The sequence below is a fragment of the Paraburkholderia rhynchosiae genome (assembly GCF_002879865.1).
Lineage (GTDB): Bacteria > Pseudomonadota > Gammaproteobacteria > Burkholderiales > Burkholderiaceae > Paraburkholderia > Paraburkholderia rhynchosiae.
This window is the reverse complement of record NZ_PNXY01000002.1, coordinates 401766-458599: the sequence shown is the minus strand read 5'-3', so window position 1 is coordinate 458599 and position 56834 is coordinate 401766. Positions and strand designations below refer to the sequence as shown.

The following is a 56834-nucleotide window of genomic DNA, read 5'->3' as shown; positions in this document are numbered from 1 at the left end:
CCACAGCCTCCAGGTCGGAATGGACGTTCAGCGTGATCCAGGCTGCCCGGAAAAGAACAGGTAACCCTTCGCGCAGCGCCGTCGGTTCATCGATGATGATGGTCAGCCCCTCGCGCTCACGAAACGTCGCCAGGGGAGCGAGCTGCGACACGTCCCTGTCTGCCAGCACGGACGAAAAAACATAGGCGCCTTCATTCAGCTCTGGCTGCATCGACGCCAGCAGCTGTGCGAGATCCGAGACGGGTTGGCTCACTGCGCTCCCTGTACAAGAAGAGGGTCAATCGGGTAGGTTCACCGACCGCGGCATCGCGAGCCGTACCCACGTCGAATAACAAAACTATTGCAGCCGACATGCAAAATTGTCACTCATAGTGCGTGTCATGATAGAGCGTGGCCTCAAACAGGTCAAATACGTACGCTTCGATATCTTTCCGATCGAGATGTCGATGAAGTACGACCCCCTTGCCCTGTTTGGGAAACGCCTGGTCGAGCTTCGCAAGGCGCGCGGCTGGTCACAGGAGCGCCTTGCGCTCGAAAGTGGCCTAGCCCGGTCGTATGTTGGCGGGATCGAACGGGGCCAGCGCAATATCGCCCTCTATAACATCTGCGTGCTGGCCGCCACACTCGGCGTTTCTCCCGCTTCCATGCTGGATTTTGATGAGCTCACGTGACTTGCGTGATTGGTCTGCTGTGCAATCCCACCCACTTTCCGCAATCAGAGCGCCGGCACATCCGTCGACCTGCCAGGTCTTCGCCTGTGAGACATCGTGACGCATCGGGAGATCAAGTTCAATCCCGTCAAATTCATTTGAATAGCGAACAGAAATGATTGGGAAAACCGCCTTGATTTTTCGGTATCGCCGACTATGATTCGCGATTGAAGTTGCCCGCTGGAGCCCATCCAGCATCTTTTGCAGTACCGTCGCTCGTGCGACACCTTTAGCGGTTCGCTTCGTCCCACTGTCTGGACCACCGCAGGTCTTTTGACCGGAAGCTTTCTTTTCTTGCCCGTCTGGGGAATTGTCATTCCCCGACACGGGCCTTGGCGATTCCCTTTTTTCGTTCTGGAGAATCGTCATGAATCAGTCTGTCGAACCCCGCAAGTATTTCGATCTTCATCTGCGCGGCCTTGGGTATCTGTCCCGCGTCCGCGATGTTACGGCCAAAGGCAATGGCCGCAGCAAGGCCAGGCCCTTCCTCGCTTGTGCCATCTCCGCGTTTCACGGCGATCCAAACGTCGAGAATGGCGTCGTGTATCTTCCGCTGGACCTGATCGTCTCGGGCGAGAAGGCGAAGGAAGCTGTGCGCGCCGTGATGAACGATGCCAACGATCCGGACGTGAAAGTCCTTGTCTCCTTCCGCGCGGGTGACCATTACATCCGTACGTTCGAGCGTACCGGCAACCGCGCGGGCGAGACCGGTGCTGTCCTCAAGGGGCGCTTGCTCAAGCTCTTCTGGATCAAGGTCGACGGCCAGGAGGTCTACCGTGACGAAGGCGACCGCGAAGACGACGACGATGAAGCAGGCGCCGACACCTCTTCGGAGACCGTCAATGGGCATGAACCGTCGACGGGCAATAGCGATCACCGCGATACGCCTTCTGCGGACGAACCGGCCAACAGCCGCGACATCGGAGCGTCAAGCAACGATGCAGCAGCGGCTGAACGCACGGCCGAACGCACCAAGGCGCGCAGCAACCGCTATCCGCCGCTGCGCCGTCATGCGAACGGGAGCGCCCGTCGCCCGTCCGCCAGCGCCGAATGACCGGCGCCCCTCGGTCCCCGCCTCGTGCGGGGGCTTCCTCTCTCGCATGACCGGACTGCCGGTTTTCCAGAGCGACACTCCCCGAGCCCGCTCCGGAAAGCCGGTACCGTCCCGCAGATCGTCGACCGGGTCCACGGTGGCCCCACTACGCCGTGCCGTTTGCGCCGGACCGATCGTTCCGGCCCAGACACGCGCCTGGCAGGGGTTAACTGCCAGGCGTTATGCGTCATTCGCCCTCACTGCCAGTCGGCGCCAATGAGGGCCAATGAGGCATAACGTGTTCACTGCCGACCTGCCAGTTGCAGGTCCGTCTGTCGCCGCGTCAGGCGACACCTTCACAGCCCTCTTCCGGTGCCATTGTCTGCACGGCTGTACCCGCGTCGCCATGATGCCGGGTCCGGAATAGCTCGCTTCCCCGCTCTCAGGTAGTTCCTTTGTTCAACCCTCGCGGGGAATGCGCTCCCCGCCCGGGCAGCCATCCTCGCTCCTTTTCCGGAGGATGTCATGAACCAGACAACTGAAACGCACGGCATCGTGGCCACTATCGTGCCCGAGGACCGTCGTATGGAAATCCTGCCGCGATACTTCGGCAAGCATATGATCCGCGCCGAATTCGCTGTTTACACCGCGATGTCGTCGTTGTGCCCGACCTACCACGGCGGATTCTGGGACTACGTCGAGCTGTCCAACGGCGCGTTCTACATGACGCCCCGTCTGGATGGCCCGCTGCCCATCACATGCGATGGCAACGGATACGATGGCGAAATGAGCAGTGACGCCGCCGGTATTGTTGCCAGCCTCTTCGCAATGAACGCCATGGCGTGGTCGACAGAAGACCCGCATTTCACGGAGCTCTATCACAGGCTGCTCGCCTTCGTTCCATCTCACCCTGAGGCGCGCGAGATCTTCGCGGCAGTCGATTGATGGGCGGATGGACTGACGCCCAGCTTACTCTTCACGCCTTGCGGAACGCAGCCCGCAGGGCGCGTCTCCGCAACATTCCCGGAGACAACGATGTCAATCTGCACTTCCATCACCCCTTCCCGCCCCGCCATCAGCGGCTTCTATACGAGTACGCGCCACGGGTCACTGGCACACGCGTACAGCTTCCGGCACAGACTAGCATCACAGCTTCACGCTGCCATCAGCCCGATAACGACGACGATCCGTCGCAGCAGGCCTTCCAGTGCCGCGACGGGCGCAGTTTGCCGCGCCATACGGTGCAGAGCGTCGATCTTCCCGACGGCCTCTACCTCGGGCTCTTCAATGGACGCGACGACCCGCTTGGGTCCCCGCTCGTTACAGGGTTTGATGGACCGCTGATCGGCCGGCTGCGTTATTGCCACACCGTCGAGGCCCGCGACCTCAAGCTCGAATCCCTCGATCCGTTCGAGGGTTATCGGTTCTTCCCCGACATGGAGCACGTGGCCGGACGCGACGGGCAGACGCCTACCGGCAGGATCACGATGCCGATCCAGCTCATGCTGAACGCGGGAGCGATCGTTTTCGACGGGCGGTATTTCGCCGACTGGACAGTCTTCATTATCAGCTCGGTGCGTACCGTCATCGGTCGCGACCTTCGCTCACAACGGCGCTTGTGACCAGAGCCCTGGTGCCGCATCACGTCACTCTTTCGCCTGCGCCGAATCAACGGTGGATTCCCCGCGGGGCATCGCACCCGCTTCGGGATAGCTGCACCGCGCCACCTGCAGAACCGTACGTCGCCACGTGAGGCGATAGCTGCAGTTTTCCGGCGCCTTCCTGTCTGCGCGGCTGCCTGCCCGGCATACGGCCAGACGGAATCAATTCGCATACGACTTTCCAAACCGGCGGGACTACATGCCCGCGAGGGATGGTTCCGCCTCACCACGTGGAGGCATCATGATCTCTCTTGCCGGCACGCTCGACGTGCGCACCATCAAGGGCAGCAACGGCCCGTTCCAGGTCGGCGAACTGACCACGTCTGTCGGGGAATTCAAGGTCAAGGACAAGGTGCTCGAGCAGTTCGAGCCCGGCGCCTATACCGGTACCTTCCTGATCGACAAGATCTATCCGCACAGCTACGTGTGGTACGGCAAGGTCACCGTCGAGATCCGCGCGAGGCTCGCCGATGTGCAGCTCGACAACGATGAGCCGTTCAGCGAGGCCGGTCAGGCACCGTCCTCGACCGAGCCGGATCCTGCCGACGAGGAGCGCATACCCAGTGCCGTAGCCCCCGCCCATGCTGACCAGGGGCCATCCCCCGTACAAACCGAAGGCGATTCTGGCGAGCTGTATCTGCCCGACCTGTTCGGAACCGAGCTGGCCGATGCGATTGTCGCCGGCCAGCCAGTGAAGCTCGATCCAACCGTCGAGCGCGGCGCGTTCCGTCAGCAACGCGACCAGCTTCGCGCATTCGGTTACGCCTTCCAGGCCTCCAGCCAGACCTGGCTGAAAGCCTGATTCCTTCCACTTGCGGCTCGCCGGGCCTTCCGCGAGCGGCACGCCACGATTCGTTGGAGATCGACATGGCTTTGATCTTTCCCCGCCTCGCCCGAAATTTCGTGAAAAACGGCTACTTCCCGACCGATGCCGTCACGCTCGGACGGATCATCCCGGCGCTCGCGCTGGTCGATCCAGACCGCCCCGTACGGCTGCTCGACCCATGTTGCGGCGAAGGCGCCGCGCTGCACGAGCTAAAGGACGCACTTGGAAGGCAGTCCGCAACACCTGATGCGATCCGCACATTTGGCGTCGAGTATGACCGCGAGCGTGCATGGCACGCGAAGGATGTCCTGGAGACCGTGGCACACACCGACATCCAGGACATGTTCATCACCGCCCGCAGCATGGGACTCCTGTTCCTGAACCCGCCGTATGGCGACGTCGTATCGGACAAGGCCCAGACTGGCGAGCGTCAGCCGGACCGTCTGGAGAAGCTCTTCTATCTGAAGGCGGTTCCCTGGCTCGCGTTCGGTGGCGTGCTCGTGCTGATCGTGCCGTACTACGTGATGGACCGCGAGTTCGCCACGATGATCGCCCGTAATTTCACACGCGTCGAAGTGTTTCTCGCCCCCGACCAGACGTTCAAACAGCTCGTTCTCTTCGGCGTCAAGCGTCGGGCGGATGGTGTCGACACTGCACTCGCCGCACGTCTCACCCGCATCAGCGACGGCGAACTGCCACCTGAACAGCCTGAGACCTGGACGGCACATCCGTACTGCATTCCATCGGCCGCCGGTGAACAGGTCTTCATGTCCACACGGATCGATGCGCCGCAGCTCGAGCACGAACTGCAACGCCTGCAGCACGCCACGCTCTGGCCGCAGTTCGCTGCGATGTTCGCAGCAAAGGCGGTCACGCCTCGCCGTCCCCTGCGCGACCTGTCCGACTGGCACCTCGCCCTCGCGCTTGCGGCCGGCCAGATTACCGGTGTGGTTACCGGCGTTGATGGCACACGTCTGCTCATCCGCGGCGACACCATCAAGCAGAAAGAGCAGGAAGTCCAGATCGAGGAAACGGACAAGGGCGATATCCGGACCACGATCCTGATGCGCGACCGGTTCGTTCCCACGATCGCGGGCATTGACTTCACGCCCGGCCCGAATCTCGGCCGCGTTGTCACGATCCGCTAGCGCGGGTCACGTCTTCAACCCTGCGGGGCCTTGCCCCGCAGGGGGCAGGCTCCGCCCTACAAGGACACCGAATCATGACTGATACAAGCCCCACGAACCAGCCACTGCCTCCCTACCTGGTCGGCTATAGCCTCGACCACACGCACCGGGTCGTCGTCGGCATCCGGGCCGCCAGCGCCGAGGCGGCGTGCGTCATCGCGCGTGCGGCATTCGACGCCGGTACGTTGTGGGATGACGCGCCGAACATGCCGCTGCTCTACGACGACTATGAGGAACTCGACGGACAGGTCCTCAGTTTCGATGCGACGGGCGTCACGGCATGGCCGCCCGCCGACGTCTCGGTCCGAGCTGTGCGGCTGCACGCAGCCGCACACCAACTCCTCGCGTTCGCGCGACTCGTCGACGAACGATCGCCTCAACCAGCAACGATCGAGGCCTGGCATCCCGAAGCCCTGGTGTCGATGACCCTCACGGCCGGACAGGTCCGCCAACTTCGCGCCTTGCTCGGAACGCTGACTGGTTGCTGACCGCGGCCTTTCCTTCTACACCTCTGTGCGCCCTGTCTCCAGGGCGCTTTCCCTGACCGTTCACCGGGACGCTCAAGGAAAGCGCTTCGCGCTGCACGTTTTCCCGCTGGTCTGCCGGTAGCAGACCCGTTGTCGCCCGTGACGCGACACCTTCAGATGTACCCCAGCCGCTTCTTTCCGGCGCCTTCGTCTGCGCGGCGGCGGCTCCCTTGCGGACGCCCCGGAATTTTCCTTAACCCACCCGGGTCAGCGCCTGGCGGGTGCGCCGGGCATTCACGCTGGAGCACCCCATGCTATATCCCATCAAGGAACTGCAGGACATCTTCATCGATGCCTGCGTGCGTGCACCCGACGGCGAGCTCGCCTTCGTGTCCGTCTTCGGTCGAGATGGAGCCGTTCAGCAGCTTTACGCCTCGCTACATCTGGGCGTCCAGGAGGGCGGCATCCGTCAGATCACCCTGCTTGATCCCGACAGCAGCCAGCCGATCGTCACGGTATCTATCGGCGATCCGCGGCGGCTGGACAAATACAGCGGTCGTCTGCCAAAGGACAACCTCTTCGGCAACCTCGTGCATACGTGGATCTACGACGAGTCGCTGCTGACACCGTCAAAAGCCACCGGCTCGGCATGGCTGCTGGTTGACCGGGAAACCCAGACACACGACGAAGCGTCGCTGGAAGCACGCGTGTGGTCGCTTATTGAACAGCTCAGTCCGATACCGCTGCTGCCGCACTGGCGCTCCCTGGTCCTCGCCAGCCTCGGAGCGCAAATGGTCAGCAGGCTCGACGAGACACCTTACTCACCCGTCGGACGCATCCACGCTTTCCGGATCGCACTCCCTGACTCGTTCACCGAGGCGATTTCCAGCCTGGTCCGCAGCGGCGCGCTCGCAATCGACTAACCCCTCCGCCGGTCTTGCCGCCCCTGGATGCGCTGGCGGCCCTCTCTTTATTTTCCTAATCTGCGGGACCTGCGCCCCGTCCCGGGGGCATGTGGCCCGCGTCTTCTGGAGACGCATCATGGAAGATCTGCAATCCGCCGTCGTCGACGGCGATGCCGAACACGACGTCACAGCCGACGACAATGCCGGCGACGTAATCGCCCTGCCGGACTTCATCTCGAACTTCGGCGCCGGACTGCTCGACGCCGTCCGCCAACAAAACCCGTCGATCTACGATGGGCAACGGCCCTCACGATGGGACGCACTGCTCGACGAACTGTCGCGACAACCGTTCCCGGCGCAACGGGAAGTCATTCACGCGATCACGACCCTGTTGACGCAACACGCACCAGGCGGTGTCATCAATGCCGAAATGGGTACCGGTAAGACGCTGATGGGCATCGGCGTTGCGGTCCTGCTCCACCATTGCGGCTATCCGCGCACGCTCGTCATCGCGCCGCCCCATCTCGTCTACAAGTGGCGCCGCGAAATCAGAACGACGGTGCCGGGCGCACGTGTCTGGATCCTCAATGGCCCGGACACGCTGCGCAAGCTCCTACAGCTCCGTGTCATGCGTTCGAGGCCAGCGGTACCCGAGTTTTTCATTCTCGGCCGCGTGCGCATGCGCATGGGGTTCGACTGGAAGCCTGCCTTCGCGCGCCGCGTCGCAACGCTCGATATGGAGACTGACGCAATCACGCGCGTGTTTGCCTGCTGCCCTTCCTGCGGCGAGTTCGTGTGCGACGAAGACGGCAATCCGCTGACACCTACCCAGGCTCGGCCCGCGCTCAACGAGAAGCGTCGCGCGTGCAGTTGCGGCGAACGCCTGTGGACCCTGGCACCGAAAGGCCAGGGCACGCGGTCGATGCGCGAGCTGGTGAAGGGAGCACTGCTTCAGATGCCGACCGTCGGCGAGAAAACCGCCGAACGCCTGCTCTCCCGGTTTGGCGAATCGATGCTCGCCGACATGCTGCAGGATAACTTGTACGAGTTCATCAACCTGATGGACGACAGCGGTGAACTCGTGTTCTCGGACCGACAGGCCAAGCGTATGGAACGCGCGCTCGCCCATACCGAAATCTCGTTCGGACAGGGCGGCTATCAAGCCTCAGAGTTCGTTAAACGGTATTTTCCGCAGGGCTACTTCGGTCTGCTTATCGCCGATGAAGGCCACGAATACAAGAACGAAAACTCCGCCCAAGGCCAGGCAATGGGTGTGCTCGCCCGGAAGGCGTCGAAAACGTTGCTGCTCACGGGGACGTTGATGGGCGGCTATGCCGACGACCTCTATCACCTGCTCTATCGCCTGAACCCGACCATGCTGATCGACGACGGGTTTAACTACAACAGCAACGGCTCAATGGCGGCCGCCACAATGGCGTTCATGCGCGAGCATGGCGTGCTCATCGACATTCACAAGCAGGTCGACGAAGGCTCGCACCGCACGGCGAAAGGCGACCGCAAGAGCGTTTCGACGGTGAAAGGTCCGGGCTTCGGCCCCAAGGGCATCATGCGGTACGTCGTGCCGTATACAGCCTTCCTGAAGCTCTCACAGATCGGCCAGAACGTTCTCCCTCCCTACGACGAATCCTTGCTGCCGGTCGCGTTGACTGAGGAAATGGCGGCCGCCTATCGCACGCTCGAATCGACACTGACATCAGAATTGCGCGCCGCGTTACGCTGCGGCGACAAGAGTCTGCTGGGCGTGGTGCTCAATGCGTTGCTCGCGTGGCCGGAATGTTGTTTCCGTCCTGAAATCGTGCGTCACCCTCGCACGAAGCGGATCCTGGCCAGAGTGCCTGCATTGCTGCGCGACGATCAACCCGGTCCCAAGGAAGAAGCGCTGCTGCGACTCGTGCGCGGCGAACTGCTGAACCGCCGGCGCACGCTGGTCTATACGACGTATACGGGCACGCGCGACACGTCGGTGCGACTGAAGAATCTTCTCGATGCGGTCGGTGTCAGGGCATCCGTGCTTCGTGCGAGTGTGCCTGCGGAAAAGCGTGAGGACTGGGTCGCCGACCAGCTGGAGCGTGGCGCCGAAGTCATCATCACGAACCCCGAGCTGGTCAAAACCGGACTCGATCTCCTTGAATTCCCGACGATTGCATTTCTTCAGTCGGGCTTTAACACCTACACGCTTCAACAGGCTGCACGCCGGAGCTGGCGTATCGGTCAGACGCATGACGTCACCGTGCGATTTCTCGCTTACGAGGCCACAACGCAGATGCGGTGTCTGAAGCTGATGGGACAGAAGATTGCCGTCTCGCAGTCTACCTCCGGCGACATGCCCGAGTCCGGTCTCGACATCCTCAATCAGGGCGGAGAGAGCATCGAAGTTGCGCTCGCGCGGCAACTGGTGAGTCAGGAATAGTCGGAACCTGAACTAGTAACCCATCCCCTCATGGAGGAATTCATCATGATCCACTTCGTTGCAGCGGATCTGCGCCCCGTCATCTGCGAAGCCCGCACACAGCAATGCCGAATCGTGCTGGTCAAGGATCACGGCGTCTACATGCTCTCGGAGAGAGGCGAAATGAAAAACGGCCGACGCAGCATCATCGCGTGGACTGTCGAATGCGATCCCGATACGGTGCCATTCGACGACTGGTGGGAGCGCGCCCGGGCAGAATTCGGCGGCGATGATTTCGTCGAGTATCTCGATCGCAACGATGCGGTCTTCGACCGCGTGATCGTCGAAGGCTTCGATCTCCAGATCGAAGCCGATACCGGCTACCTCTACATCAACGCTGTCGCCTCGCGGTCCTAAAGGTCTGCCTCCTTTTCGCTCCCATTCAAAGCGCCTGATCCCTTCGGGGACCGGGCGCTTTTTTTTTGGTTCATCGCGGATTTCCGTGGATGCCGCCGACTACCCACTACCGCCCGTCGACCCGGCGCGACATATAGGGCGGCTTCCAAGGTCCTACGGACGTTCGTTGACTCGCATTGCGAGACTGGAATTCGGCCATTGCCTACAGTGGCCGATAAGGAGTGTGTGGCCGTTCGAGGTCGCTTTACCGACATGCGCGACTACGTGTCGGCGAATGTCAGCTTTAGTTATTGGCGAATGAGTCTTCTCGACCGTCATGCGAAGTCCATGTTGTCGCGGCGAGCGGCCGCAGTTGCGCAAGGAGCGGACGGTCGGATGCCTTAGGGGTTTGAGCCGGCCGGGCAAGCACGAGTGAATGTCGAACCATCCATAATGGGTGTTCGAGTAGCCAAGCCAAACATTCGACTCGATGGTTGCGATGGCCGCGATTTCGCCTTGCAACGCTTGTGAGCGGGGGCGTCAACGCAAGTCCTCTGCGTGGAGCGCTATGCTAAAGGCCTCTGAACACCGGCGGCCGCTTTTCCCGGAATGCAAGTTGCGCCTCTCTTGCGTCCTCGGTCTTGCTAATCGCGGCCGTCATGTCCTGCTCGTAACGATAGCCGTCCCGCAAGCTCATTTCTTCGATGACATTCAACGTGTGCTTTGCGAGACGCGTCGCAAGCGGACTCTTGCTTGCGATTGTTCGCGCAATTTCATGTGCCGTTGGCAACAGATCGTCTGATGCTACGCATGCCTCGACAACACCGAGTCGGTACAACTCAGCGCCGGCAACACGCATTCCGGTGAGGACCATCCGGCGCAGGCGCGAGTGGCTGAATAGTCGCATTGCGTGTCTCGCACCACCCATCAGACCTACATCGATCTCAGGCAGACCGAGCGACGCATTCTCGGAAACGACGAGAATATCGCTTGACGCAGCCATGGCAACGCCAGAACCAAGCGCTGCGCCGTTGATTGCTGCGATTACTGGCTTGGCGCACTCCCGTATCGCGTGAAAACATTCACGTGTACGACGTGAATGGGCCAATAGGTCGCCGGGCCGCTTGATCACGTGCGCGCGTCCCTTGAGATCGGCACCCGCACAGAATACTTTGCCCGCGCCAGTCAGGATGACAACGCGCACCTCGTCCATTTCTGAGATTCGATCGAGCGCTATCGTAAGTTCGTCATTGAGCGTTCGGGTCAACGCATTGACCGGAGGCGCATCCATTGTGAGCGTCGCGACGTTCCCATCGAATGTCACATGCAACTGTGTCAGATCATTCATCGATAATACCTGTTGGGTTATTGCCCGCCATCGGCCACAAAGTGTCTGCGACTTTGGTCGACTGCATTAATCCAAGCCGCCACCCAGTGCCATGATTTGTCCAGGCCTGCGTGACGAATGAGACGGATTCGAAGGGCACGCTGTCCGCAAGCCGGTAACCTTGCAATTTCAGCAGCCCGGTGCAGATCGCCAAGGATCCCCAGTGAGAGACTGCAATGCCGGACCTGCGTACGTGTGAGAACCTGACGCTGCTCCGCAGGTATTCCATCAACTGGGCTCGGTCATGGACGGCGCCCGTCGAATGGATGTAAGTCAAAGTCTCGGCGAAGATAGTGTCCAACGCATCAAGATCGGAGCGTTCCAGGGCTCGGCAACGCTCGAACTCGAGCAAGACTGAGGGATGCTCGGCATGTCCGCGCCGACCTGTGGCAAGTGTTGCATCAGTCATCAAAGAACCCCGTTGCCCAAATGGCGAAAGCTACCCGTATAGACACATGGCCTCAGCTCGTCTTGGTCTGCATCTGCTCGGCGTGTCGCTGAAAGTCAAAGCGCGGAAATTGCAAAAACAGAACGAAACCGAGGGCCACCAGCGCCGCTTCGAACCAGAGAACCCCCGGATATCCACCAACTACAGGTAGCAACTGCGCAGCCAGCGCCGGTCCAATCGCAGTACCGAGCGCGGCAACGGCGAACAGGCTGCCATATATGCGGCCATAGTGGCGCAGCCCGAAGTACCGTCCACAGAGATAGGCCACCACGTCGATTTCCGCGCCCGCTGCCGCACCCACCATCATCGCGGAGAGCACTGCCTGCCCTCCAGTCGCACCGCTTGCCAGCAGTCCCATGCCCACTGCGGATGGCACCAGAAACGCGGCGGCGACGTACGGAGCGAAAACTCGATCCATAAGCCAGCCAGTCACCACGCGACCGAACACCACGGCAATCCACAATGAGGCCTGTATTGCTGCGGCCGTCTGCCCCGACACACCCCGTTGCCTGAGCATCGGCACGAGATGCAGCATGACCGCATAGACGGCGGAGACAACTATCAGGAACGCGATGACCATGAACCAATAGGCCCTGGTTCTGGACGCTTCGCCGAGCGTCATCCCCGTCTTCTGTCTGAGCGCGTTTTGCGTCGCGCTGGCTGCAGAGCCGTCAACGTTCAGGCCCATCGATTGGGGCGTCTCGCGGATAACCGCCAATATCAGGCATAGCACGAGCAGCATCACACCGCCCTCCCACAGGAAGGCCCCTCTCCAGCCATGTCTCACAATGAAATACTGTGCGAGCAAGGACCATATTGCTCCGCCGACCCCGGTGCCAGCCAGAGCAATGCCAAGGGCCAAACCTCGATCCCGGTCAAACCATGCCGATACGAGCCTTGTGAAGGCAACGGCTGTCGTCGCAGTTCCGAGAATGGCAAACAGTGCGTACCGAGCGTACAAGCCAGCAATGTCGGTGCCGAGGAAAAAAAACGATGCGGTGATGGCAGCCTGCGCCAGGAAGCCAAAAGCGATCATCCGACGCGCGCCATATTTGTCTATAAGTGCGCCGACGGGGGTGGCAATGAAAACAGTCGCAATGGCCGCAAAAAGCGGGCATAGAAAGAGAGCTTGCGGTGTCCAGCCCATTTCCTTGCCTAGCGGCCCGACGAGAAGCCCCAGCGTCGAGGGAATGAACACCGACACTCCGCATCCGATCCCCAAGCCGGAAGCGGCAGCGATAACCCAACCATAGAAAAATTTGCGCATGTCTCGCTCCAGTCTATTTATAGATTCGACGGTCTCGAGCCGTCCGAGAAACGATCGGCAGAAAGTGGGGGATTGCCTGCGATCAAGTTACGGCCACACCTGTCACCGCTGCCGGCTCCTGTCCTCTGTCTCCGCCCAGGTTACTGACTCAGGGTTCGGCAACGACCTCGTTCTCGATGTGACCGATTCCGTCGATCTCGACCCGCACAAAATCGCCGACTTTCAGGAAACGCGGCGGTGTGAATCCGAAGCCTGCACCGGAGCATGTCCCCGTAGCAATGATGTCTCCGGGCTCTAGCGTCATGACCGTGGAGAGGTATGAGATCTGTGCGGGTATGTCGTAGACCATCCCGCCTGTCGATGTCTTTTGACGTAGTTCGCCGTTAACGAAGAGCCGCATTTCCAATGCGTGTGGATCGGGGACCTCGTCGGGCGTGATGAGCCAGGGGCCGATTGGGCCGTGCGTGTCGAATGACTTTCCCAACGTCCATTGTGTGGTCTTGCGTTGCCAGTCCCGACACGTGACGTCGTCGATAACAAGATAGCCGCCAACCGCGTCTAGCGCTTCACTCTCGGGCACATTTTTGCAGCGCTTGCCGATGACCACCCCCAGTTCACCCTCGTAGTCCAATGCCTCCGACACCTTCGGGAGATTGATCGGGTCGTAGGGACCGTTAATGCATGACACGTTCTTGTTAAACCACATCTGATGCTCCGGTCCCTTGCCGCCGCGCTTCAGAATTTCCTCGACATGATCTTTATAGTTCAACCCGATTGCGAGGTATTTCTGCGGGTTCTGGATTGGCGCCTCCAATTTGACCTCCGACAGAGGGATCGTTGTCGCGTCTTCAGGCCGGACGGCCTCCAGCCGGGACATAACTTCCTTGCCACCCTGCAAAATGCCAAGCACGGTTGCGGGCACGTCCTCATATGCTTTGGACAGATCAACCACCTTGTCGCCAACAACTTTCCCGACAGACGTCTTGCCCTCGAACGTGTAGGTTACGAGTTTCATGGTTCCTTCCTTGTAATGATGTGTTCAGGCTGCGACCGGATGTAAATCAGTCGCGAAATCGCTGTTCAGTTGCTGTTTCAGATCGTCGAGCATTTCAGGAATCTGATCCGTCGAATGCACGCCGGAAAAAATATAGAAATCAGGCCGAATGATCAGGGCGACGACTCCAAGCGCAGTCATGAAGGTGCGACTGGCGTCATCGACGTCGCGAACAGGCGCCCCCTGCTTCAGCGTCATAAAATGCATACCAAGCGCCCTTGTGAAGGCTTGCTGGACAGCGGACAGATTGGCGTCACCCGGTTCGTCGAGTGTCAGGACAAGCCAACCTTTGCCGACCATATCGTCAAGCAGCCCTTCTTTTCCGTCTATTGCCACCCGCCCTTGCAGGGCCAACTGCCCGGCTGGCGCCTTGACGTTGCCGCACGCGTCCCGCCTCAGGATGCCGGTGGTCAGTTGCGGAAACGCGGGGATCGGAGGCGCAGTTCCTGCCAGAATGGACGTGTCACGTTTTGCGGCTTCTTCTGCGTCGGTAATGCAAACTACCTTGCCGAGAGCGACTGCGCGATCAATGATGGTCCTGACATGGGCCTTGCGTTCTTCCTCATAACTCTGCATGAGGTCAATGGGTGAGACGCCGCGCAAAAACAAGGTCAAGTCGCCAGAACAATGAAAGCGCGTCGCGCATCCCCGAGCAAAGTCCCTGTCCGAGAAACGGCGGCATCAGATGCGCCGCGTCGCCAGCGAGAATCGCGTTGCCCCTCGACCAGCTCTGAGCGACACCTGAGCGGAACGTGTAGACAGCAGCGCGATCAATGACGCCGTCTTCAGGTTTGACCCAACGATCGATCAGCGACCAGACCTTCCCGGCATCGGCGAAGTCCTGCGCCGTCTCTCCCGGCAACAGCATCATTTCCCAGCGCACGTGCTTCTTGCCCATGCGCCGCATCATCGTGATGGGTCGCGCCGGGTCGCAGATCTGTCCAGCCTCCGGCATGTCCAGTTCAAGTTCAGGATCATTCGGGCGGTAGTCGACAACCAGCCAGTCGGCGCGAAAGCCAAGATCGACCCACGGCAGGTCCGCCGACTGCCGGACGAAGCTGTTTGCGCCGTCGGCACCCACCACATAGCGGGCGGTGACGCGCCGGGTCTTTTTGCCGCGCTCGATTGCGCCGGATGCGTTGACCGAGCATTGGGCAAACACAAGTTCGTCACAGTCGGCGCCAGGAAGGTAAGTCACTGCTTCCCAGCCCTGATTGACTTCGACGCTCGGTAGCTCACGAACACGTTCGTCCAGCAGGCGTTCAAGGTCCGGTTGATACATCAGGTTGCGCGCGGGCCACCCAGACACGCCGTCCTTGTTATAGCGGAAGTGATAGAGGATCTCGCCACGCGCGTTCAACCAGACGTACTCGCCGGCAGTCGGCACCGTCAGGCGGGCAAACTTTTCGGCGACACCCACCGATTGCAGGATTCGCATGATTTCGTGATCTATCACGCAGGCCCGTGGCAATGGATAGAGGCTAGGCCACCGGTCGAATACCCCCACGCGGTAGCCGCGCTGACCAAGCAATGCTGCGAGGCCTTGGCCCACTGGGCCGTATCCGACGATGGCAACGTCAAAATCTGTCTCGTGCATCATGTCTCCCCCCTTATTTATAAAAATCCGCAGGCACCGGCGGACCCCACTGAGCCAAGCCTTCGGGAGAGAGCTTTGACACCTTTCCGACGTAGTCGTCGTTCACCAGGTCACCGTCCGTCCAGTGCTCGATCTTGTTACCGAAGGGATCACGCCAATAGTCGAACACCTGGCTGCCCTCCACATGACGTCCCACGCCCCACTGGTGATGACGTTCTTTCGAAAGCAGGTACTGGTTGCCCACCATCAGGTCGTCCCAGTCGAGCACTTCAAACGCGCTGTGATCAATCTTGCTCTCCGGCCGCTTGAAGATCGCAATCGTGTGGTGATCGGTGTATTCCTGACCGCGCCCGCAATGAAGAAAATGCACAACTACGTTCTCTTCGGTGCCTGCGTATCCGCTGTCCGAGAGCTTGAAACCCAGCTTCTCCGTCAGAAAGCGGAAGGTACCCTCGAAATCGGCGACGCGCAGCGCGACATGACCGAGGCGGAAAACACTCGACGGTTGTGCAACGACGCGGGCCACCGAACCGAGTCGCGTGCGCTGCCTACCACGGTTGCCAGCGAATGGCTCGCGCATGTGCATCGGCTTAACCATCTGCACGTCTGCAAGCACATGGATGTCAAATCCGGAAGGGTCCCTCAGACGGACGATGTAGCCACCCGCAGGCTCTGTGTTCGGCTCAACCAGAGTGCCGCACTCGGTTGCGAGCTTTTCGAGGTCGGCAACACTTTTCGCGAGCAGACCGAATGCGGCGCTGCGTTCGGGTCCCAGGTCCGTGACATGGACGTACGGCATCGCTCCCCTAGACCGCATATAGAGCGTTGTCTCGGTACGGTGAGTGCGATGCAGGCCGAAGTCCACAAGAAACTGCTCCATCCGGTCCAGGTCGGGGGCCTGGTAGCGGACGTACATGATGTCCTGGATAGCGATCATTTGAGGGTGGCCGGATGGGCGGCAGTTTGTATGGAAGGATCTGAAGGCACGAGTTTGTCGGCGACCGACGGCTCCGTGCATTGCGCAGATGGCCGCGTCCGGAAGGTGTCGAACCAGCGAGCGCTGGCGGAACGCCCATCGCGCCAGTCCACGTCGGCAAAGCGTAGGTCTAGGTAACCAAACATGCAGCCAATGGCGATATGACCCAGGCTGAAGGGTAAACCCTCCAGAGCAGCGATTTCATTCTCGACGCGCTCCAGCGTCGCCGAGCTTTTCTGCTGATAGGCAAGCAACGTTTCGACGGACTGGTGCCCCTCCGGCCGCATGCGTTCGTCGCGCCAGAGGACCAACGCATCAAGCATTCCGCTACCCAGTGCGTTCCAGCGGAGCACTTCCCAACGCGTGACCCCGGCTAGCGGGATTAATCGTGCGCCTGTGTGCAGGCTGTCGAGGTATTCGCAGATGACGTCGGAATCATAGAAAACCTGGCCCTCGTCAGTAACAAGAGTCGGGATTTTGCTGAGAGGATTGTCGACCATGACATGAACGTTGGTCTTGTTCATTGCCACAGGCGAGCGCACAAGCGTGATGCGCCCGGCGATGCCGGTTTCATGCGCCGTGATCATCACCTTGCGCACGAACGGAGAATTGGGTCCCCAATGTAGTTTCATGTTTTGCCGCTACCTGACGGTTGTCTCCTGCCTGTCCGAGGCCGGTTGCTTCGAACATCGTGAGGAAATTCTAGGAGTGTCGTACCTCCCTCACAAGCGGCATGGCGCGAAACCAGATATGAGGTTTCTGTTGGGGCTTCGGGCGGAGGCCCTGCTGCCGGAACATATCTGGTTTGTAAGCAGCCATGTATCACGTCAGACGGGCGCCTTCTACACTTTGGTCTAAGGCTGACGCTGGCTCATGCCGCTCTGGAGACATAACGTAATGCAGGAAAAAATCATCATCGCAGCCGCCCTGACCGGTTCAATGGCTTCGCCGCAAAGGGTGAATCCGGCCGTCCCTGTCACGCCGGAGGAGATTGCAAGGGAGGCGTTGGCGGCACATGCTGCCGGCGCGGCAATCGTCCACATCCACGTCCGAGATCCCGAGACGGGCCTGCCCAGTATGGAACTCGGGTTGTACGAAGAGGTGGTCTGGCGGATCCGCGAATCGGGCAGCGACGTCCTGATCAATCTGACTACGGGTCCCGGCGCAAGGTACCGGCCGGACGACGTCGATCCGATGAAGGCGAGCGCAGACAGCACGATGGCGTCGTCGGAGAAGCGGGTTGAACACATCATCAAATTGAAGCCTGACATCTGCAGCCTCGACGTCGCCACGATGAGTTTTCCCCAGTATGCCTTCGTCAACCTGCCGAAACAGCTCGAAGAAATGGCGGCACTGATTCAGGAAGCCGGCGTAAAGCCGGAACTGGAAGTGTTCGACCTCGGGCACGCATGGCTTGCCCGGTCGATGGTCGAGCGCGGGATAATCAAAGGTAAGCCGCTGTTCCAGCTATGCATGGGTGTCCCCTGGGCAGCTCCCGGCACACCAGAAAACATGATCGCTATGCGAAACACCCTGCCCGCGGGCGCCGTGTGGGCTGGCTTCGGCATCTCCGCCAACGAATTTCCGATGGTGGCACAGGCTGCGATACTGGGCGGACACGTACGCGTTGGTCTGGAAGATAATCTTTACATCGCGAAAGGGCAACTCGCCAGCGGCAACGCACAGCTTGTCGAGCGCGCCGTGCAGATCGTCGAAGCACTTGGTTCAAAGGTGGCGACGCCTGCCGAGGCAAGAGACATCCTTCAATTGAGGTCCGCGGACTGACCCGAACACATTCATGACAAGAACCCCATTCCTTACTCCGGAACAGATGACCGCCGCACAGCGGCGCGTCTATGAGGACATCGTTCGCTCCAGGGGCACGTGGCTCAATGGTCCCTATGCTCCTTTGCTGCATTCGCCCGAGCTCGCTGACAAGGCCCAGGCGTTCGGCGAGCTGGTACGCTATCGGACCTCACTCGAGCCCCGCCTCAGCGAGCTGGCAATTGTCATCACAGCGCGCCATTGGGACTGCCAGTTTGAATGGATTCAACACGAGAAGATTGCCCGTAAGGCAGGCGTCGCGGATGCGACCTGCGACGCGATCGCTCGCGGTACCAAGCCGCCGTTAGCCGACGAAAAAGAGGAGGCAATCTATGCTTTCGCCTCCCAATTGCTGGCCAGGCATTTCGTCGATGAAGCGACTTATGCACAGACGCAGGAGTTGCTCGGCGTAAAAGGCGTCGTTGAACTTGTCGCTGTGATTGGCTACTACAGCTTTATCGCGATGACGTTGAATGCGCACGAGGTCCCCCTGCCCGCAGGGGCCACGCCTTCTTTGCCTGCGCGCAGCGAACTTCCAAAACCCTGAAGGCCTATGTCACAAGATTCCACCCAACAATTCGCTCCGCCCGCAACGCGTCTTCCGCGCGGATCTTGCGATACGCATGCTCACGTATTCGGCCCGTATGATCAATTTCCGCTTGCGGATCCGCGACCGTACACGCCAGCGCCCGCACCGAAGGAACAGTATTTCGCGATGCTTGATGCCATGGGTTTTGACCACGGCGTCCTGGTCCACGGCGGGGCGCATGGCTGGGATCAACGTGCAATGCTCGACGCGATTGCGAGCGCACCTGATCGACTCAAAGGAGTCGGTGTACTATCCGCAGACGCCGATGTAACAGAATTGAAAAGGCTGGATAAGGCAGGTGTCCGCGGCCTGCGCTTCACCGAAGTCGCTGGTCCGAATGCAGCGCAGGACTTCGCAGGGCGCGTGGGCCTCAAGGCCCTGCATAGACTAGCGCCAGGTATGCGCCAGTTAGGGTGGCATGCCGTGATCTGGGCCAACGCAAGCGTTTTCGAGTCGGAAACAGACACGCTTCGTCAACTCGGTCTGCCTATTGTCATCGACCACCTCGGATACTTCGATGTGTCGAAGGGTGTAGATGATGCGGCTTTCCAGGCCGTCCTGGCGCTTGTCGCAGACGGCGCGGCATGGATCAAGCTGACCGCATTTCGAAACTCGAAACGGCAGCCGGAGCTAGATGACGTCAGACCATTTCACCAGGCGCTCGTCAGCGCCAATCCGGAGCGATTGCTATGGGGCAGCGACTGGCCGTTTCTCGGCATGAACACCTGGCGGCCGGATCCCGCTGGTCTGCTAAACCTACTGAATCAATGGGTCGACGACGACGCAGTCCGACAGCGCGTACTTGTCACTAACCCGGCGGCGCTTTACGGCTTCGAATGATCCGGCTGTGGTGTATCGAATGTCCCGGCGCCAGCGTATTCCTGCGCTATGCCGCGGACGATCGTCGCGGTCTCCCGCGAAGCAAGAGTGAGCGGATGTTGGGTGGTTGTTGCAAGTACCATTGAGCGCCGCATCTCGGGATTCACAATCCGCGAGGCGCTCACAATGCCGGCTTTGACGTCGCGCCAGACGACCACTCCGCCATGCACGGCATAAGCCTCACCGTGGCTGGCCATACTCCGTTGAATGGGAAGCGAATCGGCTTCGAGCACCACTGACAGGGCGAACCCCTCGCGCTGCCGTCGGGCGATCTGGTCCAGCGCCACCCGGAGCCCATTGGGTGCACCCGGCAGCACCAACGGCAGCCCGTCGAGTCGTTCGAAGTCTACGGTTGATTGGGTCGTGAGCGGATCGCCGGGCGGTCCTACGAGATAGGTGTCGACCTCGAAGAGCACGTCCTCGCCCCGCTTGACCGACTTCCCGTAACGATAGAGCACCGCCATGTCGATACGGCCGTTCGAAACCCACTCGTCAAGCTGCCCGTTCGAACCTTCGAAGATCCGCAGGCGGATCGCCGGAAATTTTTCGCGAATCCGCTTGAATAATGCCGCGACCAGCAGTTCGGACACAGACGGCATTAGCCCGATACGCACGTCGCCTGCGGGAAGCTCGTCTTTGCCTTGCATCAGACTCTCGACGCGCTCGGCTTCAAGAACAAGTGCCTTAATCTCGGGGAAAAGCCGTTTACCGAACTCGGTCAACGCGACTCCACGCCCGGTCCGATCAAACAGACGGCGCCCGGCTTCAGCTTCCAATGTTGCGATCTGCCGACTGATGGCCGACTGGACCGAATCCAGAAGGACTGCAGCCTTGCTCAGGCTTCCTGCCTCCGCAACCTGTACGAACAGCTTCAGTCTGTCCAGATCCATGGGTAATTTGGAAATTCGGTTGAACGTTATTTATGGCCCGTAACCGTAATGCCGTGCCCCCAGCATGCGTCCGAAAGGCGGTACTTGAAACTCGCGGGCGGTACAGCAGCTAGTGTCAGATCGCTGTCGCTAGCGTAGCACGCGAACGTCTCGTTTGTAGCGTCCAGCCTGAGCCGAGACCGGACGGCAGTTATGACACTTTGAGTGATTGTCGGCCTGATACTGCATCGACGCGGTTTTCACGGTCGGCGACTGATTGGCTGGTCGTTCGGGTTCTGCAGTGGGGCTGCCCTGGCAAGAGGAAGTCGAACTGCCCATCGTCGCGCAGTATTGGTTCTTTTGAGCGCTCTTTGACCGGAGCAATCTACCGGACTGGTCTGGGACGCTGGTTAGCGTGGTGGCGGAAGGTGTATCGAAGAAGAAGCAGGCTAAGCCGTTTGCTCTCGCAGCAGTCTTTAGCAAGCACTCGCCCATCGACCGAAGGAACCGTGCGGCCCCTTCGATCGCCGCCAGTTTGCGTTCCCAATAACGTATCCTAGAACTTCGTCCGGATGCCGGCCGTAACCGCGACCTGCGCGTTGGTGCTTGATGGCGAAAACGTGTAGATCTGGGCAAACTTGGCGTCCCGGCCCGCTTTCTGATATACCCCGACGAGATACAGGTCCGTCCGCTTGCTGAGAAAATAGTCAGCGCTGAGGTTCACCTGTTGGTAAAGCGGATGCTGATCATTTTGGGAGTAGGTTCCCAGCGTGGCGATATAGCCGGCGCCAATCGCGAATGCTGGTGTCAGGAAATCTCGTGCGGACACTTCGATATTGTGCAGATTTAGTGTTGACTCGTCCTTGTAGAGGAAATGCGAATGCGTGTACAGCAGCGCCGCTGTGATCTGGCCAAAGTTGTAAGACGCGCCTGCACCATAGATCGACTGCTGGTGCACGCCAGCGCCTGCCGGACTTTTGATAAATGGCGAACTGAATCCGTATCCCGCTGGGTCTACCGCCCCCGTTGCGTTTGTCGTGTCACCGGGGAAATTGATGAGGGTGAACGCCGCGTTCGCTTTGAACGAACCCTGCTCAAACGACAAACCGGCGCTGTAGCCGTTGTTATCCGAGAAACCTCCGGCTTTGTTTGAGAACGCGTACGAACCGAAGGCCTGAACCGGTCCGAACTTCGGGGTTGAATACCGGACAGAGTTGTTGAACCGGAAAGTATTAAAGATATTGTCGTTGTCACCAATGTGAGTACCGTAGGTAGCGTATAAGGTGCCCGACTCATACCAGAAAAGTTGCTGGGCCATTTCTTCGTACTGACGACCAGCGGTCATTGTGCCGAACTTATCTGAGCTCAATCCTACGTAGGCTTGACGGCCAAAAAGGAGTCCGCCTTGCCCTAACGCGCCGGTGGTCACACTGAATCCGTTTTCGAGCGTGAACAGCGCTTTCGTCCCGCCGCCAAGATCCTCAACCCCTTTGAAACCGAAGCGCGGTAGCTGCTGCGGCCCGTTCTGCAACTCGTATAGATGGTTACCGCCCTGATTGTTCGCATAGGTGACGCCCACGGAAAGCAGGCCATACAGAGTGACCGAGCTCTGAGCCTGAACGTCTGTTGAAACAGCGCCAACAGTCGCGGCGGTCATGGCGGCCAAAACACACGCGAATCGCGTCTTTCCTTTGAATCCCATGGGTGTCTCCTGAGTTGGTTTTTTGTAGGCGCTCTGGACCACTGTTCCTTACAGAACCGGCCGAGCAAGTCCGTTCGACAAACTCTACGTTGCGCCCAGCCCTCGTCCCAGTGGCGTCGAGTCAAATCAGGTATGCGAAATTGGAGACCCCGGCGGCGCAAGAGTGTGCCTCGACGCGTGGTTCACGTTCAAACCCAGCGACTATCCGACGGATATTTTCGGAAGCGCTCAGCGGTCGAGCGACGCGGCGCGGTCGTGGCTACAGCGAAACCGGCGCATTCGAGGAAGATGGTAAAAACATGGAAAGCCCTGTGCGCAGGCTGCAACGCTCCGAATCCGCACGACGTAGCCGAAACAGTTGCGCGAGTGGTTGAGCAAACGAATGGCACGTGCCTCGCACGTTTTGCAGAGTCGGGCAGTCATTCGGCGCTGATGCCATTAACGGTCAAACAGCGTCGTTCCGGGCTCAGTTGGTGTCGAGTGCAGGAGTTCGTCAAACCGCGAATCGGCTCAATGGTTGTTTGACAATACGTCTCGGCCCCCGGGGGGGCCAAGTCCCCGTCACCGTCCGTTTTGGTGCTGGCTAACGGACGCAGAGTCTGCTGAAGCCATTGACCGCTCCTGGCCCGGCTATTGCCCAAAGCTGCCTACCGTGACCGACTCACAAGGGCGCTGGGCCGACGCGTAAGCATCGATCACTTGCAGTTCAAATACGCGACCTGGCGCTCATACCAATCTTGCGGATATGGAAGGAGATCGTCGTCGGATTGGGATGTGTACTTCCCATAGCCGACGAATTCGTAATAAACACACATCGCCTCAGCAGGTGACGATGCCAAAACGTCCATATCCAGTCGCTGCCTGGCTCGTTCAGAGCACGGGCGGCATCTCCGTCCGGTCCATGGGCGATGCATGCGGGAAGAGCGTTGCCGAACTCGTCCGGGCAGAGCCAAACCTCGTGAAGGTAACCAAGTGTCTTCCTCATGCAGTACGATCCCAACCAATTCGCCATACCTCCGCAAATTGTCGACGATTTTCCCCAGAAGGTCGAATGGCTGAAACTGGCCGGGCGCCGGCTCGTGCGTTCGGCATACGTGCTTCGCTCTTGCACGGCTGCGTTTGGCAGCACGCGACCCACAGCGGGCTTTCGAGCTATTAGGTCACGAATGACTCTTCGCGATGCATTGCAGCCGTCGATCTGCGCGGTTGTAGACCGGTAAGTCTTTCATTGCTCCGATTGTGCAAGTTGGCGTTTCGACTAATAGCGCCATCGCGACGCATCGAGAAAACTTCTCTCGTGGCGGTCGCTTCGCTGGCAGTTTAGACCGACGTATGATCACGTCTATACTGCTATTTTCCGGCAGCCCGGGAATTTGCGGAGGCTGCCTGCTTACAATTAGTAGGGGTGCAGCGATGTCGGAGCATGTGCTTGATCTGTTTGTGTTGAATCTGCACGCCCGTAGAACGGCCATCTTGCTGTTCAGACGCGGACCGCACACGGTTGTCGACAAACTCAAAATCGACGCAGCAGTTCGCAAACTGAACGATTTTGCGCGGAAAGTGGATGACGCCGCCCAAGGCGGGAGCAGACCGACTGTCGAGGAGTTGCGATCCGTCGGCGATCTGCTTTTCAAGAAAATTTTTTTCGACAGGGGACGTTCGCTATATGACAAGCTACCCGGCGATTCAGCGGTAAGCATTCAAATCTTCGCGAACCATCCGGATATATTGCAGGTTCCATGGGAGTATCTTGCGCCGCCCGACAAACGTCCCGTGCCGCATCGGCATCGCTGCGTTGTTCGCATTCACCCGGCATGCTCGGGAGGGGAAATTAGACCTCGCGAACCGGGCCCGCTCCGTGTTCTGATGGCCGTCGCGGAGCCCCCTGAAGAGCCGGGTGTGGGTTGGGGGGCGATCGAAAGCAAGCTCAAGCGAATTTTTTCCGCAGATACTGTCGGTTTCGCAACAATTACTATCATCCAGGCTGCCACGTTGGACAGCGTACGAGAAGCTTTCGGCGAGAACGACTATGATGTTTTTCACTTCATCGGGCATGGAAGGGTAATCGATGGCGAGAGTCATCTTTGTTTCTTGGACGTTAAGACGAACCAAAGGCAGGATGTCTCGGGTGTGGCACTTGCGAACATCTTCTCGGGTAGAGAGCTTCGGCTGTGCGTTTTGAGCGCATGCTATTCCTCAGCTGGAAACCCGACCGCCGATTCATTTGTGAATGTAGCTTCGTCGTTGTTGGAGTCCGGACTTCCGGCTGTCGTCGCGAGTCAGATCGCTATCCCGACAGATTCCGTGGGTCCGTTCGTAGCGGAGCTGTATTTTTCTCTTCTACGCACCGGGAACATCGACACAGCGGTGATGGATGCAAGAGTCGCACTCAATGCATCACTGCAGAGCACAGTCAGGCGGGGCGACGCTGTCTTCGAGTGGGGCATTCCGACGCTGTATCGATTGCCCGGATCCGGACAATTGTTCGAGGTAGTCCAAGAGCGAAAAGGAACGACGGTAGTTCGTTAGATGTTTTCCACCTTACGGATCGTTAGCAACGTAGCATGACTCAGATGAGGTAAAGCGATGGGCATGCAGCACCCCTTTCGAATCGTCAGCTTGCCAGCTGAGTCATCGCTGCCGCGTAAAACCGCCGAGGGATTGATTCAGGACGTGCTCCGGAGCGACCAGTCTCTGTCTGCACAGTTTCAGACGCTCGCGCCGGCAATACAAACGTTCATCGTCTCATCCTCCGCATTCGAGGTCGTGAGCCGCTTGGGCATGTCAGGCCTCGGGCTTTCTTCCGGTGAAACCGCGTCGACCGGATCTCATCTGGCGATAGCGCGCGAACAAGTTAAGCGAGTGCTTGAAACAGCGCCTGCGAACAGCGATGTGCTCACTATCGGGCTCATTGACTTGGGTGCACGGATTGCAGACTTCGACGATCTTCTTGCTCGGCTGAACGCAAGCCAAAATGCATTTTTCTTCGTCGAGGTGCAAGCGCCCATGCCAGCAGGCTTGGTAAGGAGCGCACGACACGTCAAAGCGTGGGTCGAATCCAATCGCGGAGGTCGGCTTACCGAACAAGAAGTGAAAACGGTCGAACCAGCATTATTCGCCGACGACTTTGTGTACTTCGGTAAGGTAATAAAAGAGGAGACGGCCGTAGACCTTCTAATCGGTGTGGCGCCGACGTTCCTCGCGCAGATCGGCGAAGACGGACCTGACTGGCGCCTTCATACGAGCGGCGGGGAGAGCATCGGCATGATCTCGACACGCCATGTACGACAGTACGCGAGTCAGGCCGAGCGTCCTTATGAGGCCGCAGTAGGTATGTTAATCGTCGGGCAAGCCGTCACTTGGTCAGACGATGACCTTCAATATCACAAGGAGACGCGTGGCTGTGTGCTCGACTTTAATGACGAGCCCGACGAGATGGCAGTTAGCATTCGCGCCATGACGATAGAAGAACGGTGTGTGGACGCCTTCGCAGAGGAGCGCTACGGCGAGGCGGCGCGTGCAATGATGAACGCTCTTAGCGAGATGCGACTCTGACATGACCGATGTAGTCATTCTGGTCCCAGGGATCATGGGAAGCGAATTGAAGGCAGACGGCGCCCTCGTCTGGCCTGGGAACCCGTGGGAAGTTCTCACCCCCTACAACAAGCTCGAGAAGCTTCTCGAGCCCGACCTTGAGGTCGGCGACATTATCCGTTGGGTCGTGGTAAAAGGCGTCTATGGGCCGCTCATAGATGCTCTTGGTCGATGCGGCTTCTCGGAAAAAGAGGCGAACCCTAACCTTGTTGTGTGTCCTTACGACTGGCGAAAGGACAACGCAGAATCCGCTGCGCGACTTGCGGAGCGGGTGAGATACCTGCGCCAGCTTCATGGACCTGACTTGAAGATTGACATTCTGGCGCACTCTATGGGTGGTCTAGTCGCACGGCATTTTTTGGAATCGGGTCGATTTGGCGAGGTCAATTGCTGCGGTTTTGACAACATCCGTAGCCTGACAACTATGGGTACGCCGCACCGTGGCGCTCCTCTTGCTTTGGCTGCGGCCCTAGGCGGTGTTAGGAAACTGTTCTTGAGTGCGACACAAGTCCAGGCGCTTGCATCCAATGAAGCGTTTCCTGCCCTCTATCAGCTCCTACCGCCCGAAGACGAGCCGTTTCTGTGGAATTTGGCCTCGAGCGCAAGACTAGCCGCCGTCGATATCTACGACCCCAGGGTGCACCAGACGCTCGGTTTGTCCGACGCGAACCTTGAGTCGGCTCGGACCTTCCGAGCTTCACTTGACATCCGAAGCAAGCCCAAGTCTGTGTCCTATTTTTGCTTTGTCGGAACGAAGATGGACACGTACGGCCACATGCGCGTCGACATGACGGTGTCCAAGCCGATACCCCAAGCAGTATCGGTTTCCGGAGGAGGTGACGGCACCGTACCAATGTGGAGCGCGACGCTCGGAGGCGTGCAACAACTTGCTGTCGGCGGCGAGCACGGCACCATCTTCAACGACAGCGGATTGTTACTGGCGCTAGGCTCGCTACTTGGTAAGCCTGGCAGTCTAGCGGGCGTGGAGGGTGACTTTAAGGTGAGCCTCGGCAACGAAGTCGTTGAGCCCAATTTCAAACTGCAGGTCGTGCTGACAAGCACCCAGTTATTCGATCAGTTGGATGCAGAAATCATGCTCATCAAGTTGACCGACGAACATGGGCAAGAAATGAAGCCGCCGCAACAAATGCCAAATCCCCATCCGGTTCACTACAAGGGCGCTTGGCTCGATGGCCTTTCGCTTCGCATTGTAGCTCCGATCTATGCAGGTGCTTACTCGGTCGAGATGCGTTCAAACGGAAAAGTCATCTCCCAATCGCAGCCGGTGTTCCTCGTACAAGATTCGCTCACAGCCTGAACGTTCCGCATCCGCCCAGGAAAAGGCATTTGGCTATCGCCTCAACACGGATCTTAGTTCCCAGAATAAACGAGAAAAATCATGGCGACGCTTAAAGAAATTCAAGCGAGAATCAGGAAGTTAGCCGAGAAAGCTGACGCTGTTATAAAGAAGCAAGAGGAGTCACAGAAGGCTATTCGCAATATCAAGGAGATGATGCGCGCATATGGCATCAGCGTCGATGACTTGCACAGACAGGGACGCGGCGATAGCGGCAGGGGCCGTTCGATTGGCAAAGAGAGTCCTGCTGCACGATACCGGGATCCGATATCGGGAACTGAGTGGAGCGGACGTGGCCGTCCGCCAAAGTGGATTGCTGAAGCCTCGGACAGAACGCCGTTCCTCGTCGAAGAGCCGTCTAGCTCGGGAGCCTCTAGCCGAACCAGAGCGACGAGAAAGAAAGCTAAAAAGACACCTCCAGTCGTCGAAGCGAGAAAAATCCCGCCTAAAAAGACGCCCGTTCCACGCAAGCCGGATCCGGCTCCGCCGGGCAGGAACCCTTCGAATAAGCCCAAGCAAGACATGCCGCGCTCGTAGCCGCGTCCTGCGTCCTGACTGAAGGCAGCCCGGACCGTTTCTTTGCCGGTAACGCCTCGGGATCGACGTGCTTAAACTCAGCCATTGCGGGATAGATAGAGAATGAGAGATTGCATACGGATTCGCAAAAATTTTTTAATTCGGCTGCCGCACCAATTGGGGCAAGCGGATTTCTCAGTTCATGAGCCAGCATGGCGAGGAACTCGTCCTTGCGACGGTCGGCGTCCTTAACCCTCTGCTCGGCCTCCCTCCGCTCCGTGATGTCGCTGGCCGCGCCGATCCAACTCCTATCAATTCTCGTCGTTAACGCCATCGCCCATGGTGACCGTCATCAACCCATTAATGTGAATGCCCATGTCGAAGACGATGACCTGATTATTTCGGTCACGAATAGAGGCTTGCCTGTCGGCGCGAAGAACCCGAGTCTTGTCTTCGCGCCTTATTGGCGTCCGGCCGGCGCACCGGCTGGATCGGGCCTCGGCCTTGATCTGCTCATCTGCAAGCAGATTGTCGTTCGCATGGCGGGACACTCACCGTTTCATCGTCGATCCCGGAAGGTACGTGATTCATTGCCCGATTTCCGATCCAATAAAAACGCTATCCGCATGAGACGTCTAGAAGTCTGTCCTGCAGGCGCGTCCGTGCGGTGCCGTACAGGGGTTGTATTCGTCGGATGATCCGCACCTTCGGATTGGCCACAATGCTCGCGTCGGCCTTGGGCGGGTTTCGGGGGCGGAGCGGCCGTTCGAACGACTGCGCTGTGCGGCGGCCGAACGGCAGAAACTGGCCGATTACACCCGCTGAACGCGGTGCCACAGAGCCGTCGTTGGCGCCGGACGAATTCTTCCGGCTGGCAGCTTAGTGGCGGCTTGAGCGAATGCGTACAGTCGGCCAGATTCAGCCATTGACTCTCATGTTTTGAGGGCCGCTCCACCGACCGCTCCACTCAGGGAGTGGACTTTTGTGCCCCGAATATGTCAATCGGCTGATTAACCATGAGCGCAGCAACATCGCGTGCAGGCATAATTGTGACTCTTCCGATTCCAAGCGGTGGGGTGCGATGATTGAGGGACGCCTGGTACTAAAAGTCGATGACGAGCTTCGTCATCTTGCGTCATACGCGCTTGAAGACGATGGATCGTTATACCTATTTTTGGTTCGAGAAGGTACTAACGACCATAGTCTATTGCATGAGCTTGGGCGAGACGAACCGACGAGGGTCGATTTCAAAGGACAGCGACCAAAGACGAAAAAAATCTCGTACCACGCATCAGGCCTCATTAGGTATCACAACGCTGATCATCGGAACGTATACCGTGAGCCGTTGTGCGCTGTGTGCACTGTCAACCCAATTGTCGCTTACATCATTCCGTCTGTGCAGAAGTTGGACAGGTTGGAAGCAGCTCGCGAGAGCGATTTCGTTTTCGACCTCGAAACGGACGGCCGTTTGCAGTTTTCATTTTGTGTGACGCCATGGCAGCATGTGCCGCTGGTCAATCACGGCGCGATTCGGTTTCACAACTTATTTGCACTTGTCGTCGAAATCGGTGAACCCGCAATCGAATTACCTAGAGAGTTGGCGCAGCACGTAACTACTTGCGCGGTCAAAGAGGGGTTTCCCACGCCGTTGCTTGACGAGCCGACGGCTTTTGCGCGCTTTCACCAACAGATCAATCAAACACAGAGCTTGATACTGTATTCACCCAATGCAAGGGGCGAGTATCGGATAGTGTGCGCAGTGCCGATGCGAATTCCACCCGCGCTCGAAATTCGCTTCGTTGACAAGTCCTACACGGCAGAGCCGCTCCCGCCGCATCCGAAGCGCGGCACTGTAGAGGTCAGATTTCGGGTCAAAGGCAAAGGTGGCTATCTTCGGCAAGAAGTGCCCATTGAGTTTTTAGCCTTGCACGCCGAGTTGTAGGCGTCGGGCGAAGGTCGCTTTCTGGCCGACAGTTCTCTCTGCGTTCCCCGCTATTCCGCGAAGAGCTTTTTGTGTTGGTGTCTTTTCTCCCGACGCGGATCTCTCGACGTAGCGCGAACGAAAAAGCTGTCCTATGCTCGACAATGCAGCGCGCGCATCACTGGGAAAGCCCGGCCGGCATCGACCGTGCCGCTAACTTCTGCCTCCCTCTGGACCCATGTTTGCGCTGCCTCCACTTCTTCCATCGACGCGGGCTCCTGTCCAGTCTCTCCCACGCGGCCTCGCATGCGTGGCGTTGTTCGCCACCGGCGCGCTGGTGGCGCTGTCCACATGGTACCCGGGGCACTGGCAGGTGCTCCTGCTGCTCCTGCCGGCCGTATGGTCACGCGTGCGTGGACGTACCTCGGCACTCGCGATCTGGACCGGCTATTACCTTGCTGGCGCACGGGATATTCCCCTCGTGTGCATGCGCTTCTTTTCCGGCTATGGAGATCTGACGCGACCAGAAGCGCTGATGCTCGGCGTCTCGTTCTGGATCGCGCAGGCGTGCGTGCTGGCGACACCGTGGGCTGTGCTCAAACCTGAGTCGGACGCGAGCGCCACACGCCACGCCTTGTGCGCCGCCGTCGCGACGGTGCTCGTGACCGTACCACCACTTGGGATCATTGGGTGGTTATCGCCGGCATATGTCGCCAGCACCCTGTTTCCCGGTTGGAAGGCGCCAGGCCTGGTGCTCGGCATAACCGCCACTGCGTGCGCAGCCTCCGTCTCACGCGGTCGCTTCGCCCGACATGTTGCAATGCTGCTGGTGATCCTATCCCTTCTCGCGCGCAGTATGGCGAGCGCGCCAGTTGTACCGTCCCGGTGGACAGCACTCGACACACGCCTTGGCCGGTTCGATCAGTCCAGCTACGCGTCGCTCTATGCCCGGACGCAACAGGTCCAGACGATCGCACAGCGTGCGTTCAGCGAAGGCGGCACCGTTGTGGTCCTTCCCGAGGAAATCGTGGGGCTGTGGCGCCCGGCGATGGGCTACTGGTGGCGTGACGATATCAAGGTGTTCGCCGCGGCCAGGCGAACATTGATCGTCGGCATGGACCTGGCCGCGTCCGGTACGCCGCTCCGGTATACCGACAGCGCTGTCGTCGTTGGCGCAGACCACGGCCGCCTGGATAGTCGCCAGCCGGTGCCGGCGGCACTGTGGCGCCCCGGTGCGGCCATCAGCGCGATCCGCGGAAGTCTCAGCCAGCCATACGTCATGGTCGCAGGCAAGAGCGTGGCCTTCTCGATCTGCTACGAAGACCTGTTGTGGTGGCCGCACTGGCGCATCCTGCTGCATTCGCCCGATGTGCTCGTCAGCCTGTCCAACAGCTGGTTCGATTCCGACCTCGCGCTCGCACAGATCCAGCGCCAGGGCGTCGCCGCAATCGCCCGACTGTCCGGTGTGCCATTGCTGCGCGCGGTGAACCGGTAGCCGCCGTTGGTCTGGGCAGGCGTGGGATAATTCGCCACGTTCCCGCTCCCGTTGTCCTGATGCAGCAATGCCGAAAGCAGACCGAAGACGAAAGCGCCCCGTTTGCCCGTCGATCGGTGCGCTGATGCGCTACCGGAACAGGATGGTGCGCGTGGTTGCCGAGGCGAGCGGCCAACGCGCCGTTATCGAGTCCGTCCTTGAAGACGGACGCCCGTTGAGAAGCGTAGTGAAGTGGCATAACCTTGTGAGTCCTGGCGACCAGCTCTTTTGAGTCCGACCCATGCAACTTGATATTTTTGACGACAGCCGTGATGTGATGCTGCGCAACGATGTCCTGTCGGCATTGCAACTCCACGATGCCTCCGGTGCCCGCCGTGCGCTACAGATCCTCGGGCATGAATATCCGGACGATGCGGCGCTCGTGGCGCTTGACACGCTCGTGACCGCCCTCCAAGCACGTTGCAGCCTACCCTTCGCGAACCATGACGCCGCGCTTGACGCGCGAGAGACGCTACTGACCCACATCCGGCCCTTGGCGAACCAGCTGATGGGCGAACGGGCCGCCATCGCCTGGCTTGCGCCGTTCTGGAACGAACTCGCGCAACGCGCCGCGGGTCTGGCGTTCCGTGCGGCCCAGCCCAATGCACACGGCGCCGCGCTCTACCTGGATGCGGGCGACTGGAAAGCCGCCGAAGACGCCGTCACGCACATCGAATCGTGGCGGCGCATTCCCGCACCGCTGATGTGGATGGCCGAATGCCGATACCGGCTCGATGGTCTTGAGGCCGCCTGGCCGCTTCTGGCCGAACTCGCATGGCTTGCACCCGTCCGTTTCGATGGCCTGCTCCGCCATCTTGAGGACAGTTTGCTGGATACGCTGCGCAAGGCATTCGATGCGTCCTTTGAAGGAAGCGGCGATGTCGCCGACCTCGCGTGGTTTCCCGCCTGGGTACTGATCCAGAAAACCAGCCTCGCACCACTGCTGAAGCAGGCGCAACCGTGCCGTGATACCGAGCCCGAACGTGCGGCTAGACTGGTGCTTCGGCTGCTCGCGCTCGAACGCGAGGGCCGTCACCACGAATTGATCGAAAGCCGCCGCGATCTGCGTGATCTGCATGATGCGCTCTACCGGCACTACATGAAAACGCGCTGAATGCTGAAAACCGGGATGTCACACACGAGCTCACATCGATGGACCTTTGCCGCCCGTTTCCGGCGTAACGCCTTCGGCTGGAAATCAGCGCTGCCGATCCAGCGGCTGAAGGAAGCGGTCGTCGAGATCCGGCAGGTGGCGCGCTCCGATGTCATCCTTGCCGCCGAAGGCGCGGTGCTCCTGCTCGAAAAACTGTCTCCGGCACTGGAACAGGTCGACAGTTCGTCCGGCGCGATGGGCACCGCAGTCAATCGGACCATCGATGCACTGGCTCCCCTGATTGCCGCAGCAAAAGTTGATTCCACAATCAGACAGGCATGGCTGGAACGTCTCTTTGAGGCGTTGCAGGAAGACCAGATGCCGTATATCGAACGCCTCGCCGATGTGTGGGGAGAGCTTGCTGTGACGCCGAGTATGGCATCCGCATGGGCGGACAGGCTGCTGCCCATCACGGCGCATGTAATCGGCCCCGACGGCCAGGGTGGATTTTTTGTCGGCACTACCGCGTGCATGAGTGCGCTTTACGTCGCGCACCGATTCGACGAACTGCTCGCACTGGTCGACTCTGCGCGCATGACATGGTGGGGGTACCGGCAATGGGGTGCAAAGGCGCTCGTGGCACTCGGCCGCCCCGAAGAGGCGCTGCGTTACGCCGAGCAGTCGCGTAACGCCCATGCACCGGAAAGCGCGATCGCCGTCGCCTGCGAGACGATCCTGCTCACCTGCGGCATGATGGACGACGCCTACCAGCGGTATGCGATCGCGGCTAACCGATCTGGGACGTATCTCGCGACCTTCCGTGCGATCGCGAGGAAGTATCCCGGGCGATCGCAGGCAGCAATCCTGCAGGACCTGATCGAAAGCGAGCCGGGCTCGGAAGGCAAATGGTTTGCGTCCGCGAAGGACGCGGGGCTCTTCGATCTCGCGACGTCGCTCATCCAGACCAGCCCGACCGATCCGCGCACCCTGATTCGGGCAGCACGGGAGTTCGTGCAGCGGCAGCCGACGTTCGCGATCACCTGCGGCATGGCCGCACTGCGCTGGATCGACGCCGACGCCGGATACGAGATCACGGCGGCAGATGTGCTCGATGCCTATGCGACGCTCGCCGATGCGGTCTGCGTGAACGGCACTTCCCGCGATGCACTCAACGCGCGACTTCTCGAACAGTTCGGGCCGGGTGCAGCCTCCGCATTCGTCGGCAACGTGCTCGCGCCGCATATCCGATAGCAGGACCCGGCGAAGCAACCGCCGTCCAGGTAACCTCGGTATGGGATAACGCTCCTACCGCCCGCCGCCGTTGACCGCGTCTTTGAACCCCTTGCCTGCGGTGAACTTCACCGTTTTCGCAGCAGCGATGCTGATCTCCTCACCGGTCGCCGGATTGCGGCCCGTGCGCGCCGCACGCTTGCCCTGACTGAACGAGCCAAATCCGATTAGTTGCACGGTGTCACCCTTGACCACCGCCTCCGTGATCGCGCCGATAAAAGCATCAAGGGCGTCGCCCGCGATGGCCTTGCTCGAGCCCGTTGCTGACGCGACGGCATCAATCAGTTCCTGCTTGTTCATGGATTTTCCTTCTGTCAATGCAAAAATTAAGACGGCACGATATGGCGTGGTCGGCTACGCGGACGGCCGCAAAGCAAACCAATCCGCGTGCCCTACCCCGAAGACAGTCGACCGCATAAGCCCTCTCTTGCCCTCTCTCGCCAATTCGACGGACTCGATATGGTAAGCCAATAGCCACAGCGTCGCATATGGACGGTCACTGCCGCCTGCCTCAACGCGGCAATCTCCAGAGCCAAAGACATCGATCCAGCGATGACGCTAGCACCCTCATCGTCCTGTCTCGCGGTCGGCGCGGTCGTCAACCACCAGGCAGGTGCGCTCGAGTAAGTCGCCATGGGGGTGACGGATCTCGACCGTGACCGGCGCAAGGCAACCCGCGCTGCAGCGGCCCTCGCGCGAGACCTGGACGATCCATTTGTGAAACCGCGCAACGTACGGCCCGTGGCGCGCGAGCGCTACGCCCTCATACACCAGCGCCCGCAACATCCGCAGTTCCTCAACGTCCGGCATGGCCGGCGAACTGACGTCGATCATTTCCGCGTCCTCCGCCATATTCCAGCGTAGAAGTCATGCACGGCGAAAGGTGCGCGCGCGCATGACATCGACGAAGGTGCAAGCTATTCGGCCGTGGCTCGCGCCGCCCGACGCGAACGCCGGCCTGCAGGCTGGCCAGAAGTAGCCGCATCGGAGTCTGCGTGATCCGGCGGCGTTCCTGGTTCCTCGCCCGACGTGGACTCTTCCGCTTCGCCATCGGCTGGACCGGCTGGCTCACCGGCGCCTTCGTCCTGTACCGGGACATCGGACCCGCGCATCTGGCGCGGGCGGTACACCACCTGATCGATGCGTACGAGGTTCAGGGCAATGGATTCGGCGTCGATATGGGCGCCCGCGTCGGCCTCGTTCTCGCGATTGATCCACGCACTCACGTAGAAGTCGCCGCGCACGACGACGCTCGCGCCCGTGCGGATGTGCTGCATCACGCGCTCGGTCAGGCGCTCGTTCCACACCGTCACGTCGACGGGGAAGGTCCGACCTTCGCGCTGTTCCAGCGTGCCGTCCTCAAGCCGCCGGTAACTGGCGGACATAACCCGCAGCTCGACGATGCGCCGCGCACCGCTGGCGGTGTTGACCTGCTTCATCGTCGGCGACACCAGCACGTTGCCGACCAGTTCTGCGTAGATGCCCATTGCGGACTCCGTTCATCAAGGATTGCCCCTGTGATACGAACGCGCTGTCCATTGCCTGCTTTTTTGGATGGCTGCTCTGCGTCAGCCTGATGACTCCGCCGGTCGCAACGCGACGGGACCACGCACCTGTCTCAGGTGCCGTCGATCCTTCGAACCTTGACGGTGCCGTGTTCCAGGTACATCGTGATCTGGCTCGCCGCATACCGGAAAACCGACTCCAGTGCGTTGAGCTCCTTCGCGCGCGCGTCGCACTGCTGCAGGTACGCGCGCAGCGGCGCCGGAATGCGATTGAAACATTGCTTCGCGCGCGGCCCGGCGATAGCATGCGGCTCACCGCGGACGAACCAGTCGAGACGATGGCGCGTCGCGCCGCTCGCCAGTGCAATGCGCACGCAGCGCAGCGACACGTCGAGCCCGGTGGTCGTGCTCTCCAGGGCCAGCGTCTGCATTTCCGTCACAGTGTCCTCGAGCCAGTGCTCGTACGAGCGCAGCAGCACGCGCATCCCGGCATCGCCCGCGATCCGTGATACAGGTAGCGCCATCGCTGGCTCAGGGCTGCCGGCTCCCTTACCCTTAAAGGCCTTTGAACGTCGATCCAGATCCGAAAGTCGGTCAGTCATTGCCGCAGTCCTCGCATCATTGCACCAGGGTGTCTGTTGCAGCTTGCGCGAGCGCGTCGTTCCCGGACAGCGGCACACTGTCGAGCAGACGCAGTTCCGCATCCGACAGGCGGCTCACGCGCCGCCGGCTGTGACGTGGCTCACGCGCGCCTGTAAAGACGTCCCGCGGCAAGACACCGAGCAGCGCGCGCGCCGCTTCAACGCGTTGGCGTGCGGCAGCATCCGCATTCCGCAGGAAGTCGATGCGCGAAAGCGGCAGCAGTTCGGCGCGCGTGAGCACGCGCTGGCAGTGCACCGCGAAATGAAACACGGACAGGCACCGGTGCCTGGCTGAGCCGATGCGCCGGAAGCCCTCTGTCGAGGACATCAGGTCGCGCAACACCGCGGAACGCACGAAGCGCACCAGCCAGTCCAGCTCGACGAGCAGCATCACGATCATGTAGCCGTACGGTGAGCCAAAACCGAGCGACACCTGAGCGGGTTCGCGCGATTGCAGCACCGAATACTCGAGGCCTTTTTCACGCGCGGCATCCAGCAACTGACGGGCATGCTGCTGCTCGAGCTCGTTCGCGCGCCGGATGCCGGAGATGCGATCCGCGATCTCGATGAGCTTCCAGTCCGCGTACGGATTGTCGTTGCCCGACAGCGACCACAACGCGCGCAGCGACGCAGCCACGCGGCGGCCGCCCGCCATCGCATGTCCCGACTCCCCTGGCGCAACAGCCCGGCCAAGAAACAGCCGCATCGCGTCGCGCGTGTGCAGCCGCATGCGGTCCGCACCGTCGCTACCGAGCTGACCAATGCGGCTGATCTCCTGGGCCTCGTGGGGGCGTACCAGTGGATCGCTGCCCTGTCGCAGCGTGTGAGTTTCGCGCATGCGATTCAGCGCTTCCTCGCGTTCGAGAAGCACTTGGTAGCGGCCGAACAGCGGATCGGCAGGGTCGGGATCACCGTCGGCAATCAGGTGTGCAAGGACGGCGCGTTCAGTATTAACGTCATAACCGTCGGCAAACGGGGACGACGTGGAGTGCGCGAAGGCGTCAACAGACGGATCAGTGGTGTGAGACGAAGAGGGGGACGGTGTGTCCATAAGAGACTCCCAAACAGCTATTCATTGAACGGTGAGGGAAACGCCAGCGCTGTTACCCCGGGTAACAGCAGGCGGTCCCGCACAGTTGCGTGTTAACTGCGGTGACAGCGCGCGCGGTGGGAAAACACGGGCCGGTACGCGCATGTGCTCCGCAAACGCGATGGATCCGGTCACGCATGGGCGTCCGCCTGACTGGCCGCCCCGCAGGCCGAATGACGCGCAGGCCGATGTGCGATCCGTTCGCGCAGTGCATCGCGAATGGCCGCGAGATTCCGGCGGGCCGTCTCAGGCGTTGACGCGCCCGGCTCCATCGCATCGCCTGGAAGCACCGACCCAGCGTTCGTGCCCTCCCCGCCGGTCGCCCGCCTGCGTGCCGCGCGCTCGAGGTGCGCCCTGGTGGGGACGAACTCGCCGCCGATGTAGCGGCGCACGAGCCCTGCGATGTACGCCACGGGCAATTGCACCGGCTGGCGCCGGTGGCCTGCCGCCATCTCGTCGAGCAACATCTGGCGGTCGGTCGCAGGAACCCGTGCGAGGTGCGAGGCGATGAGTGCGCGATCGTTGACCGGCAGCATGGTGGGCCAAACGAGCACGCTGGTGTCGTCTGCCGCAGGCAATGGCAAGATCGGCGAAGCAGAATCGGCGCGAGGATCGATTCCCACCACAACCGCGTTTGCCCTGTTGCCGGTCGAGATCGCTGGGCCAGCGGTCGTTGTAGTCCTGTATGTAATCCTTCCGTATACGCGCGCGTCTGGAATGCCCGTTTCCCGCCATCGGTAATGGATCAAACCCGCCAACTGCAGCGGCACCGCAGGCGGATCCACATACAGCCGGAGACTTCCGGTTGGCGACTTCGGGCGCTCCACCGCCCAGGCACGCACGTGTGGCGCATGAACTTCAATGGCGGAAGGCCGGGTGTTACCCGGGGTAACAGCCGGTAGCGTCGCTGCGGCTGCTCGCGCGTCTTCTTCATGCAGACTCTGCGCGAGCAGGCGCTTGCGCGTCGCGAGCCGCTCGCGCATATCGCCGCGCGACACCAGGCGTTCAAGCTGGCGCTTCAGTTCGCCCGCATTGACCTGGGTGAAAATACGCCGGCCCGTGCACTGGCGCATGAACTCGCGAATCAGCCCCTGGCGCACAAGCCGCGCTCTCGCGTTATCGAGCTGACGGCGGTTAAGTCCCAGCGTGCGTTGCCACTCTCCGGCTGTGTGCGTGAACCAGGTACATTGCCGGTCGGCCTCGCGGCGCTGCAACTGCACCATGCGCGAGAGCAGCAGCGCGGCATTCACGTTGCCGACGAGATCAACAAAAACGCGTCGGTACGCAACAGTCGGCCCCAACAGCACGTCACCCGCGAATGGATCCGCCCGCATCGCTTCGATCGATACTGGGAGCTGCACGGCCATTGGACAGGTCGCGCGAACGGCGGCCGATATGGCTTCTACCTCCAGCCGGTAATGCATGCGCGCAGGCTGGCCACCACGCCATTCGGCCAGCAGGTTCAGGTCCCGCATGCGCCGCCGTGCATTTTCCTGCTCTTCACGCGACAGGCCTGTCTCGATCAGCCAGTGTTCGCGCGTCTTGTGGATCCAGCCGCCGTTGACCTCCACATCGCGTCCGCGTCGCGTCCAGTACACGAGCTGCGAGAGCAGCAGCGCCTGCTTCGGATGTCCGGTGATGCGGGCCATGCGCGTCCCGAAAGCGATGGGACGGTACGGCCTGAGCAGAGTCCACATCGTTTCGAACTCGGTGATATAGGGATGGCAACCGGGCATCATGACTGGACCTCCTCTGGCTGGTTCAGCTGTTGCGGCTGATCGGGACGTACAGGGGGCCAGACAATATGCGCGGTGCGCTCCTGCGCCTTGCGCTGAAGCAGCGCGAGCACAGCCGGCCAGAGGATACGGAACTCATCCGCCAGCAGCGTCTTGCGCCGACGATGCGCGATCAGGCCTTTCGACCGGAGCAGTCGCCGCGCCGCGCGCTGCTGCGACTCAGTGAGCGCCAGTCTGCGCGCGAACTCGTCAACCGCGACCTGAAGCCAGTCATGGTGACGTCCCGTCTCGCTCTCAACCGTCGACAGTTCCGTGAGCATGGCGGCCGCGGCGAGGTCGCCACAGACCTCGACGAAACAGCGGTCTATCGTGATCGGCACGTCGAGCATCGAGAGCACCATTTCGGCTTCGGCAGGCGGCAGTCCAGGTGAATCATCCCAGGTCTTGCCGGGCAGCAGGTTGCCCTGCGGATCAAGTCGCATGTCATACATGGTCAGACTCCTGATGGGAAGAAGGTGGGGCAAGCTCGCCGGTGTCCGCATCGAGCGCCGCGAAAAGCGTCGCGAGCGACCATTGCCCGTCGCATTGCTCATGCAGCGCCAGATAGCGTTCGCGCAGGTCGCCGATGTCTTTCAGACTGGCCCACGCATCGAACAGCAGATCCATTCCGGAGCGCGACAGCGCACGCGGTTTCGTCGGCGCGGCGACATTGAGTTCGGCGCGCAGCTGCGCGATCGTTGCGCGGGTGGTGGTGCGGAAAAACGTTCGGATCATCGGAATACTGGCCTGCCGCTCCACAAAGGCGCGCAACAGGTCCCGATCGCGCCACTGCCGCTCAATCAGTTCGCAGCGGCGCTGCAACGCGCCGGCATCCACAAAAACACGCAGTGCACCGGCGCCCAGCAGATCGTGCACGAGCGCCGGCGAACGGGCATCACCGAGCACACGCCTGATTGCGCCCGGTAGCCGATCTGTCAACGATGTCCGATGCGGCGACGCTGTTCCACATGAAACTTCGTTATCCTGATGTCCTGCGATGACATACCGATCTGTCATGCAAGCACACGCGATCAGCTCGAGCAGCACGAAATGCTCGAGCGCTTCGCTCTCCAGCCGCAGGAAAGCGTTGTCCATCACGCCCCTCCCCGCTGAAGCCGCTCGTCTGCACCCGGTTCGGGCCAGCGCGCTGGTGCAAAGCGCTCGGGGCACGCCGCCCGGAATGCGCGCGCCGCGCGAATGACCTCGTCCCACCATTGACCGATCGGGTGATCCGGATTGAGCATCACGTCGAACATCACGTCCATGCGGTCGGCGAGCAACGGCTCGCCGACGCTCGCGTCACAGGTGCGGTTCCACGTCTCGTCATCGCGGGCCATCTGTGCGAAGAGACTCCCGGAGGGAACGCGCGCGATGCCCGTTGCGGTGTTTTGCCGTGACAGGCTCACGAGCCACCACCAGCCGAGATACCGGTTGAGCATCTCTTCGTCACGCTGCGCGCCGACGCCGGGCGACAACCCAGGCGCGACACCGGGCGAGAAGCGCGGTCTTTCCGGCGGCGGTGGCTCGACCATGAATCCGTAGGGCAATGCGGGTGCGTCGCGTACGCAGCCATCGAGACCGCAGGTTCGTGCGAAAGTCAGCACCGCTTCCCGGAAAAGCTCACCCTGGTTTGAAGAAGACGCAGCGTGCAGCGCGCTGTCCCGGCGAACGTCGTCAGTCACCACCGTGGATGGGTTATCCGGTGCGCGTTGCGGAGCAGCCGTCGACACGACTGACTCGCCACGCCGTTGCCCGACACAGGTCGGGCGTGGCACGGTTCCATCCGCAGCCGGCGTGGCGCGAGGCTGTTCGTCGAACCGGGTCAACCTCACGGGTCCCGACGAGGCCGAAGGATCCGGTGTGGTCGCTGCACGATTCGCGTCGACATCGGATGCGATCGATGAAGATTCACGTCGCTCACCCGGCATGCCACCGACTTCACGTAAGTCATCACCGGCAGCGTTCGGTGTGCGCTCCAGCAGATGACACATCCGGTCCATCGCGTCGCGCGGCACGCCGAGCTCGCCTGCCAGCCGTTGTTTCAATCCGTCGACCAGCTGCGCAGCATCAAATGGTGCAGGCTGCGCCAGCGTGCCGGCCGCATCCGGGTTGTCCGGATTGCAGCGGGCGGCGATGCCGGTCAGTTGCGGATCGATCACCCGCACCTGCAACCACTGATCGTCGAAGCCGAGGCGCCTCGTGAGGCGCAGCAGCATGCCGATACCCGGCTGGATCACATCGACGAGCGCGCGCCGGCTCAGATACGCCGTCGCAGGTCCAAGCCCGGAGAGACGGTCGACCGCGAACTGGAAGAGCGAGAGCAGCACATGGCTCACCGGTGCCCCTTCCTGTTCAAGCAGCCGGGAGAATTCACGTAACGACAGCGTCTCGCTACGTTCGGCTTCGAGATCGGTCTTAAGCGCTAGATAGCCATTCGCCTTGTCCCAGAAGCAGAGGTCGGCGCGCTGGTCATTCTCGCGCAGGTGCGCCGCCAGCAGCTTCGCCTCACCGGGATACAGCACGTAGATAAAGTCGTAGTAAAGGAAGCGTTCGTCGCGGGTTTCATCGTGAAGGGCCGTCGCTGCCGTCACGCGCGAATTGCCGCCCTTCGCCACCACGTAGCGCGTCTCGCCTGGACGGCGGGTCACCGTCACGATCTGCTCGATGCCGTTCACCCGGATCGACTCCTTGAGTTCGACGATGCGCTCGTGCGACGCGCGCCGCGGATTGCGCTCATAGACCATCACATCGGTGATCTTCAGCCGGACCACCGATGTGAGTTGCGGATCGGGCGTCTGAGCGCCCGGCGGGGACACGTCCAGGCGCTGGGCAGCGAGCGCTTCGCGCGCCTCACTGAGCGGCTTGTCCGACACGTTCATGCGACCGCCCCCTGCCGGATGCCGCCGGCCCCGGTCTCGCCCGTCGAACATTGCGGCGCACCGGCATAGACGTTCGCAAGCGACGGAAACAATTCCCATGCGACACGGTGCATGACGTTCCACGCGGAATTCCCGAACCGCCGGCGACGATCGAAGTCGTGTACCGGGACGCGTGCGGTCGCCGCCGCCGCGTACGCGGCCGCTGACGGGATCACGGTGTCGAGCACCCTGACCTTCGCGTGTCCGGCAAACCGCTGCCGCAGTACTGCCGCGAGCGCCCGCGCATTGGTGGTGCGCTCGTGTGCGTTGATCAGCGCAAGCAGGTCGCCCGAACGGAACGATGCGCCGAGGTCGGCCAGCCGGTTCAGCTCGTCGAGCATCGCGATCGTGCCCGTGGCGAACTCACCGGCACTCAGCGCATCCGGCTTGACGGGCGACACCATCACGTCTGCCGCCATCGCGGCAGACTTCTGCAATTCACCCACCGCACCCTGCGTGTCGATCAGCACTACGTCATAAGGGTCGACAAGCGGACTGCGCATCGCCCGGCGCAGGATCATCAGGCGATCCTCACGGCGATTGAGCCAGGCCTGCAGTGCAGCATCGGGCGTATCGGAATAGACCAGATCGAGATTGGAGAAAATCGTGCGGCTGATACAGTCGGCCGACGGATTGCCGCCCGAAGTCACGACTGCTGTCAGACCTTGCGATGAACGGTAATGGACGGGAAAGAACTTACTTAGACTCGGCTGGACATCTGCATCGATCGCGAGAACCTTCAAGCCGAAGGCTGCGAGCAGGCCGCCAAGATTGGCGGCGACGGTCGTCTTACCGACGCCGCCTTTGGTGGAGACGAAGGAGATAACTACCGGCACGGTGGGAGATCCAGTACAGCGTCATCGCTTGAGTGGAAATTCAGTTAATGAAAAAGAATATGGTCGCTACGTCGGATCGTGAGACGGCCCGTATGGATCGCGACTGCCGTCCTCGGTGACGTCTCCGGCGGCCTCGTTTCCACCGGAGTGCGTCAGTTGCGAGGCGATCCACTTTTCATACTGGTCGACCGGAAAAAGACGCCGGCGCCCCACGCGAATTGACGGTGGCATCGGCAGCCCGAGCGTCAGGCGGTTGCGTGCTGTCGCCGGCGCGATATGCAGCTCTCGCGCAATCTCTTCCAGCGTGTAGAAGCGCCTGCTTGTCACTTTCCCTCCACGGCACCTCGACGCACCACCCGTCCAGCGAGAGCTCATTTCGTTCGGGTACGTCCAGGATTGTCTATTACTCGAATGTACCTATAATCAAGGCACACGATCACTCTAGGAATGTGAGACAGACATGTCAAGCACCACTGATCACGAAGACTCTCATCAGCGGGTTGCACAGGTGCGCGAGCATCTCGGCCTGTCGCAGGACAAGATGGCCCGGCAGCTCGGGCTGTCTCTGCGCGCCTATGCCAATTACGAGCGCGGGGAGCGTGCGATCCCGATCGAACTGCTGCGCGGGCTATACGAGCGGTTTTCAGTCGATCCCGTCTGGCTGCTGTCAGGCGACGGCAGCATGATTCTCGACCGGGATGTGCGGTACCGGCTCGACCAGAAGACGCTCGACAGCGTGCTGGTCTCCGTCGAACGGATCGAACAGCGTCTAGAGGCGCCACTCGATGCGAAGAAAAAGGCGCGACTCATTGGCCTGCTCTACGAGCAGTGCCAGTTGCTGGGCGAGAGCGCCGAGCAGATCCTGAAGGATTCACGCATCGGTCGCCTGACGCGATGATTGCGCCCAGGTCAGCAGCGGGAACAATTCTGCAACGGCGCCCGTCAACATCGGGCGAACATTAATCTTCCGACGTAACGCCTTTTAGCGCATGCGTGAAAACGCCTGCGATATCGCCATCGGTCGGGAGAATGGAATGGGACGCCGGGAAGAAATCAGCAAGGAACTCGATCAACTGGCAACCGAGATCGAGAAGGATGCCCTGCTTGCGCGTGGCGGGCATGCCGCAAAAATCCCGTCGGCACCCGACATACATATCCGTCTCGAACTCGTCATTGCACAGCAGGTACCCATCGGGTTTCAGATCCACCTCTCGACGGAACCGGTCGATGACGGCGGACCATCATAGCCGTGTACGTTCCGTTCCTGGCTCTGGGCCTGGCCAGCACGCTGATTCGTGAAAATCCTGCGGCCCCTTGATCAATGCTCCGCACGATACGGCATCACCCCGTGATGGTGCCTTGATTCGCCAAGTCCACGACGCAATCCTGTTGACACCATGACAACGGTTGCCAGTAACACTGCCTGCGGCCATCGTCATAGGCAAGCACCGCGTCGCCGCGGATTCCATACAGGGCACGTGACAACACAGCACGCAAATTGACGCTACAACGCCACCGGACCGCCTGTCTGTTCAGTGCTTCTTCAAAGCTCACTGCGTCTTATCGCGTGACGTTACGCAGTTCTACCAGGCATTGACCCACACGCCCAATATCCCTGAAGCGTAACGCACAGGTGTCTGCCCGTTCACACTCGCGCCGTTCATTTCCTTGCCGCCGGAAACAGCCGGCAAGGAAGGAGGCCCATCGCGCATGCCGCTGCCGAAAATGCAACTGTACGAATATTTGCGCAACGCGTGACCGACCGGCCCCCTCCTTTCGTAAGATCAAAACTCAGTTGTGTTTTCGCCCGTCCGCCTGCCGCGCAGTTCGCGTCCGCTGCGGACGACGTGATTGTCTTCCTTGCGAACTGACCCATGCGAGGTATCCATGAATAGTCGCGCCGTGATCCGGGACCAGGATCTGATCCGCTCCGCGTTTCCAGAGTGGAACATGATTCACCGTGCCATGACATCGCCCGACGTAATCCATGTCGTCGTCGATATCGTATTCGACTGGATGAGCATCACCGCCGCCATGCTGATCCTGCAGCGCCTTGGATGGTGGTCGGCGCCGGCGATCGTTGCATGGGTCGGTAACCGGCAGCGTGCGCTCGGCAACCTGCTGCACGACGCCGCGCACCGCAATCTTGCCCGCTCATCTCGCCTCAATGATGCCCTCGCGCGCCTCTTCATCGAACCGGCGCTCTTCAACAGCCTTGCGCTCTATCGTGAGCTCCACGCCCGCCATCATGCGTGGCTCGGCGACCCGGCGCGCGATCCTGACTACATCGCCGTTCGTCCGAATCCCGGCGAACGCTGGTGGCAGCCGTTTTTCAAGGTTCTGCTCGCGCCAGCGGCCTGGTCGAGCTCGACGTTCGGGCATCTGCATCTGTCGAGGCTCAGCTGGATGCAGCGCTTCGGCATGGCCGGATGGTGGGCCGCCGTACTGGGTGCCATAACGCTTGTATGGGGCGTTTACCCGGCGGCGCTTTTCTTCGGCATATGGATGCTGGCGAGAGCCACTGCCTTTCACGCGATCACGACGTTTCGTGAGCTGTGCGACCACTTTGGTCTGGAGCGAGGCGGGATCTTCAGCTACACGCGCGACGCTTCTTCCCGCAGTCTATGGCGGCGGATCATTCACCCGCACAACAACGGCTACCACCTCACGCATCACCTGATGCCGTCGATTCCCTATCACCGCCTCGCACATGCGCAACGCGAGCTGCTGGCATTGCCTGTCTTCGCCGGCGCGGCCAGAGTCTGCCACGCGTATTTTCGCGGCCCTGATGCAGTCGTGCGTGAATGGGAAGTCCATGGAGGCGAAAATGTTGCAGCGTAATCTCGGTGCGGTCCACGTGGCTGCGCTGCTGGTCTCGGCAAGCTACGGTGTGGCATTCCTGCTCGGTTCCGGCGAAATGGCACTCCATGCTGGTATGGCGGGCAGCCTGTATGCGATCGTCACCGCACTGGGCATGCTCGCGCTGGCGCTGGCCGCACCAGCGCTCTGGCGGGGACGCGAACTCATCTGGGACGTGTTGGGCGAGCGTTACGGTCCCGTCGTGCGCAAGCTCGTCGCGCTCCTCTCGCTCGTCTGGATGTCCGGCGTGCTGGCCGCCCAGATCCATGGCGGTATCGCCGTGCTTGTCGCGACGGGACTGCCGGCAACCCATGCACTGGCGGTGATCGCCGCGGCGCTGCTGGTCATGTCCTCCATCGACCTCGGCATGGCGGCAACGCTCTTCGCGTGCTGCCTGCTCGCAACGAACATCGCACTCGTGCATGCGCTTGTTGGTTCGAACGGGCTAACCGTGTACCTCCATGCTTGGCCGTCCTTTATCCAGGAAACACGCGCCGCGCCACGCGCCGAAACACTGGTGACCACCGCGGCAGTCGGGTTTCTGGTGATCACAGGATCGGACTATCAACAGTTCGTCATCGCTGCACGCCGACCACGAGATGCGTGGCTAGGCTGCGTGTTCGCGAGCGTCTTGCTCGTGGTGACCGGGTTTCTCCCGGCCGCAACAGTTATCGCGGCGCTTCACGCCGGCCAGCTGTCCGGCCTGACGGACACCGCGAGCGCGATCCCGTGGATCATGCTGCAAACGAGTGGGGCGATGGGACCCGTTTGCATCGGCGTGATCCTGCTTTCTGCTCTCGGATCAGGGACCGCGATCACACGCGCGATGTCATCGGCACTTGAGGGCCTGCATGCCGGCGATGGTCGCTACGGCTACGCGTCGCGCCTGCTGATCATCGCCATTGGCTGCGCAATCGCGACTGATGGTCAGGCGATTGTGTCGACCATCGTTTCACTGAACATCGTCTATGTTGCGGCCGTCGGGTTGCTGTTCGTCTTCCACGAGAGTGGTCGACAGATCCCCCCGCGCTGTGCATCAGCGATGTTGCTGTCTGGCACCATCGTTTCCCTGCTCGTTTCGGTAATGAACTGGACCGGTATCGGCAATCTGCCCGGTTGGCTCCCGCTTCCGGCAGGGCTGCTCGCCTCCGCCTGTGTGCCGGTCGCATGGCAGTTCGCGCCGTTACTCGGGCGCGCGCGGTCATAGAATCGCCTGGCGACCCGAACGCGCCCCGATCGTGCTCCTGCGTGTTAGCCATGTAGCGACCAACCGGCACCATCAACCGGTCGACAAGCCAGCACGCCGAGGCCCACAACGTCGCCGGTGATCGCAACTTTCACAGTGACGCGATCACTGCCTGGATCACGCGAGTCGCAACGCTCCGTCAACTGGCGCGCTCTCGCCCCGGGACCGGCTGAACCAGACTCCGCCGCGCCGCTGCCATGACCAGTGCGCTGATCGTCGCAAGCGGCTCGGGCTCCTGCTCCCAGTGATGCCAGTAAAGATCGAGCATCAGGTCGTGCCCGGGGGCGAGCGCCACCAGTCTGCCACCACGGACCAGCGGCTCCGCCTGCATGGCGGGAACCAGCCCGTAACCGAGCTCGTCCAGGATCGCATTGAGCAAGGCCGCCGGCGAAGGAAAATAGTGTCGGGGGTACCGGCCGACCGTCACCCCGAAATGCAACCCTAGAAACACATCGTGCAGGGTGTCCTTGCGGTCAAACAGGATGGCGGTGGCCTCGAGCACCCCCGGCAAGGTCAGACCACCGGCGAAATGTTGGCGGGCGAATCCGGGTGTAGCGACACACTGATAGCGCATCTGTCCGACCGGCTCCGCCACGAAACGATCGACCACCGGTTCCGGTTGCGTGGACAGGAAGCCCTTGACGTCGCCGCGCGCCAGTGCCTCGAGCGTATGGTCCTGGTCGTCCACGACGATCTCCAGCGCCACATGGTGTTGCGCCAGCTCACGCGTGACCGGCTCAAACCAGGTGGCAAGCGAATCGGCGTTGACGGCAAGGGCAAGCGCTGTTGTCGCCGCTTTCCCCGGCGTGACACGCCGCAGCAGGTCATCTTCCTGAAGCCGGACCGCCATGAAATGACGAAACACGTCTTCGCCCGCTTTCGTCGGCATCACCGTCGGTTCGCGAATCAGCAGCAGCGCCCCGATCGACTGTTCGAGCCGCTTCACGCGGCGCGTCGCTGCAGCAGAGGAGATATTCAACGCAACCGCCGCCTGCGCGAAGCTGCGATGTTCGACCACCGCGGCAAACGTCTCCAGTTCGATCATGTTCAAACGTCGTGCCCTCCTCCCGAACCACGCATAGGTATCAACAAAAAAACATTCTGTCTGGAATGCGGCGGCGCCGCCCCACAGCCGCCCGAGGGCTTCGCGTCGATGGTTTCCGTCGTTCAGGTGCCAAGGCGCTGCCTTCGTACACCAACAGACGCGCACCTTCGCTCAAAGTTGTTGCCCGATTCCCAGTGGTTAATACACGCGTGTAACGGGCTGGGCATTCATTGCCTCCGTGGATCGTTGTGTGCCTTCCGCAGGACCATCCTTGCCCAGCGGGGACGCGATGACGACACCGTTCAGTGATTCCTTCCGAAGCATGCCACTGCGGCTTCAGCCGGCGCCAGGCCGGCGTGGAAGTAGCCCTGGAGACGTTTGATGATCGTCGCGTCAGGGTGATACGGCGGGCGCACGAAATTCGCCGCAACGGCTTCGTCGTACCAGGCGCACGTCCATACTTCCAGCTCGCGGGCGTACTCGGGCGTTAGCGGCTTCGATTTCTCAAACATTTCTGTACTCCACTCAATCCCGGACTTGCCCGGCTTTGATGGCCGCGTCGATCCTCTGTCGCGCTGCACCTGCGGGAAACACTCCATCACGGACGTTCGGACTCAGGCGGGAAGACGCATCAGGCGCGGTCTTTGTCGCGGAAGAAGAAAATTGCAGGCGGGCCTGCAGCTCCGCGTGCCAGGGATGGGCTGTGTGACGACCGGCACGCCACTTCCAGGTTTGTACTGATAGACGTCGCTCATGACTTCTCCTTTCTCACGCAGGACCTTCCATCTCGCGCATCAGTCCCGTTCGGGCTCAGACGCGGATTGTGTCAAACCGGCGGCGAAGATGGGCTCGAAGAGATATCCCTGAACCCAATGCGCGCCACAGGCCTGGGATAGGTGCAGGTCTTCCTCGTCCTCGACACGTTCGACCACCACATGCGAAGCGCATCTTCGCGCCAGACGGATCAGCGCACCCAGATGTACTCGTGCGCATCCGTTCGAGCGGGCCCGATGCAGATATCCACCATCGACTTTTGCAATGTCCACACCCAGTTCCATAAGACTCCGCACGGAACTGTAGCCTGCACCGATGTCATCGAGAGCGACGCGACATCCGAGCTGTTGCAGCGCCCGGACGAAGTCCGCGACTGCGTCGATGTCGGTCAGCGGCGCGCTTTCCGTCAACTCGATGACGAGCCGTGCCGCGACCTGAGGCTCCCCGGCAAGGGTTTCGATGACCGTCGACCGCCAGCCGCCGAGCGCTGCACTCTGAATTGACACGTTACAGCCCAGCGACATGCCCGGATGCGCACGCAGCGTATCGATCACGGTCGTCACGACCCATCTGTCGAGGCGGCTCACCAGTCCGAGCCGTTCGAGAGCGGGAATCCATTTGCCTACACTGACCGGTACGCCATCTCCGGTCCTGCACAACAACGCCTCCCAATAGCTGACGCTCTCCGTACCGGTCGCGCTGCAGACCTTCTCATAGCGGAAGCACAACTCGTCGCGTTCCATCGCGCCTAGCAGTTCCCCGGCAATTTCCATGTCCCGCGCGTATCGGGTCCGCCACTTTCCGGTGCCCATGCGCATCTCCGCGGATGCTTCTTTTTCGGGGTCGAACGGTGTGCCGTCGCAGGTCGGGATCGATGCACCGATGGCTGCGCGGATCGGGCCCATCGACGTGAACACCGGCGCGTCGCCCAGCGCCGCGACGACCGCATCGACGATGCTATGGTCGCTGCAAACTGCGTGAGCGTTCGCCAGGTCTTCAGGAACAGCACGGTCAATCAGAACGACAATCTGCTCTCCGCTGCGCGTCATGATGCCCGACTCGCGCGTACAGAAATCGCGAGCGCGCCCGTGCACAACATGCCTGACGTTCAGCGCGGTTGCGGTGCCGTAAGCGCTTTCAATGTGCGCGAGGTTACGGATTGACGCCACGATGCACAGTGAGTTCCTGCGTGCGGTGCTCTCGGACACCGGACTTTCGTTCGCTGCCTCGCATGTGCCCTGCACATTTTCCTCCTCCGCTATTGAAAGCGATCTGACCTCCGTTGACCGGCGGACGAGCCGAAGGCGATTGCTCATCGCGGCACCGTAGGTCGCGATGCGTGACGGAAGGCAAGCTCGTGCACGCAGGCTGTTCTACCGCTCCGTGCTCGTCGAATCACTCCGGGACGTGCACGGACAGAAGGTTCTTTAGCACTGCGCCGCAGCACAAAGGCGCACATGCGGGTTATCAAGCGCGCTGCCGCTTGATCGGCGGCAAAGATAGTTGAATTAGTGACCACAGGACATCATCGGGTATTGGTTTAACCATTGCATCCTTCCAAGGAGGCAACGATAAGGGAATCGGAGCATAGTCCGGCTAACAGCTCCGTCGGCCTATTGATTTACGCTTTCGTGTCCAACACAATTCCCCGCAACCTGCATGGCGGGTCTTTCTGGCTGTGGCGGGAAGATGCACCATGACCCGTCACGGTGGCGAAAAAAGAACATTGCCCTTGAGCCCGCCCCATTGTCTGCGACGACACAAACGTAGCGCCCGTGTCCGGATCGTCCGTAATGGCTGACCCGAAATCCTCTCTTCGGGTCAGGCGCCAACCAGTCCTGCACCATATTTCTCAACGACAATCCTGAAATCGCCATAACGTTCCTCGTTCCGTGAAGGGACCCGACCAAGAAGTGTTGAACGCTACTCAGGCCTGATCTGTCCGGATCGAGCGCAAAGATGCGCCATTTGCAGCTGAAGTTAGGTCGCCCGCGATGCTGGATCGAGAGCCAAGATGGCCGGCATGCGCACTCCTAAGCGCACGAAGCACGAGCTCGGCGATATGCAAGACCGGTCGCTTCGCACCTTGTTCGATTTGCTCACGGCAACTGAAGCCGTTCGTCACGATCAATGCATCCGACGGCGCTGCGCGCAAAAGTGGCAGTAGCTTGTCTTCCGCCACTCTCATCGACAGTTCATAGTGCTCTTTGTTGAAACCGAACGATCCAGCCATGCCGCAGCATCCTGTAACGAGCAGCTTCCAGCGCACACCGAGTTTGTCGAGCAGCGCGGTTTCGCCATGCATGCCGAACAGCGATTTCTGATGACAATGCCCGTGCACGATGACATCGGCATCGAGCGTCGGCCACTGAAATTCCGTTTCGGCGAGGAAGTCCGACAAGAGATGCGTTTGCGCCGAGAGCTTTCGCGCAATGTCATCCTGCGGCAACTGCTTGAGTAATTCGTCCTTGAACACGGACAGACAACCGGGCTCAAGTCCGACGACCGGAACGCCGAGCAGGATGTCTTCCGATAGCTCGTCGACCGCGCGTCGCAACAAGGCCTTCGCCTGGTCAATGAGCCCGTAGTCATACAGCGGACGCCCGCAACACAGACGCTTGTGAGGCAATACCACGTCGTATCCGAGCAGTGTCAGGACATCGAATGCGGCGCTTGCAATTTGAGGCGAGAAATGATCGTTGAAGGTATCAACCCACAGAATGACCTTGCCCGTCTGCTTTGCATTCGGATGCCTGTCGCGTACGCGATGACCATCCGCAAGTTGTCTGAACGGTTTCGACGCGAAAAGCGGCAGATCGCGCTGCGGCGCGACGCCCGCGACCCACTTGCTGATAGGCGCGATGAAACGCGACGACGTCATAAGATTCGTGAGCCACGGAAAACGACTCGCCAGCGGCGCCCATTGCCCGATCCTGCCCATAAACATCGCCTGCCTGGGCCGGCGATGACGCTGGTAGTAGTGAGACAAGAACTCGGCCTTGTACGACGCCATGTCGGTATGCGTCGGACAGTCAGACTTGCAGCCCTTGCACGCGAGACAGCCATCTAGCGCTTCCTTCACCTCGCGGCTGTTCCATCCGTCGGTGATAACTTCTCCTTGCAGCATTTCCCAGAGCAGATGCGCGCGGCCACGGGTCGAATACTTTTCTTCGCGCGTCGCGCGAAAACTCGGACACATGGTGCCGCCATCAAGAGAACGGCACTTCCCCATGCCGATGCAACGCTCCACCGCGCGCTGCAAGCCATCGCCTTCGCGGCTGGCAAACGTCAGTTTCGTCGTGAGCTTCACGGGCTTGTACGACGGTCCCATGCGCAGATTCTCATCCGCGCGGTACGCGTTCACGACCTTACCTGGATTCAGCCGGTTCGCAGGATCCCAGATGGCCTTGAACTCCTCCATTGCCCGCATGACTTCGGGCCCGTACATAATCGGAAGGAACTCGGCCTTCGCTTGTCCATCGCCATGTTCGCCGGACAGTGACCCGCCGTAGTCGACAACAAGTTGCGCCGAATCGCGCAAGAATTCGCGCCACCTGAGCACGCCTTCCGGCGTTCGAATATCGAACGTGATTCGCGCATGCACGCAACCGTCGCCGAAGTGTCCGTAAAGGCACGTCTCGTAGCCGTAGCGGTCGACCAGCGTCTGGAACTGACGCAGATAATCGCCGAGACGCATTGGGTCGACCGCAGCATCTTCCCAGCCGACGATCGGGTCTGGCGTAGCCGGATCGATCGACAGCGAAACAGCGGATGCACCCGTCTCACGAATCGACCAGATCTTCTGCTGCTTCACCTTCTGCTCGACGACGAAACTCGTGACATTCTCACCACCCAGGCCCGCCTTGAAGTACCCATCCGCTTCCTGCGCTTGCGAAAGCGCGTCGTGAACCGTGTCGGCGCCGAATTCGAGCACGACCCAAGCGTCGCCTTCAGGCAGCAGCGCGATCTCTTCCGATTTCAGTCCGCGCACCTCCAGACCACGAATGATGCCGCGATCGAGCCCTTCGATGGCGAGGGGTGAAAAGCGATTGAAATGCGGTACCGCATCCGCCGCTGTGTAAATGTCCTTGAAGCCGAGCACCAACAGCACGCGACATGCCGGGCTATGCACCAGTCGAACCTTGGCCCGAAGCGTCACCGCGCACGTGCCTTCCGTGCCGACGAGCGCGCGCGCCACGTTGAAGCCGTTCTCCGGGAGCAACTGGTCGAGATTAAAACCAGAGACGCGTCGTTTGATTTGTGGAAACTCGTCGCGGATGTGACCCGCGTAGCGGTCGCGCAAATCGCGCAGCTTGCGATAAATCTCACCGCGCCTTCCACCTTCGCAAATGATGGCATCGAGTTCCGCGTCGCTCGTCGGGCCTACCCAGAAGCGCGCGCCATCGTAAGTGGCGATCTCGAGCGCCTCAACGTTTTCCACGGTCTTCCCAGCCATCACCGAATGCGCCCCGCACGAGTTGTTGGCGATCATGCCGCCGAGCGTGCATCGGCTGTGCGTGGCCGGGTCGGGGGCGAACGTGAGGCCGTGCGCTTCGGCGGCGTCGCGCAGCGTGTCGCAGATCGCGCCCGGCTCAACGATGGCCGTGCGCGTCTTCGCATCTACCGATACCACGCGATTCACATACTTGCTCGCGTCGGCCACCACGGCCACATTCACGCACTGCCCGTTCTGCGAGGTACCCCCTCCGCGGGTCAAAAATGGAACGTCCTTGCGACGGCATACGTCGAGCGTTGCGACAAGATCTTCGATATCGGCGGGCACGACGACGCCGAGCGGTATCTGCCGATAGTTTGATGCATCGGACGCATACAGCGCTTTGGAGCCCGCGTCGAAACGCACTTCGCCGCGCACCCTCGCACGCATTTCAGCTTCTAAGGCTTGCAGAAGGGGCAAGCTCGCCTGGAACGGTCTGGCTGATTTCACGTTACTTCGCTGCCTTGGCTGTCATCTTGAAGATACCGGTGGCGTTGCCCGCATCGAAGCGCAGGTCTACCTGCCAACCGCGCTTTGCCTGATCGAATTCACGCTTGCGCGTGATGAACTCATAGAACGAGCCCGGCACCTCTCGGGTAATCTCGTCGCCATCGGACGAACGGAAAGCGCGCCGCACTGTATCCGCCCTATAAGCCGTCTGGAACACGCGCCCAGAACGCGAACGTTCGACATCGGGCTTCATCGGACGACCCTTCGACTTCTCATCCTCCGAAAGGCTGAATACGTCCTCGACACGATCTGTTGCATGATTGAAGGCATTCCCCTCAGTCGCGATCCATGCCATCTCCGCCGATTCAAGCAGCAACGTGTCGTAATCCGTCTCTCGTGGAATGGCGTGCTGGCGCGAGAATGCGCCGACGATGACGGGCAGCAACTGTTCCGCCGCGTCGCCGGGCAACGATCCGTCGCGCTCCAGGTCCGAAAGCTGTGAGATCGCGAGCGCCGTCAACGGATCTTTGGATGAAGCGACGACGTTCGTCACAGCCTGCTGGAACTCCTTCGAAAAACGCTCCGGGTGTAGCTCACTGACGAAGAACTGGGCGATCTCATCGGGTGCGTCCTCGTGCGCATACGCACGGCCGGTCATGCCGAGCTTGACGAGTGGATAGCGGCCGTTGAGCCTGAAGCCGAGCGGACGAAGAATCCGAGTGAACGCGGCCTCGCCGGGCGGCAGCGCGCCGTTGTGGGGCCAGCGCACCGTGCGCAGCGCTCCGTGATCGAAGAACACTGACCCGCCCTTCGCAATCGCTTCCTTCGTGTAGGTGCGGCCGTTTTCCGACCGCTGTAGAAGATCATCGAAGAGCGCCATATTCATCGCTTGCGCCAACTCGGCGCGGGTTACAGTGCCTTCTTCCCAGTCGTTGAGAATGGAGGGGAAATTGAGCGTGGAAAAAAGGACGCGAGTCTTTTCTTCGCCAAGTAGGACATCGAGCAGTCTGGATACGTTTGCGTTGTGCATTGATCTATTCTCTTGAACCCGCCGCCGCCGCGGAGTACGTGTTTGATGGTTTGACTTGGCCCATGGCCTTACTTTCTGCGAAGGGATCCGGCCTCTACGTCGGTGATCAGCTTTTGATCGTGACGGCTTTGGTAACCAAATAAGGTTCCAACGCCTCAGGACCGCCTTCCGAACCGTAACCGGAATCCCCGACGCCGCCGAACGGCATTTCAGGCCACGGCGTAGCGCCCTGATTAATCCATAGCATTCCAACATTCAGGCGTTGCGAAAGCTGATGTACGCTCTTCACGCAATTCGTGAATGCGTATCCCGCAAGTCCATACGGAAGCCTGTTCGCTTCTGATATCGCTTCGTCGAGGGCATCGAATCCTCGTATCGCAGCGACAGGACCAAATGGCTCCTCATTGAAGATCGCGGCGGTTAATGGCACGTCGGAAAGCACCGTAGGCGCGAAAAAATTGCCTCGATCACCGATCTCGTTTCCACCCGTCAACAACCTGGCTCCAGACTCACGTGCGTTGCTCACGACCTCTTTCATGGCCGCCAAGCGACGCTTATTTGCCAACGGCCCTAGCGACGTGCTTTTTTCCAGACCGTCACCTATTTGCAACTGTTCGGCATACGCGACCATCGCAGCCTCGAACGACCCGCGCAAGCTGTTATGCACGAGGAATCGCGTGGGCGAAACGCAGACCTGTCCCGCGTTTCTGAATTTTGCGGCACCTAAAACTTTCGCAGCCTCCTCGACATCAGCGTCTGCAGCGATGATGACTGGCGCATGACCGCCCAGTTCCATCGTCGTCCGTTTCATATGTCGGCCGGCCAGACTGGCCAGCTGCTTGCCGATAGCCGTTGATCCTGTGAACGTGACCTTCCGAACTGCTGGATAGGAAACAAGAAACTCAGAAACTTCCGCAGGATTCCCGAAGACGAGACCTAAAACGCCCCGAGGAACGCCTGCGTCCGAAAATGCCCGAATAAGCGCCGCCGGCGAGGCGGGCGTCTCTTCCGGCGCTTTCACAATGAAAGAGCAGCCCGTGGTCAGCGCGGCCGACAGCTTTCGAGCGATCTGATTAACCGGAAAATTCCAGGGCGTAAAGGCTACGACCGGTCCGACCGGTTCCTTCAACACGAGTTGTTGAACATTCTGACTTCGCGACGGAACGACGCGTCCATAGACGCGCAAGCCTTCATCAGCGAACCATTCGATGATCTCCGACGCCGAGAAGACTTCCGCCCGCGCTTCAGCAAGCGGCTTTCCCTGCTCTTGCGTTAGGAGGGAAGCGATGGTCTCGACGCGCTCCCGCAGAAGCATTGCCGCGCCTCTCATTATCCTCGCTCTTTCAACCGCTGCGAAGTTGCGCCATTCAGCGAAGCCCGCTTCTGAAGCGGATGCAGCGCGTTCAAGGTCCTCCTTTGCCGCGCAGGCGACCACGCCAATCCTTTCGCCGGTCGAAGGGCTGATCACATTGATGGTCGCTCCATCAAGTGCGTCACACCAAGTTCCGTTAATGAAAAGCTTGGTATCTGAATAGGTCATTTAACTACCTTCCGTCATAATGCAGCTCAACGCGACTTTGCGAAGACGCTTCGCGAGTCAACTTGCGACGTCGTTGGTGACGCTTCTCAGGTGAGAAGAACGTATATCTTTCGAACTGCCTCGGTGACTCTCAAAGTTCCTGAGAAGCCGGCGGGGATAACGCCCGTGTCGCCCTTGGAGAATTCAGTCTGTGGTGTGGTTTCGCTCTCGAGCGAGAAGGTACCCTCCAGGACGTGGAAGATCTCGTTGCGGTTTGATGGATAGACGAACTTCCAGGCGCCAACCTCTGCCTCCCAGAAACCGACACCCGGACGTGATGGTTCAAAGTCCACCAAAGGACGGCTGATTCTCTTCGGCCTACCAGTGATTAGCATTTCGTCAGCGGGATAGCTCATATTCTCCTGCAGCTGAGTCGGGTCGATCTTACAAACCCGTTCGAAAGTCAACTGTTCCATAGCTTCTCCTAATAAAAAGCGCTGTTACGTTGCCCGTGTCATAGGGCAACGCGTAAGAGACGGCGCATGCGGGCCCTTCGGGCACCTTCGTGCTTAGCTGCTGACACCTGGTCTGCACGCCGCCGCACGCCAGCTCCCATAGCCCGACGAGCCCGCACGCGTGGTTGAAAATGGCGCTTCTAAAACAGTTATGTTCCGTCCACAAAACGTCCTTCCGCCGCCATGTCGACCAGTGGTCGACGGTCACTCGGCACCTCCTTTGGCTGGAGAAAATGCGGAAGTAGCGCAGCATCCCCAGCCCGACCCACTGCTACGCAAGCTTCGATTGAAAAATCGTCTGGAATGCTCAGTTCGCTACGGATGTGGTCGCTGTTGATCCCTGCAAGAGCATGAGCGCCCCACCCTATAAGGCTAGCCTGCAGCGCAAGAAACGCCCAGGCAGCTCCAGCGTCAAATGAATGCGTGGGCAACGATAGTTGCTCATCTTTTCCAGTTATCCGAAATGTCCGCTTTCACATAACCACAACGATCGCCGCGGCACGGACTGCCCACGAGCGGTTGAAGTCATTCAAAAACGAAAGAAACGAGTCCCAGTGATCCGTGTCCCGATGGACGTAAACAAACCGCCAAGGCTGAGAGTTATAAGAGGAAGGAGCCCAACGGGCGGCTTCGAGAATAATGAG

The 56834-nt window shown here is 60.5% G+C and carries 55 protein-coding genes and 2 pseudogenes (2 of these 57 cut by a window edge); 26 read left to right on the top strand and 31 right to left on the bottom strand.

What is annotated here, in order from left to right; translation table 11 throughout:
* A protein-coding gene (locus tag C0Z16_RS04510; RefSeq protein ID WP_102630962.1) for an ACT domain-containing protein crosses the window boundary here: on the bottom strand, positions 1-253 show its 5' portion. 167 nt of this gene lie to the left of the window's left edge; 253 of the gene's 420 nt are visible here — the first part of the coding sequence; its start codon is at positions 251-253; its stop codon lies beyond the left edge, outside the window.
* A gap of 193 nt (positions 254-446) precedes the next feature.
* Here C0Z16_RS04510 and C0Z16_RS04505 point away from each other — a divergent pair, with 193 nt between their 5' ends.
* The 10 genes from C0Z16_RS04505 to C0Z16_RS04460 all read left to right on the top strand — a co-directional run bounded on the left by C0Z16_RS04505 (position 447) and on the right by C0Z16_RS04460 (position 9616).
* Positions 447-671, top strand: coding sequence for a helix-turn-helix domain-containing protein (locus tag C0Z16_RS04505; RefSeq protein ID WP_102631017.1), 225 nt, complete (start codon positions 447-449; stop codon positions 669-671).
* Between the two features lie 406 nt (positions 672-1077).
* On the top strand, positions 1078-1764 hold the full coding sequence (locus C0Z16_RS04500) for a DUF3577 domain-containing protein (protein WP_102630961.1): 687 nt from the start codon (positions 1078-1080) through the stop codon (positions 1762-1764).
* A 504-nt stretch (positions 1765-2268) separates the two neighbouring features.
* Entirely contained in the window at positions 2269-2688 is a 420-nt protein-coding gene (locus tag C0Z16_RS04495) for an antirestriction protein (protein ID WP_102630960.1), read from the top strand.
* A 296-nt stretch (positions 2689-2984) separates the two neighbouring features.
* Complete coding sequence (locus C0Z16_RS38620; protein ID WP_244201172.1) at positions 2985-3365, top strand: hypothetical protein; 381 nt, start codon at positions 2985-2987, stop codon at positions 3363-3365.
* Positions 3366-3645: 280 nt separating this feature from the next.
* Entirely contained in the window at positions 3646-4206 is a 561-nt protein-coding gene (locus C0Z16_RS04485) for a DUF3275 family protein (protein WP_102630959.1), read from the top strand.
* A 53-nt stretch (positions 4207-4259) separates the two neighbouring features.
* Entirely contained in the window at positions 4260-5378 is a 1119-nt protein-coding gene (locus C0Z16_RS04480; RefSeq protein WP_244201171.1) for a DUF6094 domain-containing protein, read from the top strand.
* Between the two features lie 74 nt (positions 5379-5452).
* Positions 5453-5905 (top strand): hypothetical protein, encoded by a 453-nt coding sequence (locus C0Z16_RS04475; protein WP_102630957.1) that lies wholly within the window; start codon positions 5453-5455, stop codon positions 5903-5905.
* A 290-nt stretch (positions 5906-6195) separates the two neighbouring features.
* Positions 6196-6807, top strand: a complete 612-nt coding sequence (locus C0Z16_RS04470) for a hypothetical protein (RefSeq protein WP_102630956.1) — start codon at positions 6196-6198, stop codon at positions 6805-6807.
* 118 nt (positions 6808-6925) lie between these two features.
* On the top strand, positions 6926-9220 hold the full coding sequence (locus C0Z16_RS04465) for an SNF2-related protein (RefSeq protein ID WP_102630955.1): 2295 nt from the start codon (positions 6926-6928) through the stop codon (positions 9218-9220).
* 45 nt (positions 9221-9265) lie between these two features.
* Positions 9266-9616: a DUF3085 domain-containing protein gene (locus C0Z16_RS04460; RefSeq protein WP_102631016.1), complete on the top strand. Its 351-nt coding sequence runs from the start codon at positions 9266-9268 to the stop codon at positions 9614-9616.
* A gap of 550 nt (positions 9617-10166) precedes the next feature.
* Here C0Z16_RS04460 and C0Z16_RS04455 read toward each other — a convergent pair.
* From C0Z16_RS04455 to C0Z16_RS04420, 8 genes are all read right to left on the bottom strand, one after another.
* The gene (locus C0Z16_RS04455; protein ID WP_102630954.1) at positions 10167-10943 is read right to left on the bottom strand and encodes an enoyl-CoA hydratase/isomerase family protein; all 777 of its coding nucleotides are present in this window, start codon (positions 10941-10943) and stop codon (positions 10167-10169) included.
* Entirely contained in the window at positions 10936-11391 is a 456-nt protein-coding gene (locus C0Z16_RS04450) for a nuclear transport factor 2 family protein (protein WP_102630953.1), read from the bottom strand. Before C0Z16_RS04450 ends, C0Z16_RS04455 begins: the two co-directional genes overlap by 8 nt.
* A gap of 52 nt (positions 11392-11443) precedes the next feature.
* Positions 11444-12697 (bottom strand): MFS transporter, encoded by a 1254-nt coding sequence (locus C0Z16_RS04445; RefSeq protein ID WP_102630952.1) that lies wholly within the window; start codon positions 12695-12697, stop codon positions 11444-11446.
* A 148-nt stretch (positions 12698-12845) separates the two neighbouring features.
* Complete coding sequence (locus C0Z16_RS04440) at positions 12846-13712, bottom strand: fumarylacetoacetate hydrolase family protein (RefSeq protein ID WP_102630951.1); 867 nt, start codon at positions 13710-13712, stop codon at positions 12846-12848.
* Between the two features lie 24 nt (positions 13713-13736).
* The gene (locus tag C0Z16_RS04435; RefSeq protein ID WP_102630950.1) at positions 13737-14327 is read right to left on the bottom strand and encodes a hypothetical protein; all 591 of its coding nucleotides are present in this window, start codon (positions 14325-14327) and stop codon (positions 13737-13739) included.
* Positions 14328-14331: 4 nt separating this feature from the next.
* Complete coding sequence (locus tag C0Z16_RS04430; RefSeq protein ID WP_102630949.1) at positions 14332-15351, bottom strand: bifunctional 3-(3-hydroxy-phenyl)propionate/3-hydroxycinnamic acid hydroxylase; 1020 nt, start codon at positions 15349-15351, stop codon at positions 14332-14334.
* A 10-nt stretch (positions 15352-15361) separates the two neighbouring features.
* On the bottom strand, positions 15362-16285 hold the full coding sequence (locus tag C0Z16_RS04425; protein ID WP_102630948.1) for a VOC family protein: 924 nt from the start codon (positions 16283-16285) through the stop codon (positions 15362-15364).
* Positions 16282-16956, bottom strand: coding sequence for a glutathione S-transferase family protein (locus C0Z16_RS04420; RefSeq protein ID WP_102630947.1), 675 nt, complete (start codon positions 16954-16956; stop codon positions 16282-16284). Before C0Z16_RS04420 ends, C0Z16_RS04425 begins: the two co-directional genes overlap by 4 nt.
* Before the next feature lie 265 nt (positions 16957-17221).
* Here C0Z16_RS04420 and C0Z16_RS04410 point away from each other — a divergent pair, with 265 nt between their 5' ends.
* The 3 genes from C0Z16_RS04410 to C0Z16_RS04400 are packed head-to-tail and all read left to right on the top strand — an operon-like array spanning position 17222 to position 19577.
* Positions 17222-18109, top strand: a complete 888-nt coding sequence (locus C0Z16_RS04410; RefSeq protein WP_102630945.1) for a BKACE family enzyme — start codon at positions 17222-17224, stop codon at positions 18107-18109.
* A 13-nt stretch (positions 18110-18122) separates the two neighbouring features.
* Positions 18123-18695: a carboxymuconolactone decarboxylase family protein gene (locus C0Z16_RS04405; RefSeq protein WP_244201170.1), complete on the top strand. Its 573-nt coding sequence runs from the start codon at positions 18123-18125 to the stop codon at positions 18693-18695.
* A 6-nt stretch (positions 18696-18701) separates the two neighbouring features.
* On the top strand, positions 18702-19577 hold the full coding sequence (locus tag C0Z16_RS04400) for an amidohydrolase family protein (protein ID WP_102630944.1): 876 nt from the start codon (positions 18702-18704) through the stop codon (positions 19575-19577).
* On the opposite strand, the gene C0Z16_RS04395 is transcribed toward C0Z16_RS04400, so the two are convergent.
* Together C0Z16_RS04395 and C0Z16_RS04390 are read right to left on the bottom strand one after the other, a co-directional pair.
* On the bottom strand, positions 19562-20506 hold the full coding sequence (locus C0Z16_RS04395; protein ID WP_102630943.1) for a LysR family transcriptional regulator: 945 nt from the start codon (positions 20504-20506) through the stop codon (positions 19562-19564). The genes C0Z16_RS04400 and C0Z16_RS04395 overlap by 16 nt on opposite strands.
* Positions 20507-21041: 535 nt before the next feature.
* Positions 21042-22187, bottom strand: a complete 1146-nt coding sequence (locus C0Z16_RS04390) for a porin (RefSeq protein ID WP_244973311.1) — start codon at positions 22185-22187, stop codon at positions 21042-21044.
* Between the two features lie 1413 nt (positions 22188-23600).
* Here C0Z16_RS04390 and C0Z16_RS04380 point away from each other — a divergent pair.
* The 4 genes from C0Z16_RS04380 to C0Z16_RS04365 all read left to right on the top strand — a co-directional run bounded on the left by C0Z16_RS04380 (position 23601) and on the right by C0Z16_RS04365 (position 27675).
* Positions 23601-24716, top strand: a complete 1116-nt coding sequence (locus C0Z16_RS04380) for a CHAT domain-containing protein (protein WP_158244474.1) — start codon at positions 23601-23603, stop codon at positions 24714-24716.
* A 63-nt stretch (positions 24717-24779) separates the two neighbouring features.
* The gene (locus C0Z16_RS04375) at positions 24780-25742 is read left to right on the top strand and encodes a hypothetical protein (protein WP_146014281.1); all 963 of its coding nucleotides are present in this window, start codon (positions 24780-24782) and stop codon (positions 25740-25742) included.
* A gap of 1 nt (position 25743) precedes the next feature.
* Positions 25744-27099, top strand: a complete 1356-nt coding sequence (locus tag C0Z16_RS04370) for an alpha/beta fold hydrolase (protein ID WP_102630940.1) — start codon at positions 25744-25746, stop codon at positions 27097-27099.
* A gap of 81 nt (positions 27100-27180) precedes the next feature.
* On the top strand, positions 27181-27675 hold the full coding sequence (locus tag C0Z16_RS04365) for an H-NS histone family protein (protein ID WP_102630939.1): 495 nt from the start codon (positions 27181-27183) through the stop codon (positions 27673-27675).
* A gap of 136 nt (positions 27676-27811) precedes the next feature.
* Here C0Z16_RS04365 and C0Z16_RS37345 read toward each other — a convergent pair.
* A pseudogene (locus C0Z16_RS37345) lies at positions 27812-27940 on the bottom strand (histidine kinase dimerization/phospho-acceptor domain-containing protein); the annotation flags it as partial.
* Here C0Z16_RS37345 and C0Z16_RS39540 point away from each other — a divergent pair.
* From C0Z16_RS39540 to C0Z16_RS04340, 5 genes are all read left to right on the top strand, one after another.
* Complete coding sequence (locus tag C0Z16_RS39540; RefSeq protein ID WP_158244473.1) at positions 27936-28352, top strand: ATP-binding protein; 417 nt, start codon at positions 27936-27938, stop codon at positions 28350-28352. The pseudogene C0Z16_RS37345 and the gene C0Z16_RS39540 overlap by 5 nt on opposite strands.
* A gap of 716 nt (positions 28353-29068) precedes the next feature.
* Positions 29069-29596: a hypothetical protein gene (locus C0Z16_RS37340; protein WP_146014280.1), complete on the top strand. Its 528-nt coding sequence runs from the start codon at positions 29069-29071 to the stop codon at positions 29594-29596.
* A 289-nt stretch (positions 29597-29885) separates the two neighbouring features.
* Positions 29886-31070, top strand: a complete 1185-nt coding sequence (locus C0Z16_RS04350; RefSeq protein ID WP_244201168.1) for a carbon-nitrogen hydrolase family protein — start codon at positions 29886-29888, stop codon at positions 31068-31070.
* Between the two features lie 280 nt (positions 31071-31350).
* Positions 31351-32223, top strand: a complete 873-nt coding sequence (locus tag C0Z16_RS04345; RefSeq protein WP_102630935.1) for a hypothetical protein — start codon at positions 31351-31353, stop codon at positions 32221-32223.
* On the top strand, positions 32224-33453 hold the full coding sequence (locus C0Z16_RS04340; RefSeq protein ID WP_102630934.1) for a hypothetical protein: 1230 nt from the start codon (positions 32224-32226) through the stop codon (positions 33451-33453).
* Between the two features lie 54 nt (positions 33454-33507).
* Here the strand turns inward: C0Z16_RS04340 and C0Z16_RS04335 are convergent, their stop codons facing one another.
* From C0Z16_RS04335 to C0Z16_RS04285, 11 genes are all read right to left on the bottom strand, one after another.
* Entirely contained in the window at positions 33508-33810 is a 303-nt protein-coding gene (locus tag C0Z16_RS04335) for an HU family DNA-binding protein (protein WP_279635048.1), read from the bottom strand.
* A gap of 249 nt (positions 33811-34059) precedes the next feature.
* Positions 34060-34326, bottom strand: a complete 267-nt coding sequence (locus C0Z16_RS04330) for a hypothetical protein (protein ID WP_244201167.1) — start codon at positions 34324-34326, stop codon at positions 34060-34062.
* 83 nt (positions 34327-34409) lie between these two features.
* Positions 34410-34979: a single-stranded DNA-binding protein gene (locus C0Z16_RS04325; RefSeq protein ID WP_102630931.1), complete on the bottom strand. Its 570-nt coding sequence runs from the start codon at positions 34977-34979 to the stop codon at positions 34410-34412.
* Positions 34980-35110: 131 nt separating this feature from the next.
* Positions 35111-35482 carry a hypothetical protein gene (locus C0Z16_RS04320; RefSeq protein ID WP_244201166.1) on the bottom strand — a complete coding sequence of 124 codons (372 nt, stop codon included), beginning with the start codon at positions 35480-35482 and terminating at the stop codon, positions 35111-35113.
* A gap of 133 nt (positions 35483-35615) precedes the next feature.
* Entirely contained in the window at positions 35616-36689 is a 1074-nt protein-coding gene (locus C0Z16_RS04315; protein WP_102630929.1) for a PFL_4669 family integrating conjugative element protein, read from the bottom strand.
* A 170-nt stretch (positions 36690-36859) separates the two neighbouring features.
* A complete protein-coding gene (locus tag C0Z16_RS04310; protein ID WP_102630928.1) occupies positions 36860-38467 on the bottom strand; it encodes a hypothetical protein in 1608 nt (535 codons plus the stop codon).
* The gene (locus C0Z16_RS04305; protein WP_102630927.1) at positions 38464-38955 is read right to left on the bottom strand and encodes a hypothetical protein; all 492 of its coding nucleotides are present in this window, start codon (positions 38953-38955) and stop codon (positions 38464-38466) included. Before C0Z16_RS04305 ends, C0Z16_RS04310 begins: the two co-directional genes overlap by 4 nt.
* Complete coding sequence (locus C0Z16_RS04300; RefSeq protein ID WP_244201165.1) at positions 38948-39550, bottom strand: hypothetical protein; 603 nt, start codon at positions 39548-39550, stop codon at positions 38948-38950. Before C0Z16_RS04300 ends, C0Z16_RS04305 begins: the two co-directional genes overlap by 8 nt.
* Positions 39551-39597: 47 nt before the next feature.
* The gene (locus C0Z16_RS04295) at positions 39598-41382 is read right to left on the bottom strand and encodes a ParB N-terminal domain-containing protein (protein WP_102630925.1); all 1785 of its coding nucleotides are present in this window, start codon (positions 41380-41382) and stop codon (positions 39598-39600) included.
* Complete coding sequence (locus C0Z16_RS04290) at positions 41379-42257, bottom strand: ParA family protein (RefSeq protein WP_102630924.1); 879 nt, start codon at positions 42255-42257, stop codon at positions 41379-41381. Before C0Z16_RS04290 ends, C0Z16_RS04295 begins: the two co-directional genes overlap by 4 nt.
* Positions 42258-42323: 66 nt before the next feature.
* Positions 42324-42584: a MerR family transcriptional regulator gene (locus tag C0Z16_RS04285; RefSeq protein ID WP_102630923.1), complete on the bottom strand. Its 261-nt coding sequence runs from the start codon at positions 42582-42584 to the stop codon at positions 42324-42326.
* Positions 42585-42717: 133 nt separating this feature from the next.
* On the opposite strand from C0Z16_RS04285, the gene C0Z16_RS04280 reads away from it, so the two are divergent.
* From C0Z16_RS04280 to C0Z16_RS04265, 4 genes are all read left to right on the top strand, one after another.
* On the top strand, positions 42718-43155 hold the full coding sequence (locus C0Z16_RS04280) for a helix-turn-helix domain-containing protein (protein ID WP_102630922.1): 438 nt from the start codon (positions 42718-42720) through the stop codon (positions 43153-43155).
* 91 nt (positions 43156-43246) lie between these two features.
* Positions 43247-43504, top strand: coding sequence for a hypothetical protein (locus C0Z16_RS04275; protein ID WP_244201164.1), 258 nt, complete (start codon positions 43247-43249; stop codon positions 43502-43504).
* A 640-nt stretch (positions 43505-44144) separates the two neighbouring features.
* Positions 44145-45098 (top strand): fatty acid desaturase family protein, encoded by a 954-nt coding sequence (locus tag C0Z16_RS04270; RefSeq protein ID WP_102630920.1) that lies wholly within the window; start codon positions 44145-44147, stop codon positions 45096-45098.
* Positions 45085-46323: an SLC5/6 family protein gene (locus C0Z16_RS04265; RefSeq protein ID WP_102630919.1), complete on the top strand. Its 1239-nt coding sequence runs from the start codon at positions 45085-45087 to the stop codon at positions 46321-46323. Before C0Z16_RS04270 ends, C0Z16_RS04265 begins: the two co-directional genes overlap by 14 nt.
* A 178-nt stretch (positions 46324-46501) precedes the next feature.
* Here the strand turns inward: C0Z16_RS04265 and C0Z16_RS04260 are convergent, their stop codons facing one another.
* The 8 genes and pseudogenes from C0Z16_RS04260 to C0Z16_RS04220 form a co-directional block, all read right to left on the bottom strand.
* Positions 46502-47407: an HTH-type transcriptional regulator ArgP gene (locus C0Z16_RS04260; protein WP_102630918.1), complete on the bottom strand. Its 906-nt coding sequence runs from the start codon at positions 47405-47407 to the stop codon at positions 46502-46504.
* A 302-nt stretch (positions 47408-47709) separates the two neighbouring features.
* Positions 47710-47919 (bottom strand): hypothetical protein, encoded by a 210-nt coding sequence (locus C0Z16_RS04255; protein ID WP_102630917.1) that lies wholly within the window; start codon positions 47917-47919, stop codon positions 47710-47712.
* A gap of 282 nt (positions 47920-48201) precedes the next feature.
* Positions 48202-49389: an EAL domain-containing protein gene (locus C0Z16_RS04250; protein WP_158244472.1), complete on the bottom strand. Its 1188-nt coding sequence runs from the start codon at positions 49387-49389 to the stop codon at positions 48202-48204.
* 719 nt (positions 49390-50108) lie between these two features.
* Positions 50109-53066 (bottom strand): FAD-binding and (Fe-S)-binding domain-containing protein, encoded by a 2958-nt coding sequence (locus C0Z16_RS04240; RefSeq protein WP_244201162.1) that lies wholly within the window; start codon positions 53064-53066, stop codon positions 50109-50111.
* A gap of 61 nt (positions 53067-53127) precedes the next feature.
* Positions 53128-54156, bottom strand: a complete 1029-nt coding sequence (locus C0Z16_RS04235) for a DUF1338 domain-containing protein (protein ID WP_102630913.1) — start codon at positions 54154-54156, stop codon at positions 53128-53130.
* Positions 54157-54262: 106 nt separating this feature from the next.
* A complete protein-coding gene (locus C0Z16_RS04230; RefSeq protein WP_102630912.1) occupies positions 54263-55696 on the bottom strand; it encodes an NAD-dependent succinate-semialdehyde dehydrogenase in 1434 nt (477 codons plus the stop codon).
* 86 nt (positions 55697-55782) lie between these two features.
* Positions 55783-56151 carry a cupin domain-containing protein gene (locus C0Z16_RS04225; protein ID WP_102630911.1) on the bottom strand — a complete coding sequence of 123 codons (369 nt, stop codon included), beginning with the start codon at positions 56149-56151 and terminating at the stop codon, positions 55783-55785.
* 188 nt (positions 56152-56339) lie between these two features.
* Positions 56340-56834: pseudogene (locus C0Z16_RS04220) on the bottom strand (nitroreductase family protein); it runs 108 nt beyond the window's last position.

Excerpts from the sequence above, each read along its gene's own strand:
- C0Z16_RS04505 (WP_102631017.1), top strand. The coding sequence starts at position 447 with ATGAAGTACGACCCCCTTGCCCTGTTTGGGAAACGCCTGGTCGAGCTT.
- C0Z16_RS04500 (WP_102630961.1), top strand. The coding sequence starts at position 1,078 with ATGAATCAGTCTGTCGAACCCCGCAAGTATTTCGATCTTCATCTGCGC.
- C0Z16_RS04495 (WP_102630960.1), top strand. The coding sequence starts at position 2,269 with ATGAACCAGACAACTGAAACGCACGGCATCGTGGCCACTATCGTGCCC.
- C0Z16_RS04485 (WP_102630959.1), top strand. The coding sequence starts at position 3,646 with ATGATCTCTCTTGCCGGCACGCTCGACGTGCGCACCATCAAGGGCAGC.
- C0Z16_RS04475 (WP_102630957.1), top strand. The coding sequence starts at position 5,453 with ATGACTGATACAAGCCCCACGAACCAGCCACTGCCTCCCTACCTGGTC.
- C0Z16_RS04470 (WP_102630956.1), top strand. The coding sequence starts at position 6,196 with ATGCTATATCCCATCAAGGAACTGCAGGACATCTTCATCGATGCCTGC.
- C0Z16_RS04465 (WP_102630955.1), top strand. The coding sequence starts at position 6,926 with ATGGAAGATCTGCAATCCGCCGTCGTCGACGGCGATGCCGAACACGAC.
- C0Z16_RS04460 (WP_102631016.1), top strand. The coding sequence starts at position 9,266 with ATGATCCACTTCGTTGCAGCGGATCTGCGCCCCGTCATCTGCGAAGCC.
- C0Z16_RS04455 (WP_102630954.1), bottom strand. The coding sequence starts at position 10,943 with ATGAATGATCTGACACAGTTGCATGTGACATTCGATGGGAACGTCGCG.
- C0Z16_RS04450 (WP_102630953.1), bottom strand. The coding sequence starts at position 11,391 with ATGACTGATGCAACACTTGCCACAGGTCGGCGCGGACATGCCGAGCAT.
- C0Z16_RS04445 (WP_102630952.1), bottom strand. The coding sequence starts at position 12,697 with ATGCGCAAATTTTTCTATGGTTGGGTTATCGCTGCCGCTTCCGGCTTG.
- C0Z16_RS04440 (WP_102630951.1), bottom strand. The coding sequence starts at position 13,712 with ATGAAACTCGTAACCTACACGTTCGAGGGCAAGACGTCTGTCGGGAAA.
- C0Z16_RS04435 (WP_102630950.1), bottom strand. The coding sequence starts at position 14,327 with ATGCAGAGTTATGAGGAAGAACGCAAGGCCCATGTCAGGACCATCATT.
- C0Z16_RS04430 (WP_102630949.1), bottom strand. The coding sequence starts at position 15,351 with ATGATGCACGAGACAGATTTTGACGTTGCCATCGTCGGATACGGCCCA.
- C0Z16_RS04425 (WP_102630948.1), bottom strand. The coding sequence starts at position 16,285 with ATGATCGCTATCCAGGACATCATGTACGTCCGCTACCAGGCCCCCGAC.
- C0Z16_RS04420 (WP_102630947.1), bottom strand. The coding sequence starts at position 16,956 with ATGAAACTACATTGGGGACCCAATTCTCCGTTCGTGCGCAAGGTGATG.
- C0Z16_RS04410 (WP_102630945.1), top strand. The coding sequence starts at position 17,222 with ATGCAGGAAAAAATCATCATCGCAGCCGCCCTGACCGGTTCAATGGCT.
- C0Z16_RS04405 (WP_244201170.1), top strand. The coding sequence starts at position 18,123 with ATGACAAGAACCCCATTCCTTACTCCGGAACAGATGACCGCCGCACAG.
- C0Z16_RS04400 (WP_102630944.1), top strand. The coding sequence starts at position 18,702 with ATGTCACAAGATTCCACCCAACAATTCGCTCCGCCCGCAACGCGTCTT.
- C0Z16_RS04395 (WP_102630943.1), bottom strand. The coding sequence starts at position 20,506 with ATGGATCTGGACAGACTGAAGCTGTTCGTACAGGTTGCGGAGGCAGGA.
- C0Z16_RS04390 (WP_244973311.1), bottom strand. The coding sequence starts at position 22,187 with ATGGGATTCAAAGGAAAGACGCGATTCGCGTGTGTTTTGGCCGCCATG.
- C0Z16_RS04380 (WP_158244474.1), top strand. The coding sequence starts at position 23,601 with ATGTCGGAGCATGTGCTTGATCTGTTTGTGTTGAATCTGCACGCCCGT.
- C0Z16_RS04375 (WP_146014281.1), top strand. The coding sequence starts at position 24,780 with ATGCAGCACCCCTTTCGAATCGTCAGCTTGCCAGCTGAGTCATCGCTG.
- C0Z16_RS04370 (WP_102630940.1), top strand. The coding sequence starts at position 25,744 with ATGACCGATGTAGTCATTCTGGTCCCAGGGATCATGGGAAGCGAATTG.
- C0Z16_RS04365 (WP_102630939.1), top strand. The coding sequence starts at position 27,181 with ATGGCGACGCTTAAAGAAATTCAAGCGAGAATCAGGAAGTTAGCCGAG.
- C0Z16_RS39540 (WP_158244473.1), top strand. The coding sequence starts at position 27,936 with ATGTCGCTGGCCGCGCCGATCCAACTCCTATCAATTCTCGTCGTTAAC.
- C0Z16_RS04345 (WP_102630935.1), top strand. The coding sequence starts at position 31,351 with ATGCAACTTGATATTTTTGACGACAGCCGTGATGTGATGCTGCGCAAC.
- C0Z16_RS04340 (WP_102630934.1), top strand. The coding sequence starts at position 32,224 with ATGCTGAAAACCGGGATGTCACACACGAGCTCACATCGATGGACCTTT.
- C0Z16_RS04330 (WP_244201167.1), bottom strand. The coding sequence starts at position 34,326 with ATGATCGACGTCAGTTCGCCGGCCATGCCGGACGTTGAGGAACTGCGG.
- C0Z16_RS04325 (WP_102630931.1), bottom strand. The coding sequence starts at position 34,979 with ATGGGCATCTACGCAGAACTGGTCGGCAACGTGCTGGTGTCGCCGACG.
- C0Z16_RS04320 (WP_244201166.1), bottom strand. The coding sequence starts at position 35,482 with ATGCGCGTGCTGCTGCGCTCGTACGAGCACTGGCTCGAGGACACTGTG.
- C0Z16_RS04315 (WP_102630929.1), bottom strand. The coding sequence starts at position 36,689 with ATGGACACACCGTCCCCCTCTTCGTCTCACACCACTGATCCGTCTGTT.
- C0Z16_RS04310 (WP_102630928.1), bottom strand. The coding sequence starts at position 38,467 with ATGATGCCCGGTTGCCATCCCTATATCACCGAGTTCGAAACGATGTGG.
- C0Z16_RS04305 (WP_102630927.1), bottom strand. The coding sequence starts at position 38,955 with ATGTATGACATGCGACTTGATCCGCAGGGCAACCTGCTGCCCGGCAAG.
- C0Z16_RS04295 (WP_102630925.1), bottom strand. The coding sequence starts at position 41,382 with ATGAACGTGTCGGACAAGCCGCTCAGTGAGGCGCGCGAAGCGCTCGCT.
- C0Z16_RS04280 (WP_102630922.1), top strand. The coding sequence starts at position 42,718 with ATGTCAAGCACCACTGATCACGAAGACTCTCATCAGCGGGTTGCACAG.
- C0Z16_RS04275 (WP_244201164.1), top strand. The coding sequence starts at position 43,247 with ATGCGTGAAAACGCCTGCGATATCGCCATCGGTCGGGAGAATGGAATG.
- C0Z16_RS04270 (WP_102630920.1), top strand. The coding sequence starts at position 44,145 with ATGAATAGTCGCGCCGTGATCCGGGACCAGGATCTGATCCGCTCCGCG.
- C0Z16_RS04265 (WP_102630919.1), top strand. The coding sequence starts at position 45,085 with ATGTTGCAGCGTAATCTCGGTGCGGTCCACGTGGCTGCGCTGCTGGTC.
- C0Z16_RS04260 (WP_102630918.1), bottom strand. The coding sequence starts at position 47,407 with ATGATCGAACTGGAGACGTTTGCCGCGGTGGTCGAACATCGCAGCTTC.
- C0Z16_RS04255 (WP_102630917.1), bottom strand. The coding sequence starts at position 47,919 with ATGTTTGAGAAATCGAAGCCGCTAACGCCCGAGTACGCCCGCGAGCTG.
- C0Z16_RS04240 (WP_244201162.1), bottom strand. The coding sequence starts at position 53,066 with ATGCGTGCGAGGGTGCGCGGCGAAGTGCGTTTCGACGCGGGCTCCAAA.
- C0Z16_RS04235 (WP_102630913.1), bottom strand. The coding sequence starts at position 54,156 with ATGCACAACGCAAACGTATCCAGACTGCTCGATGTCCTACTTGGCGAA.
- C0Z16_RS04230 (WP_102630912.1), bottom strand. The coding sequence starts at position 55,696 with ATGACCTATTCAGATACCAAGCTTTTCATTAACGGAACTTGGTGTGAC.
- C0Z16_RS04225 (WP_102630911.1), bottom strand. The coding sequence starts at position 56,151 with ATGGAACAGTTGACTTTCGAACGGGTTTGTAAGATCGACCCGACTCAG.